This is a genomic window from Deltaproteobacteria bacterium, from assembly GCA_035063765.1.
Classification (GTDB): domain Bacteria; phylum Myxococcota_A; class UBA9160; order UBA9160; family PR03; genus CAADGG01.
Genome location: JAPSFT010000009.1, coordinates 1 through 56,158 on the forward strand (window position 1 = coordinate 1; position 56,158 = coordinate 56,158).

The 56,158-nt window shown below is 75.5% G+C and carries 54 protein-coding genes (1 of these 54 cut by a window edge); 38 read left to right on the forward strand and 16 right to left on the reverse strand.

Annotation, left to right across the window (positions count from 1 at the left end):
• Positions 1 to 304: 304 nt before the first annotated feature.
• The gene (gene ffh, locus OZ948_08640; protein MEB2344794.1) at positions 305 to 1,837 is read right to left on the reverse strand and encodes a signal recognition particle protein; all 1,533 of its coding nucleotides are present in this window, start codon (positions 1,835 to 1,837) and stop codon (positions 305 to 307) included.
• A 239-nt stretch (positions 1,838 to 2,076) separates the two neighbouring features.
• Here ffh and OZ948_08645 point away from each other — a divergent pair, with 239 nt between their 5' ends.
• From OZ948_08645 to OZ948_08675, 7 genes are read left to right on the forward strand one after another with little or no spacing between them, the layout of a single operon-like run.
• On the forward strand, positions 2,077 to 2,292 hold the full coding sequence (locus tag OZ948_08645) for a biotin/lipoyl-binding carrier protein (protein MEB2344795.1): 216 nt from the start codon (positions 2,077 to 2,079) through the stop codon (positions 2,290 to 2,292).
• Between the two features lie 60 nt (positions 2,293 to 2,352).
• On the forward strand, positions 2,353 to 3,228 hold the full coding sequence (locus tag OZ948_08650; protein ID MEB2344796.1) for a GNAT family N-acetyltransferase: 876 nt from the start codon (positions 2,353 to 2,355) through the stop codon (positions 3,226 to 3,228).
• 59 nt (positions 3,229 to 3,287) lie between these two features.
• Complete coding sequence (locus tag OZ948_08655; GenBank protein MEB2344797.1) at positions 3,288 to 4,133, forward strand: SDR family NAD(P)-dependent oxidoreductase; 846 nt, start codon at positions 3,288 to 3,290, stop codon at positions 4,131 to 4,133.
• Positions 4,134 to 4,159: 26 nt separating this feature from the next.
• Positions 4,160 to 6,796, forward strand: coding sequence for a 1-acyl-sn-glycerol-3-phosphate acyltransferase (locus OZ948_08660; protein ID MEB2344798.1), 2,637 nt, complete (start codon positions 4,160 to 4,162; stop codon positions 6,794 to 6,796).
• A 14-nt stretch (positions 6,797 to 6,810) separates the two neighbouring features.
• Complete coding sequence (gene hisI / locus OZ948_08665; GenBank protein MEB2344799.1) at positions 6,811 to 7,218, forward strand: phosphoribosyl-AMP cyclohydrolase; 408 nt, start codon at positions 6,811 to 6,813, stop codon at positions 7,216 to 7,218.
• Positions 7,215 to 8,108 (forward strand): ATP phosphoribosyltransferase, encoded by an 894-nt coding sequence (gene hisG, locus OZ948_08670; GenBank protein ID MEB2344800.1) that lies wholly within the window; start codon positions 7,215 to 7,217, stop codon positions 8,106 to 8,108. The genes hisI and hisG overlap by 4 nt, the downstream gene beginning before the upstream one ends.
• Positions 8,109 to 8,113: 5 nt before the next feature.
• Positions 8,114 to 8,668, forward strand: a complete 555-nt coding sequence (locus tag OZ948_08675) for an NUDIX hydrolase (protein ID MEB2344801.1) — start codon at positions 8,114 to 8,116, stop codon at positions 8,666 to 8,668.
• A 111-nt stretch (positions 8,669 to 8,779) separates the two neighbouring features.
• On the opposite strand, the gene OZ948_08680 is transcribed toward OZ948_08675, so the two are convergent.
• From OZ948_08680 to OZ948_08710, 7 genes are all read right to left on the reverse strand, one after another.
• Positions 8,780 to 9,277, reverse strand: coding sequence for a hypothetical protein (locus OZ948_08680; GenBank protein ID MEB2344802.1), 498 nt, complete (start codon positions 9,275 to 9,277; stop codon positions 8,780 to 8,782).
• A gap of 598 nt (positions 9,278 to 9,875) precedes the next feature.
• A complete protein-coding gene (locus OZ948_08685) occupies positions 9,876 to 10,610 on the reverse strand; it encodes a cytochrome c biogenesis protein (GenBank protein ID MEB2344803.1) in 735 nt (244 codons plus the stop codon).
• Positions 10,611 to 10,635: 25 nt separating this feature from the next.
• Positions 10,636 to 11,301, reverse strand: a complete 666-nt coding sequence (locus OZ948_08690) for a heme exporter protein CcmB (protein MEB2344804.1) — start codon at positions 11,299 to 11,301, stop codon at positions 10,636 to 10,638.
• Positions 11,302 to 11,343: 42 nt separating this feature from the next.
• Positions 11,344 to 12,060 (reverse strand): heme ABC exporter ATP-binding protein CcmA, encoded by a 717-nt coding sequence (gene ccmA, locus OZ948_08695; protein MEB2344805.1) that lies wholly within the window; start codon positions 12,058 to 12,060, stop codon positions 11,344 to 11,346.
• Between the two features lie 17 nt (positions 12,061 to 12,077).
• Entirely contained in the window at positions 12,078 to 14,015 is a 1,938-nt protein-coding gene (locus OZ948_08700; GenBank protein ID MEB2344806.1) for a carboxypeptidase-like regulatory domain-containing protein, read from the reverse strand.
• A complete protein-coding gene (locus OZ948_08705; protein MEB2344807.1) occupies positions 14,012 to 15,982 on the reverse strand; it encodes a heme lyase CcmF/NrfE family subunit in 1,971 nt (656 codons plus the stop codon). The genes OZ948_08700 and OZ948_08705 overlap by 4 nt, the downstream gene beginning before the upstream one ends.
• 3 nt (positions 15,983 to 15,985) lie before the next feature.
• Positions 15,986 to 16,423 carry a cytochrome c maturation protein CcmE gene (locus OZ948_08710; GenBank protein MEB2344808.1) on the reverse strand — a complete coding sequence of 146 codons (438 nt, stop codon included), beginning with the start codon at positions 16,421 to 16,423 and terminating at the stop codon, positions 15,986 to 15,988.
• 130 nt (positions 16,424 to 16,553) lie between these two features.
• Here OZ948_08710 and OZ948_08715 point away from each other — a divergent pair, with 130 nt between their 5' ends.
• Together OZ948_08715 and yihA are read left to right on the forward strand one after the other, a co-directional pair.
• A complete protein-coding gene (locus OZ948_08715; protein MEB2344809.1) occupies positions 16,554 to 17,711 on the forward strand; it encodes an aminotransferase class I/II-fold pyridoxal phosphate-dependent enzyme in 1,158 nt (385 codons plus the stop codon).
• Entirely contained in the window at positions 17,708 to 18,325 is a 618-nt protein-coding gene (yihA, locus tag OZ948_08720; protein MEB2344810.1) for a ribosome biogenesis GTP-binding protein YihA/YsxC, read from the forward strand. The genes OZ948_08715 and yihA overlap by 4 nt, the downstream gene beginning before the upstream one ends.
• Here the strand turns inward: yihA and OZ948_08725 are convergent.
• Genes OZ948_08725 through OZ948_08745 form a run of 5 tightly spaced genes read right to left on the reverse strand, consistent with a single transcriptional unit; the run spans position 18,310 to position 22,519 of the window.
• On the reverse strand, positions 18,310 to 19,140 hold the full coding sequence (locus OZ948_08725) for a hypothetical protein (GenBank protein ID MEB2344811.1): 831 nt from the start codon (positions 19,138 to 19,140) through the stop codon (positions 18,310 to 18,312). The genes yihA and OZ948_08725 overlap by 16 nt on opposite strands.
• Positions 19,137 to 19,904, reverse strand: a complete 768-nt coding sequence (cofE, locus tag OZ948_08730) for a coenzyme F420-0:L-glutamate ligase (GenBank protein MEB2344812.1) — start codon at positions 19,902 to 19,904, stop codon at positions 19,137 to 19,139. The genes OZ948_08725 and cofE overlap by 4 nt, the downstream gene beginning before the upstream one ends.
• On the reverse strand, positions 19,901 to 20,578 hold the full coding sequence (gene cofC, locus OZ948_08735; protein ID MEB2344813.1) for a 2-phospho-L-lactate guanylyltransferase: 678 nt from the start codon (positions 20,576 to 20,578) through the stop codon (positions 19,901 to 19,903). The genes cofE and cofC overlap by 4 nt, the downstream gene beginning before the upstream one ends.
• Positions 20,579 to 20,582: 4 nt before the next feature.
• Positions 20,583 to 21,554 carry a 2-phospho-L-lactate transferase gene (gene cofD / locus OZ948_08740; GenBank protein ID MEB2344814.1) on the reverse strand — a complete coding sequence of 324 codons (972 nt, stop codon included), beginning with the start codon at positions 21,552 to 21,554 and terminating at the stop codon, positions 20,583 to 20,585.
• Complete coding sequence (locus OZ948_08745; GenBank protein ID MEB2344815.1) at positions 21,551 to 22,519, reverse strand: DUF4124 domain-containing protein; 969 nt, start codon at positions 22,517 to 22,519, stop codon at positions 21,551 to 21,553. Before OZ948_08745 ends, cofD begins: the two co-directional genes overlap by 4 nt.
• Before the next feature lie 268 nt (positions 22,520 to 22,787).
• Here OZ948_08745 and OZ948_08750 point away from each other — a divergent pair, with 268 nt between their 5' ends.
• The 24 genes from OZ948_08750 to OZ948_08865 all read left to right on the forward strand — a co-directional run bounded on the left by OZ948_08750 (position 22,788) and on the right by OZ948_08865 (position 48,652).
• Complete coding sequence (locus OZ948_08750) at positions 22,788 to 24,446, forward strand: hypothetical protein (protein MEB2344816.1); 1,659 nt, start codon at positions 22,788 to 22,790, stop codon at positions 24,444 to 24,446.
• A gap of 116 nt (positions 24,447 to 24,562) precedes the next feature.
• Positions 24,563 to 25,234 carry a hypothetical protein gene (locus OZ948_08755; GenBank protein MEB2344817.1) on the forward strand — a complete coding sequence of 224 codons (672 nt, stop codon included), beginning with the start codon at positions 24,563 to 24,565 and terminating at the stop codon, positions 25,232 to 25,234.
• 143 nt (positions 25,235 to 25,377) lie between these two features.
• Positions 25,378 to 25,932: a hypothetical protein gene (locus OZ948_08760; protein MEB2344818.1), complete on the forward strand. Its 555-nt coding sequence runs from the start codon at positions 25,378 to 25,380 to the stop codon at positions 25,930 to 25,932.
• 91 nt (positions 25,933 to 26,023) lie between these two features.
• Entirely contained in the window at positions 26,024 to 26,698 is a 675-nt protein-coding gene (gene ftsE, locus OZ948_08765) for a cell division ATP-binding protein FtsE (protein ID MEB2344819.1), read from the forward strand.
• Positions 26,695 to 27,594 (forward strand): permease-like cell division protein FtsX, encoded by a 900-nt coding sequence (locus OZ948_08770; GenBank protein ID MEB2344820.1) that lies wholly within the window; start codon positions 26,695 to 26,697, stop codon positions 27,592 to 27,594. The genes ftsE and OZ948_08770 overlap by 4 nt, the downstream gene beginning before the upstream one ends.
• Positions 27,591 to 28,847 (forward strand): peptidoglycan DD-metalloendopeptidase family protein, encoded by a 1,257-nt coding sequence (locus OZ948_08775; protein ID MEB2344821.1) that lies wholly within the window; start codon positions 27,591 to 27,593, stop codon positions 28,845 to 28,847. Before OZ948_08770 ends, OZ948_08775 begins: the two co-directional genes overlap by 4 nt.
• Before the next feature lie 84 nt (positions 28,848 to 28,931).
• The gene (locus OZ948_08780) at positions 28,932 to 30,440 is read left to right on the forward strand and encodes a S41 family peptidase (GenBank protein MEB2344822.1); all 1,509 of its coding nucleotides are present in this window, start codon (positions 28,932 to 28,934) and stop codon (positions 30,438 to 30,440) included.
• A 13-nt stretch (positions 30,441 to 30,453) separates the two neighbouring features.
• Positions 30,454 to 31,665 (forward strand): exodeoxyribonuclease VII large subunit, encoded by a 1,212-nt coding sequence (gene xseA / locus OZ948_08785; protein MEB2344823.1) that lies wholly within the window; start codon positions 30,454 to 30,456, stop codon positions 31,663 to 31,665.
• Between the two features lie 91 nt (positions 31,666 to 31,756).
• Positions 31,757 to 32,098: an exodeoxyribonuclease VII small subunit gene (xseB, locus tag OZ948_08790; protein ID MEB2344824.1), complete on the forward strand. Its 342-nt coding sequence runs from the start codon at positions 31,757 to 31,759 to the stop codon at positions 32,096 to 32,098.
• Positions 32,098 to 32,937 (forward strand): polyprenyl synthetase family protein, encoded by an 840-nt coding sequence (locus OZ948_08795; protein MEB2344825.1) that lies wholly within the window; start codon positions 32,098 to 32,100, stop codon positions 32,935 to 32,937. Before xseB ends, OZ948_08795 begins: the two co-directional genes overlap by 1 nt.
• Entirely contained in the window at positions 32,934 to 34,838 is a 1,905-nt protein-coding gene (gene dxs / locus OZ948_08800) for a 1-deoxy-D-xylulose-5-phosphate synthase (GenBank protein MEB2344826.1), read from the forward strand. Before OZ948_08795 ends, dxs begins: the two co-directional genes overlap by 4 nt.
• A gap of 111 nt (positions 34,839 to 34,949) precedes the next feature.
• Positions 34,950 to 35,717, forward strand: coding sequence for a TlyA family RNA methyltransferase (locus tag OZ948_08805; GenBank protein ID MEB2344827.1), 768 nt, complete (start codon positions 34,950 to 34,952; stop codon positions 35,715 to 35,717).
• A gap of 63 nt (positions 35,718 to 35,780) precedes the next feature.
• Positions 35,781 to 36,113, forward strand: a complete 333-nt coding sequence (locus OZ948_08810; protein MEB2344828.1) for an iron-sulfur cluster assembly accessory protein — start codon at positions 35,781 to 35,783, stop codon at positions 36,111 to 36,113.
• A 16-nt stretch (positions 36,114 to 36,129) separates the two neighbouring features.
• The gene (locus tag OZ948_08815) at positions 36,130 to 37,311 is read left to right on the forward strand and encodes an aminotransferase class V-fold PLP-dependent enzyme (GenBank protein MEB2344829.1); all 1,182 of its coding nucleotides are present in this window, start codon (positions 36,130 to 36,132) and stop codon (positions 37,309 to 37,311) included.
• Between the two features lie 65 nt (positions 37,312 to 37,376).
• Positions 37,377 to 37,988: an adenylyl-sulfate kinase gene (gene cysC, locus OZ948_08820; GenBank protein ID MEB2344830.1), complete on the forward strand. Its 612-nt coding sequence runs from the start codon at positions 37,377 to 37,379 to the stop codon at positions 37,986 to 37,988.
• Positions 37,985 to 39,754, forward strand: a complete 1,770-nt coding sequence (locus OZ948_08825; protein MEB2344831.1) for a tetratricopeptide repeat protein — start codon at positions 37,985 to 37,987, stop codon at positions 39,752 to 39,754. Before cysC ends, OZ948_08825 begins: the two co-directional genes overlap by 4 nt.
• The gene (locus tag OZ948_08830) at positions 39,751 to 40,551 is read left to right on the forward strand and encodes a hypothetical protein (protein MEB2344832.1); all 801 of its coding nucleotides are present in this window, start codon (positions 39,751 to 39,753) and stop codon (positions 40,549 to 40,551) included. The genes OZ948_08825 and OZ948_08830 overlap by 4 nt, the downstream gene beginning before the upstream one ends.
• Positions 40,548 to 42,599 carry an ABC transporter substrate-binding protein gene (locus OZ948_08835; protein ID MEB2344833.1) on the forward strand — a complete coding sequence of 684 codons (2,052 nt, stop codon included), beginning with the start codon at positions 40,548 to 40,550 and terminating at the stop codon, positions 42,597 to 42,599. Before OZ948_08830 ends, OZ948_08835 begins: the two co-directional genes overlap by 4 nt.
• A complete protein-coding gene (locus OZ948_08840; GenBank protein MEB2344834.1) occupies positions 42,596 to 43,561 on the forward strand; it encodes an ABC transporter permease in 966 nt (321 codons plus the stop codon). The genes OZ948_08835 and OZ948_08840 overlap by 4 nt, the downstream gene beginning before the upstream one ends.
• Positions 43,562 to 43,587: 26 nt before the next feature.
• Positions 43,588 to 44,604, forward strand: coding sequence for an ABC transporter permease (locus tag OZ948_08845; protein MEB2344835.1), 1,017 nt, complete (start codon positions 43,588 to 43,590; stop codon positions 44,602 to 44,604).
• A gap of 9 nt (positions 44,605 to 44,613) precedes the next feature.
• The gene (locus OZ948_08850) at positions 44,614 to 45,615 is read left to right on the forward strand and encodes an ABC transporter ATP-binding protein (GenBank protein ID MEB2344836.1); all 1,002 of its coding nucleotides are present in this window, start codon (positions 44,614 to 44,616) and stop codon (positions 45,613 to 45,615) included.
• Entirely contained in the window at positions 45,612 to 46,643 is a 1,032-nt protein-coding gene (locus OZ948_08855; GenBank protein MEB2344837.1) for an ABC transporter ATP-binding protein, read from the forward strand. Before OZ948_08850 ends, OZ948_08855 begins: the two co-directional genes overlap by 4 nt.
• A gap of 34 nt (positions 46,644 to 46,677) precedes the next feature.
• A complete protein-coding gene (locus tag OZ948_08860) occupies positions 46,678 to 46,989 on the forward strand; it encodes a hypothetical protein (protein MEB2344838.1) in 312 nt (103 codons plus the stop codon).
• 214 nt (positions 46,990 to 47,203) lie between these two features.
• Positions 47,204 to 48,652: a hypothetical protein gene (locus OZ948_08865; protein MEB2344839.1), complete on the forward strand. Its 1,449-nt coding sequence runs from the start codon at positions 47,204 to 47,206 to the stop codon at positions 48,650 to 48,652.
• Here OZ948_08865 and OZ948_08870 read toward each other — a convergent pair.
• Complete coding sequence (locus tag OZ948_08870; GenBank protein ID MEB2344840.1) at positions 48,613 to 49,731, reverse strand: glycosyltransferase family 4 protein; 1,119 nt, start codon at positions 49,729 to 49,731, stop codon at positions 48,613 to 48,615. The two genes, OZ948_08865 and OZ948_08870, sit on opposite strands and share 40 nt — an antisense overlap.
• Positions 49,732 to 49,743: 12 nt before the next feature.
• Positions 49,744 to 49,968, reverse strand: a complete 225-nt coding sequence (locus OZ948_08875; GenBank protein ID MEB2344841.1) for a hypothetical protein — start codon at positions 49,966 to 49,968, stop codon at positions 49,744 to 49,746.
• 130 nt (positions 49,969 to 50,098) lie between these two features.
• Between OZ948_08875 and OZ948_08880 the strand changes: the two genes are divergently transcribed.
• From OZ948_08880 to OZ948_08900, 5 genes are read left to right on the forward strand one after another with little or no spacing between them, the layout of a single operon-like run.
• Positions 50,099 to 50,791, forward strand: a complete 693-nt coding sequence (locus tag OZ948_08880) for a TetR/AcrR family transcriptional regulator (protein MEB2344842.1) — start codon at positions 50,099 to 50,101, stop codon at positions 50,789 to 50,791.
• Positions 50,788 to 51,555: an ABC transporter ATP-binding protein gene (locus OZ948_08885; GenBank protein ID MEB2344843.1), complete on the forward strand. Its 768-nt coding sequence runs from the start codon at positions 50,788 to 50,790 to the stop codon at positions 51,553 to 51,555. The genes OZ948_08880 and OZ948_08885 overlap by 4 nt, the downstream gene beginning before the upstream one ends.
• Positions 51,552 to 52,352, forward strand: coding sequence for an ABC transporter permease (locus tag OZ948_08890; protein MEB2344844.1), 801 nt, complete (start codon positions 51,552 to 51,554; stop codon positions 52,350 to 52,352). Before OZ948_08885 ends, OZ948_08890 begins: the two co-directional genes overlap by 4 nt.
• Before the next feature lies 1 nt (position 52,353).
• Complete coding sequence (locus tag OZ948_08895; GenBank protein MEB2344845.1) at positions 52,354 to 53,994, forward strand: Gldg family protein; 1,641 nt, start codon at positions 52,354 to 52,356, stop codon at positions 53,992 to 53,994.
• Positions 53,995 to 54,006: 12 nt separating this feature from the next.
• A complete protein-coding gene (locus OZ948_08900; GenBank protein MEB2344846.1) occupies positions 54,007 to 55,563 on the forward strand; it encodes a DUF4340 domain-containing protein in 1,557 nt (518 codons plus the stop codon).
• A gap of 17 nt (positions 55,564 to 55,580) precedes the next feature.
• Here the strand turns inward: OZ948_08900 and OZ948_08905 are convergent, their stop codons facing one another.
• Positions 55,581 to 56,158, reverse strand: partial view of a nitronate monooxygenase gene (locus OZ948_08905; protein ID MEB2344847.1) — the 3' portion only. 394 nt of this gene lie beyond the right edge of the window; 578 of the gene's 972 nt are visible here — the last part of the coding sequence; its start codon lies beyond the right edge, outside the window; its stop codon occupies positions 55,581 to 55,583.

A 56,158-nucleotide genomic window follows, 5' to 3' on the forward strand; every position in this document is an offset into this window, starting at 1 on the left:
CCTCCGCTTCGACTCGGACGCGCGCTTTGTTTGCCGCGGAGGCGCGAGAGGCTGTACCCGCGCGCGCCTTCGAGGCGCTCCGGCGGGCCCTTCCTCCCGCCCGCGAGCGGACGGCCTCGAGGCCGCGTTCCTGGCAGCCCCGTGTGAGGCCGGTCCCCGGTCTCGGGAAGAGCATCCTGATGGACTTCGCTCGCCTGCGGCTCGCTGCGCGCGCTGAGGCCGGTCCCCGGCCTCAGCGGGAGAGCATCCTGATGGACTTCGCTCGCCTGCGGCTCGCTGCGCGCGCTGAGGCCGGTCCCCGGCCTCAGCGCTTGCGGCCCCTCTTGCGGGCCTTGCGGGCGTCCTTGCGCTTCTTCTTGGCGTCCTTGCGGCGGCGCGCCTCGGTGGTCGCGGAGACGGTGCGCGCGCGGCCGGTCGGGCCGCCGAGGCCGGCGAAGAGCGAGGGGTCGACGCCGCCGGCGCCGGCGCCCGCGAGCCGGCCGAGGCCGGGGATCCGCGAGAGCAGGCCGCCGGCGCCGCCGCCGCCGATCATCGCCATCATCTCGCGCATCTGGGAGAAGCGCTTCACGAGGTCGCTCACCTCGCTCTGCTGGCGGCCACTGCCGCGGGCGATGCGCGAGGCGCGGCTGCGGTCGATCAGCTCGGGCCGGCTGCGCTCGGCCGGCGTCATCGAGTGGATCATCGCCTGCACCTTGCCGAGCTCGCCCTCGTCGACGTGCTCGGCGAGCTTCCCGAAGCCCGGCATCTTCGCCATCACGTCGCGCAGCGGACCCATGCGCTGGACGATCCGGAGCTGCTGGAGCAGGTCGTCCATCCCGAAGCGGCCCCGGAGGATCCGCTCGGCGTCCTCCTCGGCCTGCTCGGCCTCCTGCTCGTCGACGACCGCGTCGAAGTCCTCGACGAGGCCCACGATGTCGCCCATGCCGAGGATGCGCGAGGCGAGCCCCTCGGGCCGGAAGGTCTCGATCCGGTCGAGCGACTCGCCGGTGCCCAGGAACTTGATCGGGACACCCGTCACGGCCTTGACCGCGAGGGCCGCGCCGCCGCGTGCGTCGCCGTCGAGCTTGGTCAGGATCAGGCCGTCGAGCGCGATGCGCTCCGAGAAGGCCTTGGCGACGTTCACCGCGTCGCGCCCCATCAGCGCGTCGCAGACCAGCAGCGAGTTGGCGGGCGCCACCCGGCCGCGCACCTCCGCGAGCTCCTGCATCAGCTCCTCGTCGACCGCGAGCCGGCCGGCGGTGTCGTAGACGAGGGCGTCGAAGCCCTGCCGCTTCGCGCGCTCGGCGGCGGCGGCGCAGATCTCGGGCGGGTGCTCGCCGGCGCCGCCCACGTGCACGGGCACCTCGATGCGCTCGCCGAGCTGCTGGAGCTGGAGCACGGCGGCGGGGCGCTGCACGTCGGCTGCCACCAGCAGCACCTTGCGCCCCTGGCGCTGGAGGTGACGCGCGAGCTTGGCGGCGACGGTCGTCTTGCCGACGCCCTGGAGCCCGAAGAGCATCACCGAGGTGACGCCACGCGGGTCGCGCGCGAGCCGGGTGTCGACCGGGCCCATCAGCCCGATCAGCTCCTGCTGGCAGATCGCGACGAAGTGCTGGCCCGGACTCGTGCGCAGGAGCCGCCCGCTCTTGTCCCGGACCCGGGTGCGCACCTTCTCGCCGAGCGCGCGCTCCTTCACGCGCGCCAGGAAGTCCTTCACCACCGCGAAGTCGACGTCGGCTTCGAGCAGCGAGCTGCGGACCTCGCGCAGCGCCTCGTCGACGTTCTCGCCGGAGAGCTCCCGCACGCCCTGGAGGCGCTCGCGGGCGGCGGTGAAGCCGCGGGTCAGGGTCTCGAGCATCGCGCGCCTCCGGGCCGGACGGGAGAGCCGGGCAGCATAACGGACCCCGGAAGGGCGTTGCCGTCGCGCCGGCCGCCGTGCTAGAGCCCGGCCTGCTCGACCTCGCCCGCCTGCGGCTCGCTACGCGCTCCGCGCCCGGAGGACCGGGCGCTCCGCTCGCCCGACGCCGGCGGCGAGGGCGCGGGCGCTCCCTACGCGGACCATGGGCGCCAGCGCCGAGCCACCGGAGAGGAAGAGGCATGCCGACGCGGGTCGAGGCGCAGATCACCGGGAACGTGTGGAAGATCGAGAAGGCGGTCGGCGACGCGGTCGAGGAGGGCGAGACGCTGATCATCCTCGAGTCGATGAAGATGGAGATCCCGGTGGAGGCGCCCTGCGCCGGCACCCTCGCCGAGATCCGCGTGGCCGAGGGCGAGAGCGTCGAGGAGGGGGCGGTCCTCGCCGTGATCACCTGACCCGGCGAGCCCGGCGTGCCTCTCGATCGGCGCCGTGCCCGCTTGATCTACACTGGCCCGGTGGCCACTGCATCCAAGCCGAGCGCCCGCGCGGGGGGCGGGCCCGAGGTCCGGGCGCTGCGCGCCCGAGAGCGCGAGCAGGCGCTCGCGCACCTGCGGCCGCAGGCGCGTGACGATCTCTTCCTCATGGACCTCGTGCGCCAGGTGGGCGCCCCCGCGCACGGCGACGTCGAGGCCGAGGTGCTGGGCGCCTGGCGGGGCGATGTGCTGGTCGGGCTCGCCTCGCTACGCCCCACGATCGCTCTCGAGGCCGGTCTCGACGGGGACGCCTCGCGGGCCTTGCTGCGCGCGCTCGGAGCGCTCTCGGCGGGGCTCGTGCGCGCCCCGGCGCCGCTCGTGGCCCGCCTGTGGGACGAGCTCGCGCGGCGGGGCCGGCGCGCGCTCGTGGACCGGCTCGAGGCGTCGCTGGTGCTCGGAGCGACGGAGGCGCGGCTGCCCGACCCGCCCGCGGGCGTGCGCGTGCGTCCGGCCGGCCCCGCCGACCTCGATCCGCTCGTCGAGGCCGCGCGCGCGAGCCTGCGCGAGGAGCGCCGGCCCGACCCCTTTCTCGGCGATCCGCGGGGGTTCCGGCGCTGGGTGGCGTCGCGCCTCGGCCGCGCGCTGCTCGCGGAGCGCGCGGAGCGGGTGCTCTGGGTGGGCTACGCCGACGTGCGGCTCGCCGAGGGCTGGCTGCTGCAGGGGGTCTACACGTGGCCCGAGGCGCGGCGCCAGGGGCTCGCCGCCGCCGGCGTCGGGGCCCTGTGCCGGCAGGCCTTCGCGGCCGGCGCCGCGCACGTCCAGCTCTCGGTCGTCGAGGGCAACCGGCCCGCGCTCGCGCTCTACGAGCGGCTCGGCTTCCGTCCCCACGCGACGCTGCGCACGCTGCTCTTCGCCTGAACGGGTCCCGCGCGGGGGAACGCTTCGCTAGAGTGCCCCTCCCTGCGAGGAGGTGCACCATGGGTCTGCTCGACGGCAAGGTGGCGATCGTGACGGGTGCGGGCGGCGGCATCGGGCGCGAGCACGCGCTCGCCCTCGCGGCGGCCGGCGCAGCGGTCGTGGTGAACGACCTCGGCGGCGCGCGCGACGGCTCCGGTACCGGCCACTCGATGGCCGACGGCGTGGTCGACGAGATCCGCAAGGCCGGCGGCACGGCCGTCGCGAGCTACGACAACGTTGCAACGGTGGCGGGCGGGCAGGCGATCCTGCAGGGCGCCCTCGACGCCTTCCACCAGGTCGACGTGCTCGTCAACAACGCCGGCATCCTGCGCGACAAGACGCTCGCGAAGATGGAGGAGGCCGAGTGGGACGCGGTGATCGCCGTCCATCTCAAGGGCGCCTACTGCGTGACCCGACCCGTCTTCAACCACATGCGCGACGCCGGGCGCGGCGGATCGATCATCAACACCTCCTCGACCTCCGGCCTCGAGGGCAACTTCGGGCAGACCAACTACGGCGCCGCCAAGGCCGGCATCGCGGGCTTCACGCGCTGCCTGGCGATCGAGGGGCACAAGTACGGCGTGCGCGTGAACGCGATCGCGCCGGTGGCGCTCACGCGCATGACCGAGGACCTGCCGCTCGCGCAGAACGCGGCCTTCAAGGACCGCATGTCGCCCCAACAGATCGCACCGCTGATCGTCTACCTCGCCAGCGACCTCGCCAAGGAGGTGAGCAAGAAGATCTTCTTCGTCGGCGGCGGGCAGATCTCGGAGATGCGGATGGTGCGCACGCAGGGCGCGACGAAGGCGGAGGGCCTCTGGTCGCCGGAGGAGATCGCCGGGAGGATCGGCGAGATCCTCGCCTAGCTCCCCGCGCTGCTATCATGCGCCCCATGTCCGAGGGGGCCGATCTCCGCGAGCTCCACGATCCGGGCGGCGACCGGCGGCAGCCGGCCGATCCGGGCTTCGACGCGGGCGCGGATCCGTTGTCGGCGATGGCGCCGCGCTTCAACCTGTTCTTCCGCTGGTTCGCGCGCCGCTTCTTCCTCGGCATCACCCTCGACGACGCCACGGTCGCGCGCCTGCGCGCGCTCGAGAGCGCCGGCACGGTGCTCTACGTGATGCGCTACGCGAGCCGGCTCGACTACTTCCTCTTCAACGCGCTCTTCCTGCGCCACGGGCTGCGGCTCTCCTCGTTCGCGAACGGGATCCACTTCGACTACTACCGGCCGCTCTGGCAGTCCCTGCGCGCGCGGCTTCGCGCCTGGCGGGGCCGGCGTACGGCCACCGGCCCGCGCGAGCGCGTCCACCGCCTGGTGACGGCGGGCTCGTCGCTCTTCGTGTTCCTGCGCACCGAGCGGCTCGGCTCGCGGCTGCTCGGGCGGCGCGCCGTCGCGGCCGCGGCGCAGGCCGACCTCGACCTGCTCGCCGAGAGCGTCGACGCCGTCTGGGAGGCCGGCCCGCCGGTTGCCATCGTTCCGATCGCGCTGTTCTGGCGCAAGGGGCCGCGCAGCGAGCGGCGCTTCCTGAACCTCGCCTACGGTGCCCCGACCCGGCCGAGCGACGTCGCGAAGGTGGCGTCGTTCCTGGTCAACTACCACAACCTCGCCGTCAAGGTCGGCGACCCGATCGACCTGAGCGGCTTCGTGCGCGAGCGCCGCAGCGAGGGCCCCGAGGCCGTTGCCCGCAAGGTGCGCCGGTCGATCCTCGGGTTCCTGTGGCGCGAGGAGAAGGTGGTCGAGGGCCCCACGCTGCCGCCGCGCCACAAGCTGCAGGAGGCCGTGCTGGCGGAGCCCCAGGTGCGCGAGGCGATCGCCGCCCGCGGCGCCGAGCCGGGGCGCAGCGTCGAGCAGGCGCGCATGGACGCGGAGAAGTGCTTCCACGAGATCGCGGCGCACATGAACTCGACCTTCCTGGCCGTGGTGAACGCGATCGTGACGGTGCTGTTCCGCAGGCTCTTCGTCTCGATCGAGACGAGCGGCCTCGAGAAGGTGGCGGAGTACGCCAAGCGCCATCCGATCGTGCTGGTCCCGAGCCACCGCTCCTACTTCGACTTCCTCCTGCTCTCGTGGCTGTTCTACGCCAACCACCTGGTGCCGCCGCACATCGCGGCGCGCGAGAACATGGGCTTCGGCCCCTTCGGCTTCGTGTTCCGTCGCGTGGGCGCCTTCTTCATGCGCCGCAGCTTCGACGACCCGCTCTACAAGGCGGTGTTCCGCTCCTACGTGATCTGGCTGGTCAAGGAGGGCTTCACCCAGGAGTTCTTCATCGAGGGCGCCCGCTCGCGTACCGGCCGCACGATGGCGCCCAAGCTCGGCGTGCTGTCGTGGGACGTCGAGGGCTTCCTGGCCTCGGGGCGCCGCGACCTCTTCTTCGTGCCCATCTCGATCACCTACGAGCGCCTGCTCGAGGAGGGCGCGATGGTGTCGGAGCTGGAGGGGGCGAGAAAGCAGGACGAGAGCATGCTCGGGCTCGTGCGCGCGCGGAAGGTGCTGCGCCGGCGCTGGGGGAGCGCCCACCTCTCGTTCGGCGAGCCGATCTCGCTGGCCGAGTCGATCGGTGCCGACCGGGCGCGCTTCGCCGCCGAGGCCGATCCCGCCGCCGCCGCCGACAAGCGGCAGTTCATCGTCGAGCTCGGCAACCGCATCGTCGAGCGCATCAACGCTGCCACCGTGGCCAACGCCACCGCCGTGGCGGGCGCTGCCTTCCTGGGCGAGAGCCGGCGCGGCCTGCGCCGCCACGAGCTGGTGGCGCGCATGCAGGAGATCGTCGACCTGCTGCGCCTCCAGGACGCGCGCATCACGCCGGCGCTGGCGCGCGACCTCGGCGACTTCGACGACGCGATCGCGTTCCTGCTGCGCAGTGACCTCGTGCAGTCGCAGCCCGACCCGCGCGGCGAGATCCTCTTCTACGAGGAGCGGGCGCGGCGCGCGCTCGACCTCTACCGCAACTGCATCCTGCACTTCCTGGCCGCGCCGAGCTTCCTGGCCCGCCGCGCGCTGGCCGGCGGCAGCGTCGCGGAGCTGCGCGAGGACCTGCGCTTCTGGCTCGACCTGTTCCACCAGGAGCTCTTCACCCAGCGCGGCCTCGTGCTGGCAGCCCATGCCGAGGCCTTTCTCGACTACTTCGAGCGGCTCGGCGCGATCGAGCGCCACGAGGGTTCCGTGCGCGCCACCGAGAAGGGTCGGCCCTACCTGCGGCGCCTGGCCATGCAGACGCGCGGCCTGCTCGAGGCGTATGCCGCGGCCTTCGACTCGGCGCTCGCCGACCCCCAGCTCGGCACCAGCCGGCAGGTCGCGCGGCGCGCCGGCGAGGCCTTCGCGCGCAGCGAGCTCCTGGGCGAGGTGGCGGGCCGCGAGGCCGCCAACCCCGCCACCTTCAGCGCGGCCTACGACGCGCTCGCCCGGCGCGGGATCCTCGAGAAGGTGCGCGCCGAAGGGGCACGCGAGGCGCTCTACGCGCGCGGGCCGCGCTTCGAGGAGCTCGCCGGGCTCGCCGAACGTCTGGCGGGGGCCCTGCGCGCCGGGTAGGTTCCCGGGCCGCCATGCCCGCGGACACCCCGCCCGCCGACGCGCTCGTCGCTGCTCTCGACTTCTCGAAGGGCAACGGCCTCGTCGTCGCGATCGCGCAGGACGCGAAGAGCGGCGAGATCCTGATGGTCGCCCACATGAACGAGCAGTCGCTGCGGGAGACGCTCGCGCGCGGCGAGGTCGTCTACTGGAGCCGCAGCCGGGGCCTCTGGCACAAGGGCGAGCAGAGCGGGAACGTGCAGCGGCTCGCCAGCGTGCGCGTCGACTGCGACGGCGACGCCGTGCTCCTGGAGGTCGAACAGGTGGGCCGCGCCGCCTGCCACACCGGCCAGCGAAGCTGCTTCTTCCGCCGCTGGGACGGCGCGCGCTGGGTGGAGGAGGGCGAGCAGGTCTTCGACCCCGCCGAGGTCTACGGGCGGTGAGCGCGGGAAAGCCCGCCAAGCGCGTCCTGCGCCTCGGGGTGCCGAAGGGCAGCCTCCAGGACACCACGGTGAAGCTCTTTGCGCACGCCGGCTACCGGATCGGCATCTCCTCGCGCTCCTACTACCCGACGATCGACGACCCCGAGCTCGAGTGCATCCTGATTCGCGCCCAGGAGATGGCCCGCTACGTCGAGCAGGGTGTCATGGACGCCGGCATCACGGGGCTCGACTGGGTGCTCGAGAACAAGGCCAAGGTGAAGGAGCTGGCGGACCTCCGGGCGCCGTGGCCCAACTACCGTCCGGTGCGCTGGGTGCTCGCCGTGAAGGAGGACTCGCGGACGAAGGGCGTCCGGGACCTCGAGGGCAAGCGCATCGCGACCGAGGCGGTGGGGCTCACCAAGGGCTACCTGCGGAAGCACGGGGTCTCGGCCGAGGTCGAGTTCTCGTGGGGCGCCACCGAGGTGAAGCCGCCCGTGCTGGCCGACGCGATCGTCGACGTCTCCGAGACCGGCTCGAGCCTGCGCGCCAACGACCTGCGCGTCGTCGACGTGGTGCTCGAGAGCACGCCGCGCTTCATCGCACACCCGGCGGCCGTGCTCGACCCGTGGAAGCGCGACAAGATGGAGCGCATGCTGCTCCTGCTGCGCGGCGCGATCGCGGCGATCGACCGCGTGGGCCTCATGATGAACGTGCCGCGCAGCCACCTGGCCAAGGTCCTGGAACAGCTCCCCGCGCTCGCCACGCCGACGATCTCGACGCTCGCCGACGAGCGTTGGGTCGCGCTCAACACGGTGATCGAGGAGCGCCTGGTGCGCGAGCTGCTGCCGAAGCTCAAGGAGAGCGGCGCCTCGGGCATCGTCGAGTACCCGCTCTCGAAGATCGTCGACTAGGCGCGATGGCGGGGCGCCTGCGTGCGCTCGCCGGCGCGCTGCCCGCCTGGGCGCAGGTGGGCTGGGAGGCGCTGGCGCCGCGCGCGGCCGGCGGCGCGGGGCGGCCGCGCATCGTGCAGGCGGTGGTGCGGGGGCCGGACGGGCTCCTGCTCTGCGAGCGCCGGGAGCTGCGCGGCTGGGAGCTGCCGGGCGGCGCCTGCCTCGACGGCGAGAGCGACGAGGACGCGCTGCGCCGCGAGCTGCGCGAAGAGACCGGGCTCGAGGTCGTGATCGAGCGCCACGTCGGGGACTACCGGCGCACCGGCTTCCGCGCCCACACCGCGTGCGTCTTCGCGTGCCGCGCCACGGGCGGCCTCCTGCGCCCGTGCCGCGAGATGCCGCGCGCCGAGTGGTTCGCCCCGGGCGCGCTCCCCGAAGGCATCTTCCCATGGTTCCGCGGTCCGCTCGAGGACGCGCTCCGCGAGCTCGCGGAGCCCGTCGAACGCCACGAGCACCAGGGGCTCGCGGCGATCCTGGCCGGCATGCGGATCGACCTCGCCGCCCGCCGCGGCGGGCGCTGACGCGCAGGACGGTCCCCGAAACCGCAACGGGCCCGGTCTCGCGACCGGGCCCGTCGGAAGGCGGCTCGAAGCTGGAATCGGGAATCGAGGCGCCGGGAAATCGTCTTGCCGCTAGCGGCGGCCCTCGCGCAACCCGCTGGCCTCCCACTCCTTGCTGAGCTGGCCGAGCTTGCGCTGGAACTCCTCGAAGGGCTCGTCGAAGGAGAGGATGATCTCGGTGGTGCGCGGGATCTCGTCGCCGTTGAGCAGCCCCCGGTAGCGGTTCAGGTTGGCGAGGATCGCCTCGGCGACCTTGAGCGCGCGCTTCTCGGTCTTGATCAGCGGGCTCTGCAGCGTGTAGACGTTGTTGCGGCCCCAGAGGCTCTCGTCGCGCACGATCCCGATCTCGCGGTAGACGCCATTGATCGGGTCGTAGTTGTACTCGACGCGGACCTCCTTGAAGACGTCCGAGTTGCCGGTGTAGAACCCGCGCTCCTTCTCGACCTTGCCGAGCTGCCGGCAGCGCGGGCAGTAGAAGGTGTCGCCGTGGTTCAGGAGGAAGACGCCCTTGGCGTAGTCCTCGCAGTCCGTGTTCTCGCAGTAGCCGACGCCGCGCTTCATGCTGGCCATCCCTGGTGTCGTCCTCGGATCGCCGCCCCTGCTCCGGCGGGGGGCCGGCCGGCGGGTTTCAGTGTTGGCGTTCCGGCCGCCCGCTCCACGGCGGGACGACCCTTCGACCTAGCAGCCCACGTGCCAAGCCCTCGCGCGCGAGCCATTGCCGATCCGGCGTGCGCGGATCGAAGCGACGTTGCACGGCCCCTGCCGGCACGCGAAGGCCTGCCCGCCGAACCCGTCGTGTGCGGAAGTGGGAAGCACGCCGGCCGCGATCGCGTGCGGCGCGCAAGTTGCTTCACAGCCGGGGAGGGGGGCCAAGCAGGTCCTCGAATCCGTGGATCGTGAAAGCCAGCTCTCGGAGGGCACGTCGGGGAGTCACGGAACGGAATCGCCGGCGAGACAGCGTTCGCCGTGGCTTGGGAGCTGCCCGTTTGTACCGGCCAGAGCCGCGAAAGTCAACCGGAATTTCGCGCTCGGAGGCGGTCCCGATGCACGTCGGCGGACCCTGGGCGCCGTGCCCCGGCCGCGAGCTCCCGGCCCAGCCGCCGGCGCTCCCGGACGAGGTGGCCGAGGTACAGCAGGACCACCGCGAACGAGAGCCCGTAGGCCGCGATCACGTAGCCCACCGGCCCTCCTCGTCGGCACCCCGACGGGCCTCGGCCTGCTCGGCGAGCCGCGCCCGGAGGCCCTCGACCTCGACGCGCCGCACGAGCAGGTGGGCGAAGGCGGCCAGGGTGGTCAGCACCCCGAGCAGGAAGGGCAGGCCCATGCCGGCGCCGAGGCTGTCCCCGGCCAGGTTGTCGGGATGCATGGCGCGGCCACCCGACAGCTCGATCGCGAAGTAGTTGAGCGGGATCACGGCGAGCCCGGCGATCCCGTAGACGGCGGCGAAGCGTGCCGCCCGCTCGCTGCCCTCGGTGAAGCTGCGCAGGAGCAGGTAGGCCAGGTAGGCGAACCAGAGCAGCAGCGTGATCGTGAGCCGCAGGTCCCAGGACCACCAGCGCCCCCAGGTGCCGCGCGCCCAGATCGGGCCGGTCAGGATCATCAGCGTGCAGAACAGGACGCCGACCGCCGCCGCCGAGCGGGCCAGCCGGTCCCAGGCGTCGTCGCCCCGCCACAGGAAGAGCGCGCCGCCGACCGCGGTCAGCGCGAAGCCGAGGTAGGCCGCGAAGGCAAGCGGGGGGTGCAGGTAGAGGATCTTCTGGATGACGCCCTGCACGGCATCCTCGGGGGCGCGCACGACGGTCGCCATCCAGAGCGCGGCGAGGCCCGCCAGGAGCCAGGCCGTCGGCGCCCGCAGGCGCGCGGCGATCCGGTCCACGGCCGGGTCCGGCGTCCGGGCAGCCATGGCTCCGCCTCCTGGAATCGCGGGGTCACTCGTCGAGCACGTACTCGAAGCCCAGGAACGAGACGATCCCGAACACGCCGTCCGTGACCACCAGGAGCTGGACGGCGCGCCAACGTAGCGTCCCCGTCTCGAGGAGGCCCGCCGTCGCGTCGACCGCGCCGAGCAGCACCGGCACGAGCAGCGGCAGCAGGAGCAGCGGCAGCATGACCTCGCGATAGCGGGTCCGCACGGCGATCGCGCCGAAGAGCGTGCCGACGGCGCACAGCCCGATCGAGCCGAGCGCCACGACCGCGGCGAGCCGGCCGGCGATCGCGCCGAGGTCGACGCCGAAGGCCAGCGCGAAGACCACCGCGGTGGCGGCCTGGACGGCGCCCAGGATCACCAGGTTCGCGGCCGCCTTGCCGAGGAAGACGAAGCCGCGGTCGGCCGGCGCGAGCGCGAGGCCCGCGAGCGCGTCGTTCTCGAGCTCGAGGGCGAAGGCGCGGTCGAGGCCGAGCAGCGCGGCGAAGACGTAGGCGACCCAGAGCAGCCCGGGCGCGAGCCGGCGCGCCTCTGCGGCGTCGCGCGCGGGCAGCGCGAAGTGCAGCACGAGCACGACCAGGAACGCGAACACCGCCATCGCCACCACGCGGTCGCGGCTGCGCCACTCGGTGACGAGGTCCTTCCAGAGGATCGCGAGCACGACGCTCATGCGCGAGGATCCCGAGCGCTCACGCGAGAACATCGAGGGGCGTCAAGCCGCCGGGCCCGCCGCGCGCCAGGCGGCCTCCAGCGCCGCGGCGGAGGGCGGGGCGCCCGCGGAATCGAAGGCCACTCGCCCGCGCACCAGCAGCAGCGCGCGGTCGCCGAGCGCCGCGGCCTGGGCAAGGTCGTGGGTCACGAGCACGACCGCGCGGCCGGCGGCGGCGAGCGCGCGCACGCGCGCGGCGAGGCGATCGGCCGAGGTCGGGTCGAGGCCCGTGAAGGGCTCGTCGAGCAGCACCACGGGCGGATCGTGCACGAGCCCGCGGGCGATCGCGAGGCGCTGGGCCTGGCCGCGCGAGAGCGATCCGGCCGGCCGCGCGGCGAGCCCGTCGAGCCCCTGCTCGGCGAGCAGGATGTCGGCACGCCGCCCGGGGTCCGCGACCCCGTAGAGCCGCCCGGCGAAGGCCAGGTTCTCGCGCGCGCTCAGGTTCGGGTAGAGCAAGGTCGCGTGGCCGACGTAGCCGACCCGGCCGCGCACGCGGCGCCGGTCGCCACCGGCGGCCGGGCCGATCCGCACGCACCCGGCGCTCGGGCGCGCGAGCCCGGCCAGCAGGCGCAGGAGCGTGCTCTTGCCGGCGCCGTTCGGGCCGAGCACGGCGAGCACGCTGCCCGCCGGGACCGCGAAGTCGAGCCCGGCCAGCGCCACCACCGGGCCGAAGCGCTTCCCGAGGCCTTCGGCGGCGACCGCGACGGCCCTCGGGGCCATCGGGCCGGCCGCCTCGCTCAAGCAGACACCTCGCGCGCGGGATCCGCTGCGAGGGCGGCGCCGCAGCGCGAGCAGAAGCGATCCCCGGCCCGCGTCCCGGCGCCGCAGGCGCCGCAGGCGGGGGCTTGCGCGGCGGGCGGAACGACCGCGACGGGGCCGGCCGGGGCCGCCGCCCCGCGCGCCCCCCCCGCGCGACCGTCGTCCTCGGCGCGCAGCAGCGCCGCAGCCCGGGCGCGCAGCTCCTGGCGCATCGCCGCGTAGTCGGCATCCGAGACCTTCGCGGTCTCGTGATCGTGCTCGAGATCGCGGAGCGCCGCGTAGACGGACTCGCGCTCGTGGCGCGCGGGGTCCTCGGCGGGCTCGCCCGGGCGCCCGGGGCCGGCTCCGGCCCGCCCCGCCGCCTCGCCGCTGCGCCGGATCGGTCCGCCCAGGAAGGCGACCGCGGCGGCGGCGGCCAGCGCCACCAGCCCGTAGCGCAGCGCGCGCGGCAGCCCGGCCGGTGCGCCGAGCTGCACGAGCGCCAGCGACACCGTCTCGTCGGGCTCCACCTGGAAGGCCTCGAGGTGCAGGTAGCTGCGGTCGGGCGTCGCCACCGGGCGCCGGCGGTGCAGGCGCTCGGATCCGAAACGCAATCCGGTGTCAGCGACGAAGATCGAGAGCAGGGGCAGCGGCCGGTCGAAGCGGCGCGCGAAGACGGCGCCCGCCGCCGGGTCCGTCACGGGCAGGTGGTAGGCGATCTCGATCGAGCTCTCGCCGGGCGGCAGCGGGCCGTCGAGGACCGCCTCGCCTTCGTCGCTGGCGCGCAGGCCGCGCTCGAAGAGCGCCCGGTCGAAGCGCAGGTCGGCGGCGCCCGGCGGCACGTGGAGCGCGAGCAGCGGCTCGCCCGGGCGTCCCGCCACCGGCGCGTCGCCGGCGACCGTGAGCTTCAGCTCCTCGCGTACCAGGAGCGCGGCGTCGTCGAGCTCGAGGAAGATGCGCGACTCCTCGAGATGCACGGCGCCGGGATCGACGCGCACGGGCGGCACCGTGAAGCCGGCCGCCAGCTCGCGTCCGGGCGCCAGGCGCTCGTGGACGAAGCGGCGCCAGCGCCGGCCGTCGATCTCGACCTCGCCCTCGTCGCGCGCGCCGGGCAGGGCCGGCGCCGGCGCATCGGCCGGGACCAGGACGACCAGGCGGCCCGCCCCGGCCGGCAGCCGCTTGCGCAGCGCCACGGCGCCCGCGGCGTCGGCCGGCACCCGGTACTCGAACGAGAGCCCCTGGTCCTGCGCCGCAGGGCCGTCCCAGGCGGAGGGATACACGGGCCCGTAGAAGCGAACGTGCCCGTCCTCCTGGACGAGGCCCTCGGGCGCGAGGCCGAGCGGGACGTGGAACGCGCTCGCGCCGGCAGGCAGCTCGGCCCGGTAGACCGGCTGGGCGGAGCCGCGCTGCTCCGCGGGTACGTAGGCCGTGCGCGGGCCCGCGTTCGCGAGCCGGACCCGCTCGAGCACCGCGAGCTGCCCGCCGCGCGGCGTCACCCGCAGCTCCAGCTCACCCACCGACACCGCGGAGGGATCGGGGGTCGTCTCCCCGATCCGGATCTCGACCCCGGCCTGCTCGGTCTGTCCGGCCGCGAAGGTGATGCGGGCGCCGGGATAGGCCACGCCCGCGTGGCGCGCGCCGACCAGGTAGGCCGTCTCGGGATCGTTCGAGATGCCCTCGAAGGCGAAGGCGCCGTCCGCACCGCTCGTCGCGCGCCGCACGCCCGGCGCGCTGCCGGCGGGCAGCGCGTAGAGCATCACCTCGACTCCGGCCGCGCGGCCGGGGTCCTCGGCGTGGACGACGCGCCCGCGGATCGCTGCGGGCCCCGGCGGTACGTCGGCGACCCCGGTGGGCCGGTCGTCGTGCTGGGCCGCTGCGGGCGCCGCCGCCAGCACCGCGAGCCCCAGCGCGAGGAGCGCCGCCCGGCCCGGCCTCATTCGCCGCGCGTCGCGCGCCGCTCGGGGTGCGGCCACAGGACCAGCAGCGCCCCGAGCAGGAAGGTCCAGCCGCCGATCCAGATGAAGTTCACGAGCGGGTTGCGGTGGATCTTGAGGGTCGCGGACCCGTCGGGCTCGAGCGCGGTCAGGATCACGTACAGGTCCTCGCGCAGGGTGGAGCGGATCGAGGGGATCGAGGCCGGCTGCTGCTCGAGCCAGTACATGCGCCGCTGGGGCGCGAGCACCGCCAGCGGCTCGTCGCCGTGATAGAGCGCGAGCCGCGCGACGGCGCCGCCGTAGTGCTGCTTCGGCAGCGGCTTCGCGGTCAGGTACTCGAGCCGGTAGCCGTTCATCGCGATCGTGCCGCCCGGCTGCACGTTCTCGAGCCGCTCCTCGTCGAAGGCGGCGCCCGAGATCCCGATCAGGATGAAGACCACCCCCAGGTGGACGACGTAGCCGCCGTAGCGGCGCTGGTTGCGGCGCAGCAGCGTGGCGAGCGCGCGCGGCGCGGACTCGCCGCCGCGCATGCGGACCGCGATCGCCTGCGCGTACTCCTGGGTGATCGTCGCGATCACGAAGGCGCCGAGCGACCACAACACGAGGGGGTAGACGCCCGCTTCGCGGCCGAAGACCGCCAGGGTCGCCACGAAGGCCGCGAGCCCCACGAGCACCGGCTTCAGGAACTGCCGGCGCAGGCTCTCGAGCGATGCGCGCCGCCAGGCGATCAGCGGGCCCACCCCGGTCAGCAGCAGCAGCAGCGCCGCGAAGGGCCCCGTGAGCTTGTTGAAGAAGCTCGGGCCCACGGAGATCTTGGTGCCGCGCACGGCCTCGGAGAGGACCGGGAACATCGTGCCCCACAGCACGATCACCAGGATCACCATGAACACCCAGTTGTTGATCACGAAGCTCGCCTCGCGCGACACCAGCGACTCGAGGCGGTTCCCGGTGCGGAGGGACCCGCGCCGCCACAGCACGAGCCCGAGGAAGGCGGCGCTGATCACGGCCACGTAGGCGAGGAAGACGTATCCGAACCAGCCCGCCGCGGTGAACGAGTGCACGGACGAGATCACCCCGCTGCGGGTCAGGAAGGTCCCGAACAGGCACAGCGCGTAGGTGATCCCGATCAGGACCAGGTTCCAGGTCTTCAGCATGTTGCGCTTTTCCTGGATCATGACCGAGTGCAGGAAGGCGGTGGCCGGCAGCCAGGGCATGAACGAGGCGTTCTCGACCGGGTCCCAGGCCCAGTAGCCGCCCCAGCCGAGCACCTCGTAGGCCCAGCGCCCGCCGACCAGGATGCCCGCCGACAGGAAGAACCACGGCACCAGCGTCCAGCGCCGCGTCGCCCGCAGCCAGCCGTCGCCGAGCCGTCCGGTGATCAGGGCCGCGGCGCCGAAGGCGAAGGGCACCGAGAAGCCCGTGTAGCCGGAGTAGAGCAGCACCGGGTGGATCATCATCAGCGGGTGCTGGAGCAGCGGGTTCAGGCCCTGGCCGTCGGAGAGCACCTGTCCCGGGGGCAGCTTCTGGAAGGGGTTGACGTCGGGGATCCAGTTGACGAGCCCGAGGAAGAAGAGCGCGTTCAGGAGCAGGATCGCGTTCACCCAGGGCAGCAGCGAGCGCTGGCTGTCGCGATGGATCCAGGTCGCCGCGCTCGCGTAGACGAGCGAGATCAGGACCCACAGCAGCAGCGATCCGCCCTGGCCGCCCCACAGCGCCGCGATCCGGTAGGGCAGGGCCATGCTCTGGGCGCTGTGGCGCGCCACGTAGGCGAGCGTGTAGTCGCCCGTGACGAGGCACCAGACGAGCCCGAAGGCGGCGGCCGCCGTGAAGAAGAAGGTCAGGAGCACCGCGCGCTGGGCGACGCGCGCGAGGTCGGCGCGCGCCCGGGAGCCGGCGAGCACGCCCGCGAGCACGCCGGCGAGCGCGGAGAAGAAGGCGAGCCGCAACGCGTAGAGGCCGAGCTCCGCCACCGCTCAGTAGCTCGCCTGCTGCGCTTGCTTCGCCTCGAACTTCGAGGGGCACTTGGCCATCACGTTGTCGGCCACGAACACGGCATCGCTGCCCATCCGGCCCTCGACCACCACCTCGGCCCCGTCCTTGAACATGTCGGGCGCCGTGAGCGTGCCGTAGACGACCCGCAGGGAGTCCGGGGCGGACGCGCCCGGGGCCGCGTGCGGGGGGTCCTGCACGACCGCGAAGCGGATCGAGCGCGCGCCCATGTCGCGCTCGATCGAGCCGGGCGCGACGTAGCCGTGGACGCGCGCCGCCCGGCCGGTGTCGGCGGCGCGGAACTCCGCGAGCGTCTGGAAGTACTGGAAGGTCCCGATCTCCTCGAGGTTGGTGGCGGCGTACCAGCCGAGGAGCACGGCGACCACGACGCCGCCGAGCGCGATCTGCAGACCCTTGGACATGGCGAGGGGATTTCCCGGCTCGAGAGAGTGGGTCCAAGCTAGCACCCGGCCGAGGTGTTTCCAGCGCGGCGGAGCCCTCCGGTGAGCGCCGGTTGGCGTTCCCCCCCGGCAGCGGCTATTCGCGGGCCCCATGTCCGCCCGCCGCGCAGCGCGCGCCGCCGCCCTCTCGCCGTTCCTTGCCATGGAGGTGCTCGAACGGGCGCAGGCCCTCGAGCGCGCCGGTGCGCGCGTGATCCATCTCGAGATCGGCGAGCCCGACGCGCCGCCGCCGCCGGCTGCCGTGGCCGCCTGCGCCCGCGCGCTGGCCGCCGGCGAGACCCGCTACACCGACAGCCGCGGCCTGCCCGAGCTGCGCGCGGCGATTGCCGCCTACGAGTCGGCGCGCAGCGGCGCCCCCGTCGATCCCCGACACGTGCTGGTGACGAGCGGCACGTCGCCGGCCATGCTGCTGGTGTTCGGGCTGCTGGTCGAGGCCGGCGGCGAGGTGCTGATCCCGACCCCCCACTATCCCTGCTACCCGAACTTCGTGCGCTTCTGCGGCGGCACGCCGGTCTTCGTGCCGACGAGCGCGGCCGACGGCTGGCGGGTGGACCCCGACGCCGTGCGCCGGGCGCTCTCGCCGCGCACCCGCGCGATCGTGGTGGGCTCGCCGGCGAACCCGACGGGCGCGGTGCAGGACGAGGCCACCCTGCGCGCGCTCGGCGCGCTCGGCGTCCCGCTCGTGGCCGACGAGCTCTACGACGGGCTCGTCTTCGACGGGGCCCGCGCGCCCTCGGCGCTGGCCTGCTGCGAGGGCGCCTTCGTCCTCGACGGCTTCTCGAAGCGCTACGCCATGACCGGCTTCCGGCTCGGTCACGTGATCGCACCCGACGACGACGCGCTGCGCGCGCTCCAGGTCATGCAGCAGAACCTCTTCATCTCGGCGAGCGAGTTCGCCCAGCGTGCGGGGATCGCGGCGCTCGCCGCGGGCGAGCCGACCCGCCAGGCGATGCTGGCCGCCTACCAGCGCCGGCGCGGCCTCCTGGTCGAGGGCCTGCGCGCGCTCGGCTTCGGCGTGCCGGCCCCGCCGCGCGGCGCCTTCTACGTGTTCGCGGACGCGCGCGCCTTCGGCGCCGACTCGCGCCGGCTCGCCTTCGACCTGCTCGAGCGGGCCCACGTGGCCGTGACCCCGGGGATCGACTTCGGGGCCGCCGGCGAGGGCTGGCTGCGCTTCACGCTCTCGGCGCCCGACGCGGCCATCGAGGAGGCGCTCGCGCGGATCGCGGGCGTGCTCCCGGCGCCGCGGTGAGGATCCGCGACGCGCGCATCGTCGCGAGCGCGGCCGGCGCCGAGGGCTTCCCGCGCGAGGGGCTTGCCGAGGTGGCCTTCCTCGGCCGTTCGAACGCGGGCAAGTCGAGCCTGCTGAACGCGCTCGCCGGGCGCCGCGAGCTGGCGCGCGTGTCGGCGACGCCGGGCAAGACGCGCCTGCTCCACTTCTTCCGGATCGAGCGCCTCGACGAGGGCGACCACGCCCACGCGCTGCTCTTCGTGGACCTGCCGGGCTACGGCTTCGCGCGCGTCGCGAAGTCCGAACGCCGGGCCTGGCAGGCACTCGTCGAGGGCTACCTCGAGCGGCGCGCGCCGCTGCGGGCGGCGGTCCTGATCCAGGACCTGCGCCGCGACGCCGGCGACGACGAGCTCGCGCTGGTGGACTGGCTCGCCCTGCGCGGCGTCCCGGTCGTGATCGCCGCCACCAAGGCCGACAAGCTCGGCCACGGCGCCCGTGCGGAGCGCCTGCGCGCGCTCGCGGCCGCCTACGGGAGCCGCGCCCGGCTCGTCGCGACCTCGGCACGCACGCGCCTCGGGGTCGCCGAGCTGTGGGCGGTGCTGGCGGAGCTCACCAGCGATCAGAAGATCCCGTAGCGCGCCGCCACCACCGCGAGGGCGGCGCCGAGCGCCCAGAGCCCGAGCAGCGCGCCGCCCAGCAGGCCCGGGCGGCGCCCGCGCCAGTCGCCGCGGACCTGGATGGCGCTGGTCCCGGCGAGCAGGGTGACGCCGAGCAGCAGCAGCGGGTGGCGCGTCCGGAACGCGGTGGCGAGGAGCCAGGCGAGGAGGCTCGCGAGCCCGCCCGCGGCCGCGGCGAGCACCGGCCACAGGGCGGGCTCCTCGAAGAACACGCGAAGGTGTCGATCGCCGGCGCTGCGCGCGGGCTCGCCGGCGCGCTGCACGAGCTCGCGGACCAGCGCGACGAGCCGGCCGCTCGCCACCGTCGCGGACAGGCGATGGTCGTCGTGCACCTCGAGCAGGCGGACCCGCTCGGGCGTCCCCGTGCGCGCGAGCGTCAGGCTTGCCGCGATCGGGACCACGTCGTCGCGGGTGCCGTGCACGATCCAGACCCAGGCGTCCTCGGGAAGCCGCAGCTCGAGGCCGAGCTCGGCGCCGGCCGGGGCGAGGAGCAGGGTCGGGCCGCGCCAGAGCCCGCGCTGGAGGAGGGCGAGCGCCACCGCGCCGCCAAAGGACGAGCCCACCACGAGGTCGGGCTGGAACGCCGCGGCGGCCCGGCCGATCTGGCCCACGCAGCCCTCGAAGTCGCGCGTGTCCATCGCGGGCGTGAGCGCGTCGAAGTGCGCGGCGAGCAGGCGCGCCTTGGTGCCCTGGGGCCCGCTCTCCTGGCCGTGCACGAAGAGCACGCGCAGCCGCCCCGCGCCGGTCTGCACGCCGGCGCCGCCGCGGCTCACCGGAACAGATCCGCCTGCGGGTCGCGCAGCAGCTCGCGCACCGTGCCGTCGCCCGAGGGGATGGCGCCGGCGATCCAGACCGCCGGCACGCCGGCGTCCTTGCCCATCAGCAGGCCGGCGGCGGCGGCGAGCTGGTCGACCTGCGCCATCGCCGTCACCTCGAGCGGGCGGCCGGCCAGGTCGCGGCGCCCGCGCCAGTCCGCGATCGGGGCGAGGCCCGCGCTGCCGAGCGCCACGTCGACGAGCCCTTCGCGCCAGGGGCGCCCGAAGGTGTCGGAGACCACCACCCCGAGCGGGCCGTGGCCGGCGGCGAGCAGCGCCTCGCGCAGCCGGCGCGCCGAGGCGTCGGGATCCTCGGGCAGCAGGACGGCTTGGTCGGCGCCGGGCGCGTTGGAGAGATCGACGCCGGCGTTCGCGCACACGAACCCGTGTCGGGTCTCCGCGATCCAGACGCCGCGCGCGTGGCGCACGACGCGCGCCGTCTCGCGCAGCACCACCTCGACGTGGCGCGGGTCCTTGCCGTCGGCGGCGGCGATGCGCCGCGCCTCGGGCGAGGGCTCGACCGTGGCCAGCCGCACGACGCGCCCCTCGGCCTTCGAGACGACCTTCTGGGCCACCACGAGCACGCCGCCCGCGAGGCGCAGGCCCTGCGCGGCGGCGGCCGACGCGAGGAGCCCGGCGAGGTCGTCGCCGGCGCGGACGGCGGGGATCCCGCGCAGCGCGAGGAGGCGCAGATCCCCGGGCGGGGCCGGCGGCGCGCTCACGGGGTGCGCGCCCCGGCGCGCGGCGCCGTGCCGGGCGCGAGACCGAACGAGGTGAGGAGCGCGCGCGTGCGCGGCCCGTCGCCGGGGCCGGCCAGGAACGCGCGCAGGTCCGCCTCGTCGTCGAGGTCGAGCGCGAGCGAGGGGAGCGCGAGCTCGACGAGCGGGACGCCCGCCCGGGCGGCCGCCTCGCGGTGGCGCCGGGCGCTGTCGGGCCCGAAGCAGGAGGGGAAGGCGTCCGGGGGGCGGCGGGCGAGCGCGGCGGTGCCGCCGTCGAGCGAGGCCGCGAGCGCCGCACGCGGCGCCGGGCCGGCGGCGAGCGCTTCGAGCAGCCGCGCGAGCTCGCCGGGGCGCGCGCCGGCGACGTCGCCGAGCACCACCAGCAGGCCGTCGGCGCAGACGGGGCCGAGCTCGCGCGCGGCGCGGGCGATCGCGGCGTCGAGGCCCGGGTCGTCGCCGCGGAGGGCGCGGGCACCCGCCCGCTCGGCCGCCTCGGCGACGCCCGCGTCCGGCGTCACCACCGCGATCGCGTCGAGCCCGGGCACGCGCGCCAGCGCCGCCAGCAGGTCCTCGAGCATGGCGAGCGCCAGCGCCCCGGCGCGCGCGCGGCCGAGCGCGGCGGCCAGCCGCGACTTGCCCGCCGCGAGCGACTTGACCGGCACGACGGCGGCGGGCATCGCGCTAGGACGCGTCGCCGGCGATCTCGTCGGCGAGCGCGAGCGCCACGCCCGCGAGTCGCGCGGCGGCCCCGGCGTCCCGCATGATCGTGTCGACCGCGCGCGCGCGCAGGCCGAGCGCGGCGATGTCGGGTGCCTGCGCCGCGTCGCGCGCGTCGAGCACGAAGCCCTGCACCCACTCCCGGTAGAGCGCCGCCACCCCGCGCGCCGACACCTCCGCCCCGATCCCGCGCAGGAGCCGGTCCGCGGGCCCCTTGACCGGCGCGCCGCCGACGATCGGCGAGACCGCCACCACCGGGGCGCCCGAGGCCGCGATCGCCTCGCGCACGCCCGGCACCGCCACGATCGGCCCGATCGACACCACGGGGTTGCTGGGACACACCAGGATGCACCGCGCACCGCGCAGCGCCTCGACGACGCCGGGCGCCGGGCGAGCGGCGCGGGCCGCAGCGAGGTCCACGAGCTCCACCTCGTCGGGCGCGCCGTCGCGCGCCAGGTACTCCTCGAAGTGCACGCGGCGGCCCCCGCGCAGCCCGACGAAGGTGGGGCAGGGGTCCTCCGACATGGGCAGGATCCGCACCGCCACCCGGTAGGCGCGCCGCACCTCGTCGGCCACGGCCGCGAGGCCGGCGCCCTCGCGCAGCCGCCCGGTGCGGTGCAGGGCCGTGGCGAGGTCGCGGTCACCGAGCCGGAACCAGGTCGGGTGCCCGAGCGCGCCGAGCGCCTCGATCACCGAGAAGGTGTCGCCGGCGAGCCCGTAGCCCTTGTCCGGGTCGACCCGACCCGCGAGCGTGTAGGTGACGATGTCGAGGTCGGGGGAGACGTGGACGCCGTAGAAGGCGCGGTCGTCCCCGGTGTTGACGACGGCGGTGACGGACGCGGGCGGCACCACGCGCACGAGCCCCGCCAGGAAGCGCGCGGCGCCGACCCCGCCCGCCAGGACGGCGATCGGGCGCGCCGGCTCGGCCGCGCTCACGGACGCGAGACGGCGGGCTGGATCTGCGCGCGGCGCTCGCGCAGCCGCTCGAGGTCGGCCTGCAGCTGGGGCAGGCGCTGGGCGATGTCGCGGAACTTCGGGTCGTCGACCAGGGCGTCGTGGCGGGTGGCCTCGTCGGAGCTGATCAGGCCCATCAGCGCCTCCTCGTCGCGGGCGATCTCCGCCTCCACCTCGGAGATCTGCGCGTCGAGCTTCGCGAGCTCCTCCGCCTCGTCGGGCGCGAGATCGCGCGGGGCGGGCGCGGCGACGGCGGCGGGCGCGCTCGGCTCGGGGGCCCGCCCCACGGCCACCGCGGCTTCGGGGGCCGGTAGCCCGGGCGCGCTCTCCGCGACCGGGGCCTCTCGATCGACCGGGGCCTCGCGCCCGGCCGGGGCCGATCGGGCGGGCGCCGGATCCGGCTCCGGTGCGGGCGGCACGACGGCCACCGGAGCACCGTCGGCCTCGAGCGGCGGCGGGGGCGGCGGCGGCGGGGCCAGCGCTGCGTCGTCGATCGCGGGCTCGGGCGCGGGCGCGGCCCTGCCAGCCGTCGCCGTCGCAGCGACGGGTGGCGCCTCGACCGGCGCCTGCGCCGGCGTCGCCTTCTCGTCTCCGAGGTCGCCCGGCGCCCAGGCCGCCTCGCCGCCCGGCGCCTCGGACCAGTCGGGCCGGGCCTCGACCGCGTGGACGCCGTCGCTCTCCTCCGGCAGCTCGACGCCCTCGGCCTCGCGCTCGCGCGGCGTCGCAGCGGCCGGCACGCCCGGAAGCGGCGCGGCGGGGCTCAGGCCCGGCGGGCCGGCATCGCTCTCCAGCCAGTCGGCACCGCGCTTGGCGCCGCCGGCCTGGGTCACGCGATCGCGGATCGAGGCGGGGATCCGCTCGCGATCGGTCGTGTAGTGGGCGACGCCGTTCTCGTCGACCCACTTGTAGATGACGGGCGTCTCGGCGCGTGCGGTGGGGGCGGGCACGAGCGGCGCTCCGAGGGCAGCGAGGACTCCGACCGTGGCGATCAGGCTTGCCGTCGGGAGCGAGAGCCGCGCGCACCGCATAGGCCGGCGATTCTTCTGGAGGGGCCGATTCCCGTCAAGAAGGCGGGCCCGGTCCGCCGGAGCCGGCCGCCGGACCCGGGGCGGCTCCGTGTTCACGGACCCGGGGTGAACGTCCGGTTGCCGACCCTCGCCCGCGCTGCGGTCGCGGCACGGGGCACGGCACACGCCTTGCTCCGGCGCCCGCTCCGTGACGCATCCCACCCGACGCCGGCTCCGCCCCGTCCTCCTGGCTCTCGCGTGCGCCGGGCTCTCGCTCGCGGGCCTGGCGCTGCCGGCGAGCGCGGCCGGGCCGCCTCCCGTCGCCGCGGGGCCCGCCGCGGGCGCCCGCCGCTGGTCGCTCGCGGCGGAGCCGGTCGCGGCCGAGGGAGGCCTCCTCGCGCTCGCCACCGCACCCGGCGGCGCGCTCGCGGCCGGCGACGCGCGCGGCCTGCTGCTGCCCGCAGCGCCCGGCCCCGGGTCGGGCTGGGTTCGCATCCCCCTGCGCGGCGCGGTGCACGACCTCGCCTTTGCCGCCGATGGTGCGCTCTGGGTCGCGAGCGAGGAGGGCCTGTTCCGCTTCGCCGGCGAGCGCCTCGCCGCGCGCCCGCCGGCGCCGGGCGAGGCGGCGCGCGCCGTCCTGCGCGTGGCCTCGCGCGGAAGGCTCCTCGCCGTCGCCACCCGGGACGGCGTCCACTGGAGCCGCGACGGGCAGCGCTTCGCGCGGGTCGAGGGCAGCTTCGGGGAGGCCGAGCCGCCGCGCCCCGACGAGGCGGAGGCCGGCGAGGCGCCGCCGTCCGTCCATGGCATCGCGCTGGCGCCGCCCGAGGCGCCGGGTGACGCCGCCCTCCTGTGGATCGCCGCCGAACGCGGCGTGTTCCGGGCGCGCCTTGCGGGCCGCGACGGCGCCGCGCGCGTGCTCGCCACCTCCGTCGCGACGCCGGTCCTGCTGCGCCCGGCGCTCGACGTGAGCGCCGCGGCTGACGGCGTCCTCGTGCTCGGCCGCGACGCGCTCCTCGCCGGCGACGCGGCCGGGCGACGCTGGAGCGTGTATCGCCCCGAGCTCCCGCCGGGTGCCCTGCCCGTGCGCCTGCTCGCTGCGCCGGGCGGGCTCTGGATCGCCACCGGCCGCGGCGTCGTCGAGGCGGAGCGCCCGGACGGGCCCTGGCGCCGGGCGGGCGAGCCCGCCGGCAGCAAGCCCGCCTTCGCGCTCGCCGTCCGGGAGGGCGAGCTCCTCGTCGCGAGCGCCGTCGGGCTGCTGGTCGGGGGAGCGCCCGGGGTCGGGGGCACTGCGGCCTCCGCTCCCGCGGCCGCGCCGCGCACCGGGAGCGCCTGCGATCCGCCGATCGCCGCCGTGCAGCGCGCCGCGCTGGCCCATCTCGACCTCACGGGCGCGCGCACCGCCCGCATGTGGCGCGGCGTCCGCCGCCGGGGCGCGCTGCCGGCGGTCAGCCTCGACGGTGCGCTCGTCGACGACAGCCGCCACTACCGGACCTGGGACGAGTCCTTCACGTCCGGGCAGATGCACCGCCTCTTCGACCGGGACCGCGACCGCGAGAAGGAGCGGGCGCTCGCGCTGCGCCTCACCTGGGAGCTCGGGGACCTGCTCTACCACCCGGAGGAGATCGACGTCTCGACCGAGATGCGCCGCACGATCGAGCTGCGCGACGACGTGCTCGACGAGCTGAACCAGCTCTACTTCGACCGCCGCCGCGCCCGCGACGCCGCGGCGGCGGCCGGTGCCGGCACGCCCGAGGCCGCGCGCGAGGCGCTGCGCGCCGAGGAGCTGGCCGCCGGCATCGACGCCTGGACGGGCGGCTGGTTCGGACCGCGCGCGGGGGCGAGCGTGTGCCCGCCGGGCGACCGGTGAGGGGTGCACGCGGGGCCACGCGCAGGTCCCAGGCGCGCGCTGCGGCTGCGACCCACGGCATGCGCCTTGCTCCTCGCCCCGCCGCACCCCGTCCCCACGACCGGACCGGAGGCACGATGACCCGACCCACGATCCCCGCCCGCATCCTGCCGCGCGCGGCGGCGCTCGGCGCGGCGCTGCTCGCGGCGCAGCCCGCCACGGCCTTTCCGCTGATCTCGGAGGTGTTCTACGACGCCGTCGGCTCCGACGACGGCCAGTCCTTCGTCGAGCTCCACGGCACACCCGGCACCGTGCTCGACGGCTGGACCGTCGAGATCGTGAACGGGGCCGACGGGGAGGTGGCGACCACCCTCGCGCTGCTCGGCGTGATCGGGCCCGGCGGCCTCTACGTCGTCGCCGATCGCCTCGCGGACGGCACGACCGCGGTGGCCGGCGCCGACCTGCTCCTGAACTTCGACTTCCAGAACGGTCCGGACTCGCTCGTCCTGCGCGGCCCGGCCGGCGTCGCCGACGCCGTCGGCTTCGGCGTGTTCGAAGCCGGGATGGTCTTCGCCGGCGAGGGCACGCCCGCTCCCGACGTGCCGGCCGGCTCGAGCCTCGCGCGCCACTTCGCGGACCTCGACACGGACGACAACGCGCTCGACTTCGGCGAGCTCCCGGTGCCGACTCCCGGAAGCGCCCGGCTCGTCCCCGAGCCGGGCGCAGGCGCGCTCGCAATGGTCGGCGCCTTCGGCCTCGTGCTCCTCGGCCGCGGGCGCGTCCGCTGCTCCCTTCCACCGCTCCGGTGACGGCGACCGGCCCCCCACGAGCCGACGCCGGACCCCCGGCGGCCGGGTGGCCGCCGGGGGTGAGAGCCGGCGTAAGGCTCGCTCGCCCGGCTGCCGATGACCCGCGCGGGACCTGCGTGTGAGCCGACGGCCCGAGGGCGCACGTGCTCCGCGCGCTGGGCTCGTTGCACGGGCTCCGGCCCTCGCGCAAACTCGCAGCCCAAGCGGTCGTCCTGGCAGGGGAACGGATGCTCTCGGGGTTCAACACCAACGTCCGCCATCGCGGCGTCCTGTTCCACGTCCAGACCGAGGACAGCGGGCGGAACCACCCGCACGTGATCACCCACCTCTATCACGGGGGGACGATCCTGGCCTCGGAGAAGAGCAGCTACCAGCAGCTCCTCGAAGGGGGCGACCTCCCGGCCCGGGTGCGAAGCCTGATGGAGGGCCAGCACGCGGCGATGCTCGCGCGGCTGCGGGCCGGCGAGCTCGACGAGATCCTGGCCGAGCGGCTCGGGCCCGAGATCTTCGCGGCCACCAAGGCCGCCGGTGCCTCCGGCCACACCCAGCGCACCGGGGAATCGCCGCCGGCGCCGCCTCCGCCGGCCGCGGCGCTCCCCCCGAGCTCCGCGGACCGGCCGCTCGACGAGCTGATCCTCGACTACCTCGTCGACAACACGCGGCGCGTGCGCCGCCAGCGCTCCGCCAAGCTCGAGTGAGCGGCGCGTGACCGGGCGCGCTCCCGTCGCCCCCCCGCCGCCGCGCAGCCAGGCCCGTCCGCCCCCCGTGCGCCGGCCGGGCGGCGAGCCGCTGATCCGGCTGTTCCACGTCTCGAAGACCTACGCGACCGGAAGCTTCGCCTTGCGCGACCTGTCCGTGGAGATCCGCAAGGGCGAGCTGGTGTTCCTGACCGGCCCGAGCGGCGCGGGCAAGACCACGCTGATGAAGCTCCTGTTCGCCGCCGAGCGCCCGAGCGAGGGCCAGATCCTGGTGCTCGGCCGCAACGTCGCGCGGCTCGGCGAGCGGCGCATCCCGGCGCTGCGCCGGCGCATCGGGGTCGTGTTCCAGGACTTCAAGCTGATCCCGACCCGCTCGATCGAGGACAACGTGGCGCTCGCCCTCGAGGTGCTCGGGCGCCCGCCGCGCGAGGTACGCTCGAAGGTGTTCGCGATGCTGCGCCGGGTCGGCCTCCAGCACCGGCGCCACGAGCTGCCGCCGGCGCTCTCGGGCGGCGAGCAGCAGCGGGTCGCGCTCGCGCGCGCGCTCGTGAACGAGCCGGCGATCCTGCTCGCCGACGAGCCCACCGGCAACCTCGACGCCGAGCTCACGGTCGAGATCATGGACCTCGTCGCGGCGGCCGCGGCGCGTGGCACCACGGTGCTGGTGGCGACCCACGACCTGGCGCTGATCCGGCGCTACGCGCGGCGCACCCTGCGCCTCGAGGCGGGCCGCCTCGTCGAGGACGCGGCCGGCGGCGGCCGGTGAGCGCCCTCCACCAGCTCTTCACCTTCGTGCGCGCCGCCCTGCGCGGCCTGGCCGGGAGCCCCCTGCCGAGCGTGGTCTCGATCGCGACGATCGCCGTCGCGGTGATCCCGCTCGGCGGGCTCATGATCATCACCGGCAACATGCGCGCGCTGCTCGACCGCCAGGGCGACGCGCGCCAGGTGACGGCCTTCCTCGACCTCGACCTGGACGGCGCCGGGGAGAGCGCGCTCGCGCGGCGCGTGGCGGGGCTCGGCGGCGTGGCGCGCGTCGAGCTCGTCACGCGCGAGGCCGCGCTCGAGCGCTTCCGCGAGCGGCTCGGGGGCGGCGCCCTGCTCGAGGCGCTCGAGGAGAACCCGCTGCCCGCGTCGATCGAGGTGACCCTCGCGCCCGGCGCCGACCGCGCCGAGGAGGCCGGCGCGCTGGCCGCCGCGCTGCGGGCGCTGCCCGGGGTCGAGGAGGTGGCGGGCGGGGAGGCCTGGGTCGAGGGCTACGCGCGGGCGTTGTCGCTGGTCCGCAGCGCGGGTCTCGCGCTCGGGGCCATCCTCGCGCTCGCGACCCTGCTGATCGTCGCCAACACGATCCGCCTCGCCGTCTACGCGCGCCGCGACGAGCTCGACATCCTGGCCCTGGTCGGCGCGAGCCGGACCTTCCTGCGCGTGCCCTACCTGCTCGAGGGCGTGATCCAGGGGACGCTCGGGGGCCTGCTCGGGGTCGGGCTCCTCTACGGCCTCTACCGGATCGCGGTCCCCCAGCTCGGTGACGCGCTCGAGCTCTTCCTCGGCTGGTCCGAGCCGGGCTTCCTGTCGCCCGGGAGCATCGCCGCTCTCGTGGCCGGCGGAGCTGCCTTCGGCCTGGTGGGCGCCGCGGTGGCGGTCGCCCGGACGCGGGTCTCGTGACCCGCCGGGCGCCGCCTGCGCCCGGGGCGCGCGGCGCGCGCCGCAGGCGAGCGAAGATCACCACGACGCTCCCGCTCTGGGCGCTGACCACCTTGCTGGCCCTCTCCGCCCACGCCGTCGAGGACCGCGCGGCACGGCTCGAGCGGCTCGAGAAGGCGATCGAGGAGCGGCGCGCGCGGGTCGCGGCCTTCGAGACCGAGCAGCGGGGCCTGCTCGACGCGCTCGAGGCCGCGGACCGGGCGATCGCGGCCGCCGCGGACGAGACCGCGCACAACGAGCGCGAGGTCGCCGCCGCCGGGGACGCCGAGCGCACCGCCGCCGCGCGCCTGCCCGCCCTCGAGGAGACCCTCGCGCGCACGCGCGCCGCGATGGCCGGGCGCGTGGTGGCGCTCTACAAGACGGGCGAGCTCGGGCCGGCGCAGCTCCTCTTCGCCGCGCAGTCGCTGCGCGAGCTGCTCGAGCGCGTGCGCGCGCTCTCGCTCCTTCTCGAGCACGACCGCCTGCTCGTGAGCCGCGCCCGCACCGAGCAGGCCGACCTCGACGCCGCCCGCCGCGAGGCCGTCGCCACCGGCGAGCGCGCCCGCCGCGCCCTCGCCGAGCTCGGCGCGCGCCGGAGCGAGCTCGCCACCGAGCGCGCCGAGAAGCAGCGCCTGCTGGCCCGCGTGCGCGGCGACCGCGCGCGCGAGAGCGCGGCGCTCGGCGAGCTCGAGGAGGCGGCGCGCGCGCTCGAGGAGGCGCTCGCCGAGCTCGGCGAGGCGCCCGCGCCGCTGCCGGATCTGCCCGCAGGCCCCTCCTTCGCCTCGCTCCGGGGCCGCCTGCCCGCCCCCGTGGACGCGCCCATCGTGCGCGGCTTCGGGCGCCAGGTGGACGAGCAGTTCCTGACCGAGGTCTTCCACAAGGGCGTCGACTTCGGCGCCACGCGGGGCAGCGAGGTGCGGGCGGTCGCCGCGGGGATCGTGCGCTTCGCCGGCTGGTTCCGCGGCTACGGCCGGATGGTGATCCTCGACCACGGCGAGCGCTTCTTCACGGTCCACGGCCACCTCGACGAGCTGCGCGTCGAGGTGGGCGACGTCGTCGAGGCGGGCCGCGTGCTCGGCACGGTCGGCGACACGGGCTCGCTGACGGGCCCGCGCCTCTACTTCGAGGTGCGCGAAGGCGGCCAGGCGGTGGACCCGCGGCGCTGGCTGCGCGCCGCCCCGGGCCCGCGCGCGGAGCTCGGGGCGGCGGCCCGGCGCGCCGCCGCGGCCTGCTAAGATCCGTCGCTTCCGCAAGGCGGCCGCGAGGCTCCGGCCGGCGCCGCCGAATCGCCCGGCCGTCCCAGGAGTCCACGGATCCCGATGCGACCCACCACCTTCCGCTCCGTCCTCCTCTTCGCGGCCGGCGCCGCGGCCGCCACGGTCTTCCTCGGGCCCGGGCCGTCCGGCTCGGTGGCTGCCGCCCGCTACGAGGACCTGAGCCTGTTCACCTCGGTGATGCACCTGGTGCGGCGCAACTACGTCGAGGAGGTGGACGAGACCGAGCTGATCCGCGGCGCCGTGCGCGGGATGCTCGCCGAGCTCGACCCGCACTCGGCCTACATGGACCCCGACGCGCACAAGGAGATGCAGATCGACACCCGCGGCGAGTTCAACGGCCTCGGGATCGAGATCAGCAAGCGGCGCGACGGCTACATCGAGGTGGTCTCGCCGATCGAGGGCACGCCGGCCTGGCGGGCGGGCATCGAGCCGAAGGACCAGATCACCGCGATCTGCCCGACCGAGAAGCCCGAGGGCTGGGCCGAGGACTGCAAGAACACCAAGAGCATGACGCTCTTCGACGCGGTCAAGCTGATGCGCGGCAAACGCGGCAGCGCGATCACGATCCGCATCTTCCGGGAGGGCTTCGAGCGGCCGCGCCCCTTCACGATCACGCGTGACGTGGTGAAGGTGGCGTCGGTCGAGGGGCGGGCGCTCGAGCCGGGCTACGGCTACCTGCGCCTGCGCTCGTTCCAGGAGCGCACCGCGAGCGAGCTCGAGAAGGAGCTCGCCCAGGTGGTGAAGGAGTCGGGCGGCCAGCTCCAGGGCCTCGTGCTCGACCTGCGCGACAACCCGGGCGGGCTGCTCGACCAGGCGGTGCAGGTCGCCGACCTGTGGCTCTCCGACGGCCTGATCGTCTACACGAAGGGGCGCGTCGAGAACCAGCAGCAGGAGTTCGCGGCGCACGCCGACGGGAGCGAGCAGGCGTACCCGATCGTGGTGCTCGTGAACGCCGGCAGCGCCAGCGCCTCGGAGATCGTGGCCGGCGCGCTCCAGGACCAGGGACGCGCGCTGGTGCTCGGCGAGCACACCTTCGGCAAGGGCTCCGTGCAGACCGTCTACCCGCTCGAGGACGGCTCCGGGCTGCGCCTCACGACCGCGCTCTACTACACGCCTGCCGGACGCTCGATCCAGGAGGTCGGGATCACGCCCGACATCACGGTCGCGGCGAAGGAGGCCGCGAAGGCCGCGGGCGAGGGCGTGGACCCGAGCGCCGTCGACGAGGACTCCGACGAGCCGCTGCGCGAGAAGGACCTCGAGCGCCACTTCCAGCACCCGCCCGACGCGAACGACGCGGAGGAGCCTCGGGCCGAGCGGCCCCACCTCGAGCTGCCCGGCGGCCCCGGGACGATCGCCGCGCCGGCCGGGGAGGGCGCCGGGCCCGAGGCGGCCGGCAAGGAGGGTGACGTGCAGCTCGCCCGCGGCCTCGAGGTGCTGAAGAGCTGGAGCTACTTCGAGAAGCTGCGCGGCGGCGCCACGACCGCGGCCGGCCGGGAGGGTGCGCCGTCGATGGCGAGCGCGCCCGACGCGGCCGGCGCCGGATCGCACTGAGCCCGTCCCCGGCATGGCATCGCCGGCCCCGCAGGTGCTCCGGGTGGCGGAGCTGGTGGGCGCGCTGCGGGCGCTCGTCGAGGACGTGGTGGGCCGCGTGTGGGTGGTGGGCGAGGTGTCGAACCTGCGCCGCGCCGCCTCCGGGCACCTCTACTTCACGCTGAAGGACGACAGTGCGCAGCTTCGCGCCGTGCTGTTCCGCGCCGAGGCGGCGCGGCTGCCCTTCGAGCCCGCCGACGGCCTCGAGGTGCTGGCCTTCGCCGAGGCCACCGTCTACGGCGCGCGCGGCGAGCTCCAGCTCGTCGTGCGCCAGCTCGAGCCGCGCGGGCAGGGCGCGCTGCGGCTCGCCTTCGAGCAGCTGCGCGCGCGGCTCGCGGCCGAGGGCCTCTTCGAGGAGGGCCGCAAGCGCGCGCTCCCGGCGCTCCCGCGCCGGATCGGCATCGTGACCTCGCTGCACGGGGCCGCGGTGCGCGACGTGATCGAGGTGACCGGCCTGCGCTGGCCGTCCTGCCCGCTGCTGGTGGCCGACGCGCGCGTCCAGGGGCCCGGCGCGGAGTCCGAGATCGTCGAGGCGCTCCAGCTCCTCGCGAGCCGCCCCGAGGTGGACGTGATCCTGCTCGTGCGCGGCGGCGGCTCGCTCGAGGACCTGTGGCCCTTCAACAGCGAGACGGTGGCGCGGGCCCTGGCGCGCTGCCCCGTGCCGGTGGTCTCGGGCGTGGGGCACGAGACCGACCTCACGATCGCCGACCTGGTGGCCGACGCGCGGGCGCCGACCCCGTCCGCGGCCGCGGCCCTGGTCCTGCCCGACCGCCGGGCGTTCACCGAGCGGCTCGCGCGCGACCGCCGGCGGCTGCGCGGCGCGATCGAGGCGCGCCTCGCGCGCGCACGGGCGCGCCTCGAGGCGCGGGCCGGCGCGCTGCACCGCGTCTCGCCGGTGGCGCAGCTCGCGGCCCGGCGCGGGCGGCTCGCGGGCGACGTCGCGCGCCTCGACGCGGCGCTGCGCCGGCACGTCGCCCGCGCGAGCGCGCAGCTCTCGCTCGCGGCGGCGCGCCTCGATTCGCTGTCGCCGCTCGCCGTGCTCGGCCGGGGCTACGCGATCGCGCGTCGGGCCGACGACGGCCGGATCGTGCGCGCGCCGGGCGACGTCGCGCCGGGCGACGAGCTCGCCGTGCGCGTCGCCGGCGGGCGGATCGACGCCCGCGTGACCCGCACCCGCGAGGAGTGACAGCGGCCGCGCGACGCGCTCGGGAGGGGCCCGAAGGGTCGGCCCGCGGTTTGACACCCCGGCGCGCCCGCGGCTAGCCTGCCTCGCTGCCATGGCGGACCGCGCTCTCCCGCCCTCCGATCCCCGCGGCACGCTCCCCGGCGAGCATCGACCGGAACCCGGCGAGCCCACCTTCGAGGTGGCGCTCGGGCGGCTCGAGGCGATCGTCGGCCGGCTCGAGGAGGGAGACATGGCGCTCGAGGACGCGCTCGCCGGCTTCGAGGAAGGGGTCCGGCTCTCGCGCCGGCTGGCGGAGCGGCTCGGGGACGCGGAGCGGCGGATCGAGCGGCTCGTGCGAGAGGGCGGCGGGCTCGCGGTCCGCCCGCTGGAGGCGCCGCCCGGCGACCCGGACCAGGCTCCGCCGCCGGGCGGGCCCGAGGACCCGGAGGCGTAGTGGACGTACAGGCCTACCTCGCCGAGAGCGCGCAGCGCGTGGACGCGGCGCTCGAGCGCCTGCTCCCGCCCGCCGGCGCGCCCCCGCGCGGCCTGCACGCCGCCATGCGCCATCTCGTCTTCCCGGGCGGCAAGCGCCTGCGCCCGGCGCTGGCCTTCGCGGCCGCCGAGGCGGTCGGCGGGCAGCCCGAGCACGCGCTGCCGCTGGCGGCCGCCGTCGAGCTCGTCCACACCTACTCGCTCGTCCACGACGACCTGCCCTGCATGGACGACGACGACGAGCGGCGCGGCCGCCCGACCGTCCACGTGGCCTACGGCGAGGCGACGGCGGTGCTGGCCGGCGACGCGCTGCTCGCAGCGGCCTTCGAGACGCTCGCGCAGGCGCCGGGCGACGCCGCCCGCACGGTCGCTGCCCTGCGCGAGCTCGCCCACGCCGCGGGCGCGGCGCAGCTCGTCGGCGGCCAGGCCGACGATCTCGACTTCGACCCCGCGCGCGTCGACGAGGCGTGGGTGGACTCGGTGCACCGGCGCAAGACCGCCGCGCTCTTCGCGGCGGCCGTGGGCGGCGGCGCGCGCCTGGCGGGCGCGGGCGAGCCGGAGCTCGAGCGCCTGCGCCGCTTCGCGCTGGCGACGGGCGTGGCCTTCCAGATCGCCGACGACGTCCTCGACGACGAGCCCGGCGCCGGCGAGTGCTCGCTCGTCGCGCTGATCGGCCAGGACGCCGCCCGCGCCCGCGCCGAGGCGCTGCTCCAGGACGCGCTCACCGCCCTCGACCCCTTCGGCACGCGCGCCGATGCGCTGCGCCTGCTCGCCCGCTTCGCGGTCGGGAGGACCCGATGAGCGGTGGAGGCCTGCCGGCGGGCGAGTCCCTGCTGCCCCGCATCGCGGATCCCGCGGACCTGCGCGCGCTCCCGCGCGAGGAGGTGGCGCGGGTGTGCGCGGAGCTGCGCCAGGAGATCGTCGAGCGGGTCTCGCAGACCGGCGGTCACCTGGCCTCGAGCCTGGGCGCGGTCGAGCTGATCACCGCGCTCCACTACGTCTTCGACACGCCGACGGACCGGCTGGTCTTCGACGTCGGCCACCAGGCCTACGCGCACAAGATGCTGACCGGGCGCCGCGCGGCCTTCGACCGGATCGGCCAGGCCGGCGGGATCGGCAAGTTCCTGCGCCGCGCGGAGTCGCCCTACGACCACTTCGGGGCCGGCCACGCGGGCACCTCGATCTCGGCCGCGCTCGGCATCGCGCGGGCGCTCCAGCACCGCGGGGCGCCGGGCCGGGCGATCGCCTTCATCGGCGACGGCGGGATGACCGCCGGCATGGCCTTCGAGGCGCTCAACCACGCCGGCGAGCTGGGCCAGAAGAACCTGCTCGTCGTCCTCAACGACAACGAGATGTCGATCGCGCCGAACGTCGGAGCGCTCTCGTCCTTCCTCTCGCGCAAGCTGTCGGCGCCGCTGGTGCGCCGGCTCAAGACGGTCGCCAAGGACGTGCTCGCGACGCTGCCGGGCGACCTCGTGCACTGGGCGCACAAGGCCGAGGAGTCGTTCAAGGCCTTCATCTCGCCGAGCCTGCTCTTCGAGGCGCTCGGCTTCCGCTACCTGGGCCCGATCCCGGGCAACTCGATCGACCCGGTGCTCGAGACGGTCACGAACGCGCGCCGGATGCTCGAGGGCGGCGAGGGCCCGATCCTGATCCACGCGATCACCGCCAAGGGCTACGGCTACCCGCCGGCCGAGGCGGACCCCTTCAAGTACCACGGCGTGACCCCCTTCGAGATCACCTCGGGCGAGATGCGCAAGAGCAGCGGCGGGCCGCCCTCCTACACGCGGGTGTTCTCGGACGCGCTCGTCGAGCTCGCCGGCGAGGACCCGCGCATCGTCGCGATCACCGCCGCCATGCCCGACGGCACCGGCCTCGACCGCTTCCGGGCCGCCCACCCGGAGCGCTGCTACGACGTCGGCATCGCCGAGCAGCACGCGGTGACCTTCGCGGCGGGCCTGGCGGTCGAGGGCATGAAGCCGGTGGCGGCGATCTACTCGACCTTCCTCCAGCGCGCCTTCGACCAGGTCGTGCACGACGTGTGCATCCAGAACCTCGACGTGACCTTCGCGCTCGACCGCGCCGGCCTGGTCGGCGCCGACGGGGCCACCCACCAGGGCTTCTACGACCTGGCCTTCCTGCGCGCGCTCCCGAACATGGTCGTGATGGCGCCCAAGGACGAGAACGAGCTGCGCCACATGCTGAAGACGGCGATCGAGCACCCCGGTCCGGCGGCGGTGCGCTATCCGCGCGGGAACGGCTTCGGCGTGCCGCTCGACCCGGACCTGAAGACCGTGCCGATCGGCGAGGCCGAGCTGCTGCGCGACGGCGACGACGTGCTGGTGGCCGCAATCGGCACGCTGGCGCACGCAGCGCTCGAGGCGGCCAACGAGCTGCACGCGGCCGGGATCTCGGCGGCGGTCGTGAACGCGCGCTTCGTGAAGCCCCTCGACGCGCGGCGCCTGGCCGAGCTGGCCGCGCGCTGCCGCGCCGTCGTGACGATCGAGGAGGCCTGCGGCCCGGGCGGCTTCGGCGCGGCGGTGCTGGAGGCGCTGGCCGCGGCCGGCGTCGCCGTGCCCGTGCGCTGCCTGGCGCTCCCGGACCGGATCGTCGAGCACGGCGACCCCGACGCGATCCGCGCCGACCACGGCCTCGACGCCCCCGGCATCGCCCGCGCCGCGCGCGAGCTGCTCGGGCGCTGACGCACCCGGGTCGGGGCGCGGGTGGTCGAGCCGCCCCGCGCGGGGTCGCCGGGACGGAGCGGCCGGCGCCGGTCGCGCGCGGGGCCCCGGGGTTTGGTACGCAGGGCGGCGATGGCGCCCCAGCACCCGCGGCTCGACGAGCGTCTCGTGCTCGACGGCCTCGCCGAGAGCCGCGCGAAGGCGCAGGCCCTGGTCATGGCCGGCCGGGTCCGGGTGGACGGGGTGGTCGCCGACAAGCCGGGGACCCGCGTGAAGCCCGGCGCCGCGGTGTCGCTGCAGGGGCCCGCGTCGCGCTTCGTCTCGCGCGGGGGCGACAAGCTCGCCGGGGCGCTCGACGAGCTCGGGATCGACCCGGCCGGGCTCGGCTGTCTCGACGTCGGCGCCTCCACGGGCGGCTTCACGGACTGCCTGCTCCAGCGCGGGGCCCGGCGCGTCGTCGCGGTCGACGTCGGGCACGGCCAGCTCCACGAGAAGCTGCGCGCGGACCCGCGCGTCGTGGTGGTGGAGCGTGCCAACGCCCGACACCTCGAGGCGTCGGCACTCGCCGGCGAGCAGCCGGAGCTGGTCGTCGTGGACGTCTCCTTCATCTCGCTGCGGCTCGTGCTGCCGCGCCTCGCCGCGCTCGCGCCCGAGGCCGACTGGCTGCTCCTCGTGAAGCCGCAGTTCGAGGTCGGGCGCGAGCAGGTGGGGGCGGGCGGGGTGGTGCGCGACGACGCGCTCCGGCGGGCCGCCGCGGGCGCGGTGCGGGCGGCGGCCGAGGCGCTCGGCTGGCGCTGGCGCGGCGAGGTCGAGAGCCGGGTCGCGGGCCCCAAGGGGAACCGCGAGATCTTCCTGTGGCTGCGTGCGCCTGCTCCGGGCGGCGCTCGCACTTCGAGTTGACGCCCGGGGGGTCGGGCTTATCCTCCCGCAGTCGCTTCGCTTTTCGCCCGAGGAGAACGGACCATGGCGCTCGTCGAGCTGACCCCCGCCGCCCAGGATCGCGTGAAGGCGCTCCTCGACCGCGACGGCAGGCTCGAGACGCACGGCCTGCGCCTCAAGGTCGTGGGTGGCGGCTGCTCGGGCCTCCAGTACGAGCTCGGCTTCGACGACCGCGTGACCGACGACGACAACGCCTTCCAGGCGGGCCCGGTCCGGATCGTCGTCGACGACAAGAGCGCCGTGTACCTGGCCGGGACCGTGCTCGACTACGTCGACACGCTCCAGGAGTCGGGCTTCAAGATCCAGAACCCGAACGCCAAGAGCTCCTGCGGCTGCGGCCAGTCCTTCGGCGCCTGAGCTCCGGAGGCGCAGAGTGCCTGCGCCGCCCATCTACCTCGACCACCAGTCCACCACGCCCGTCGATCCGCGCGTCGTCGAGGCGATGGCGCCCTGGTGGACGCGCGACTTCGGCAACGCCGCGAGCCGCACCCACGTCTTCGGCTGGCGCGCCGAGGCGGCCGTCGAGGCGGCGCGCGCGACGCTGGCGCGCGCCGTCGGCGCCGCCGATCCGCAGGAGATCGTGTTCACGAGCGGCGCCACCGAGAGCGACAACCTGGCGCTCGCCGGTTTGGCCCGCGCGCAGCGCGGGCGGGGCGGCCACCTCGTGACGGTGGCCAGCGAGCACCCCGCGGTCCTCGACACCGCGCGGGCGCTGGCGGCCGAGGGCTTCACGCTGACCGAGCTGCCGGTGGACGGCGCCGGCTTCGTCGATCCCGACGACGTCGGGCGGGCCCTCACGGACGACACGGTCCTGGTCTCGGTCATGTGGGCGAACAACGAGATCGGCGTGCTCCAGCCGATCGAGGCCATCGCCGAGCGCTGCCGCGCGCGCGGGGTGGCGTTCCACAGCGACGCCGCGCAGGCCGTCGGCAAGGTGCCGGTCGACGCGGCGGCGGCCGGCGTGGACCTGCTCTCCTTCACCGCCCACAAGCTCTATGGCCCGAAGGGCATCGGCGCGCTGCGCGTGCGGCGGGGCCGGCCGCGGCTGCGGCTCGCGCCGCTCCTGCACGGCGGCGGGCACGAGGGCGGCCTGCGCTCGGGCACGCTGCCGGTGCCCCTGATCGTCGGCTTCGCGCGGGCGGTGGAGCTGGCGCTCGCCGAGCGCGAGGCCGAGGCGGCCCGCCTCGCGGCGCTGCGCGCGCGGCTCCTCGATCGGCTGCGCGCGGAGCTCGACGGGGTGTTCGTGAACGGCGACCTCGGGCGGCGCCTGCCGGGCAACCTGAACGTGGGGTTCGAGGGTGTGGATGCCGACGGGCTGCTGGCGGCGCTCCCCGAGCTCGCGATCTCGACCGGCTCCGCCTGCGCCTCGGCACGCGCCGAGCGCAGCCACGTCCTGCGTGCCCTCGGCCGGTCGGATGCGGAGCTGCGGGCCTCGGTGCGGATCGGGCTCGGCCGGGGCACGGGCGAGGCCGAGATCGACGCCGCGGCCGATCGGCTCGTCGCGGAGGTCCGCGCACAGCGCGCGCGCCGCACACCGGCTGCGCGCCCCGCGTAGCTCCGTTTCCACCCCGCCGCTACCCTGGGCCGTCCCGTTCCCCCGAGGACCCCTACGGAAGGCACATGGCCGAGCAGAAGGCGACGAACATCACCTGGCACCAGCAGACGGTGGCGCGCGCGGACCGCGAGAGGCTGCTCGGGCAGAAGGGGGTGACGATCTGGCTGACCGGCCTCTCGGGCTCGGGCAAGAGCACCATCGCCGTCGCGGCCGAGGAGGCCCTGCTCCGCCGCGGCCGGCTCGCCTACGTGCTCGACGGCGACAACATCCGCCACGGCCTGAACAAGAACCTCGGCTTCTCGCCCGCCGACCGCACCGAGAACATCCGGCGGATCGGCGAGGTGGCCCGCCTCTTCACCGACGCCGGCGTGCTCGTCTTCACCTCGTTCATCTCGCCCTACCGCGCGGACCGCGACCTGGTGCGCGGCCTCCACGACCCGGGCCGCTTCGTCGAGGCCTACGTCGCCGCGAGCGTCGCGACCTGCGAGTCGCGCGACGTGAAGGGGCTCTACAAGAAGGCGAGGGCGGGCGAGATCCCGGAGTTCACCGGCATCTCGGCGCCCTACGAGGCGCCGGAGCGCCCGGAGCTGGTGCTCGACACCAATCGCCAGACCGTCGAGGAGAGCGTGGGCCAGCTCGTCTCGTTCCTGGAAGAGAAGGGCTACCTCTCGTCGTGACGAGCCGGCTCCGCAGGCCGCTGCCCGTGCTCGCTGCGCTCGCGACGCTCGCGACCCTGGGCCTCGCGGGCTGCTCCACGCTGCTCGCTCCGGTCCGCTCCCAGCCCGACGTGGTGGAGCGCCCCGGTGCGCCGGCCGAGTACGACTATCTGGTCGGCCGCGAGCTCGAGCTCGACGGGGATCTCGAGGGGGCGCTGGCCGCCTACCAGCGGGCGCTGGCCAAGGATCCCGCGTCCGCGCTCCTCGATCGCAAGGTGGCGGAGATGCTGGCCCGGGCCGGACGCCCGGACGAAGCGGTGGCCTACGCGCAGCGCGCCCTCGAGCTCGACCCGGACGACGCCGACCTGCGCGTCTTCCTGGGCACCCTCCACCGCCTGCGCCGCGACGTCGGGGCCGCCGAGGCGGTGCTGCTCGAGCCCGACGGGACACCGCTCGACGCCGATTCGGCGCTGCTCCTCTACGGCCTCTACGCCGACGCCAATCGCAACGAGGACGCGCTGCGCACGGCGCGCTGGATGGTGCGCGCCGATCCGACCAGCCTGCGCTCGTACTTCGCGCTCGCGCGGGCCTACGAGAAGATGGACCGCCACGCCGAGGCCGAGCGGACCCTGCGCCAGGCGCTGAAGCAGCATCCGGACAGCCTGGCCGTCTACTCGGCGCTGGCGCGGGGTCGCCGCCAGCGCGGTGACCGCGACGGCGAGATCGCGATCTACCGCGAGGTGCTGCGCGTCCAGCCCCACCACCACCCGACGCTGGTGGCCCTGGCCGACGCCTACCTCGGGCTCGAGCGCTGGGACGACGCGCGCCGCACGCTCGAGGAGATCGAGCGGCGCCATCCCGAGGACCTGCGCTCGATCGTCCGGCTCGGCTACCTCGACCTCGAGCAGAAGGACTACCAGGCCGCGGCGGCGCGCTTCGAGAAGGCGCTCGCGGACAACCCCGAGCAGTACGAGGTGTACTACCTGCTCGGGCTGGTCCAGCGGCGCGCGGATCGGCTCGCCGAGGCGCAGGCCAGCTTCGAGCGCGTGCCGCCCGAGCACGAGCGCTGGTCCGACGCGCGGCTCCAGATCGCCTCGATGAAGGAGCGGGAGGACGATTTCGCGGGTGCGCTCGCCGAGGCGGAGGCGGTGCGCGCGCGCGCGCCCTCGCGCCAGCTCGACCTCTACGTCGCGAGCCTGCGCTCGAAGGCGGGCGACTTCGAGGGGGCGGTGGACTTCCTGGAGGACCTGCTCGAGCGGACGCCGGGCGACGAGGACCTGCTCTACAACCTCGGGGTCGTGTACGGCGAGGCGGGCCGCAGCGAGGAGTCGCTGGCCTACATGCGCCAGGTACTCGCCGTGAGCCCCGATCATCCGGGCGCCCTCAACTACGTGGGCTACACGATGGCGGAGCAGGGCCGGGACCTCGACGAGGCCGAGCGCATGGTGGTGCGCGCGAGCGAGCAGAGGCCCGACGACGGCTACATCACCGACAGCCTGGGCTGGATCTACTACACGCGCGCGAAGCAGATGCTCGATGCCGGGCGCGTCGAGGAGGGCCGCGCGATGCTCGAGCGGGCGGTCCGCGAGCTCGAGCGCGCGGCGCAGCTCACCGGCGGCGACCCGGTGATCTCCGAGCACCTGGGCGACGCCTACCTGCTGCTCGAGGACCGCGCCCGCGCGCTGCGCTTCTACGAGGAGGCCGTCCACCTCGAGCCGCGCGAGGCCGAGCAGCCGAAGCTGCGCGAGAAGCTCGAGCGCCTGCGCCGGGAGCTCGCGCCCCGGTGAGGGCGCGGCGCCCGGCTCGCACGCGCGCCTTCGCCGCTCCCGCCCTCGCCCTGCTGCTCGCGTTCGCGTTCGCGTGCGCCGGCGCGCGCGCGCCGCGCGCGACGCCGCTCGCGCCCGCCGACACCCGCCCCGGTGCGCTGCTCGACGCGCTCGCGCAGACCGGCGCGGCGCGCCGCTCGCTGCGGGGCGTCGCGCGGCTCGCGGTCGAGGGGCCGGCCGGCGGCGGCCGCGCCCGGCAGATCCTGCTCCTCGAGCGCCCGGCGCGCCTGCGGGTCGAGATCCTGGGCCTGCTCGACCAGCGCGTCGCCGTGCTCACGACCGACGGCGTCCACTACCGGCTCTACCGCGCCGAGGACGGCTCGCTCACGGGCGGCCCCGTCCACGACGCGCTCCTGTGGGAGGTCGCGGGCCTCGCGGTGACGCCCGAGCAGGCGGTGCAGATCCTGCTCGGGGCGCCCGAGCCGCCCCCGGGCGCACGGCTCGCGGGCGGCGCCGAGCTCGCCGACGGCCGGGTGCGCCTCGACCTGCGCGTGCCCGACCGGCCCGGGACGACCCGGCTCGAGTTCGACCCGGCCGGCCGCCTGATCGGCTGGGCCCGGCTCGGCGCGGGCGGCGAGGCGCTCCAGGAGGCTCGCTTCGGGGACTACCGGGCGCTCGGCGGCGACGCGTTCCCCTTCGCGATCGAGCTCGCCGACCACACCACCGGCGCCGAGGCGCGGGTGCACTTCGCCTCGGTCGAGCTGGACCCGGTGCTCGCGCCGGAGCTCTTCGAGCTGCGCGTCGGGAGCGGAGGGTGAGGGCGCGGCCCGTGGCCGGGGCGCTGGCTGCGCGCCTCCCGGCGGTCGCGCTCGCGGCGCTCGCCCCGATCGCCGTGCTCGCGTGCGGCAACAACCCCTATCCCGGCGGCGACGACGCGCTGCGCGTCCTCTACACGCCCTACAGCGCGCCGCCCAAGACCCTCGATCCGCAGGTGGCCTACGCGACCGTGGATCACGACGTGCTCTCGAACGTCTACGAGACGCTGCTCGAGTACCACTACCTGCGCCGGCCCTACGAGCTGATCCCCGCGCTCGCGACCGCGGTGCCCGAGCCGCGCCGGCTCCCGGACGGCGGTGTCGCCTACGCCTTTACGCTGCGGCCCGGGATCGCCTACGGCACGGACCCCTGCTTCGCGCTCGGGACGCCGGGGGCGACGAGCCGGGAGCTGGTGGCCTCGGACCTCGCGTTCGGGCTCCAGCGCATCGCGGATCCCGCCGTGGGCAGCCCGGTGCTCGTCACCTTCGCGAAGATCCGGGGCCTCGCGGCCTTCGGCGAGCGGCTCGCCGCGCGGCGCGCCGGGGAGCCCGGCTTCGCGGCGCTGCGCATCGACGAGCAGTACCGCCGTGCCGGCCCGGTCGAGGGCCTGCGCGTCACCGGTCCGTACCGCTTCGAGGTCGTGCTCGACGCGCCCTACCCGCAGATCCTCTACTGGTTCGCGATGCCCTTCACCTCACCGGTGCCGTGGGAGGCCGTGGCCTGGTACGACGGCGAGGACGGCCGCCCCCCCTTCGCCGAGGTGGCGGTCGGCACGGGCCCCTTCCGGCTCGCGCGCTACGACAAGCGCAGCCGCATCGTGCTCGACCGCAACCCCGACTGGTGGGGCGCCCGCCATCCCGAGTGGCGCGCGCCCTCGGCGCTCTACCCGGCCGACGGCGAGCCCGGGGACGCGGCCCGCGGCGCGCTCGACCCGCGGCTCGCCGGGCGCCCGCTGCCCTTCCTCGATCGCGTCGAGATGCGGCTCGAGAAGGAGTCGATCCCCGCCTTCGCGAAGTTCGTGCAGGGCTACTACGACCGCTCCGCGATCCCGAAGGAGAGCTTCGACCGGACCGTGAGCGAGGGCCGGCTCGGCCCCGAGATGGAGGCGCGCGGCATGCGCCTCGAGCGCGCGGTGCGGCCGGGCGTCTACTACCTGGGCTTCAACATGGACGATCCCGTGGTCGGCGCGCCGGCCGGCGCGCGCGCGCGCAAGCTGCGCCAGGCGATGAGCCTCGCGGTCGACGTGCCGGAGTTCCTGCGCGTGTTCCTGAACCGGCGCGGGATCCCCGCCCAGTCGCCGATCCCGCCCGGGATCTTCGGCTACGACCCGGCCTACCGGAACCCGTACCGGACCCTCGACCTCGAGCGGGCCCGCGCGCTGCTCGCGGACGCCGGCTACCCGGGCGGCGTCGACCCGGCGAGCGGGCGCGCGCTGCGCATCACCTTCGACACGCCCGACACCACCGTGCAGTCGCGCCTGCGCTTCCAGTTCCTGATCGACGGCTGGAAGCAGCTCGGCCTCGACGTCGAGCTGGCGGCGACCAGCTACAACCAGTTCCGTGACAAGGTGCGCAACGGCGCCTACCAGCTCTTCTTCTGGGGCTGGGTCGCCGACTACCCGGACCCCGAGAACTTCCTGTTCCTGCTCTGGAGCGAGATGGCCGAGGCGAAGAGCGGAGGCCCCAATACCGCCAACTTCGCGGACCCGCGCTTCGACGCCCTCTTCGACGAGCTCAAGGACCTCGAGAACGGGCCGCGCCGCGCGGCGCGGATCCGCGCGGCGCTGGCGCGGCTCGAGACCGAGCGGCCCTGGATCGAGCTCTTCCATCCCGAGGACTACGCGCTCGTGCACGGCTGGCTCGACGGCGTGAAGCCGATGGGGCTCCCGGTGCCGGTCTGGAAGTACTACGCGGTGACGCCCGACGCGCGGGCCGTGGCGCGCCGCGCATGGAACCAGCCGGTGCGCTGGCCGGCCTGGGCGCTCGGCGGGCTCGCCCTCGCGGGCCTCGGTCCGGCCGTCGCCACCTGGCGGCGGGAGCGGCGCGCGTGAGCGCCTGGCTGGTGCGCCGGCTCCTGTGGGGCGCCGCCACCGTCTTCGGTGTGCTCGGCTTCCTGTTCCTGCTCTTCTTCGCGACCGCCGAGCCCGAGGACATCGCCCGGCGCGCGCTCGGCGAGAAGGCGCCGCCCGAGGCGGTGGCGCAGTGGATCACGAGCCACGGCTACGACCGGCCCCGGGTCTGGAACCCCGCCGCTCCCACCGACACCATGCTCTTCGAGCACTTCCGGCGCATGCTCGCCTTCGACTTCGGGCGCAGCGACGCCGACGACGTGCCGATCGCACAGCGCCTGCGCGAGGGCGTGGGCGCGAGCCTCTCGCTCACCGTACCGCTCTTCCTGCTCGGGATCCCGCTCGCCCTCGGCGCGTCGCTCTTCGTGGCCTTCTTCCGCGAGACCTACATCGACCGCGCCGGGGTGGTGCTCGCGGTGGTGGTGATGAGCGTGTCGATCCTGATCTACATCCTGGCCGGCCAGTACCTGATCGGCGTGCTGCTGCGCTGGTTCCCGATCTCGGGCTTCGACGCCGACCCGGCCGTCCTCGCGCGCTTCCTGGCGCTGCCGGTCGGAGTGGGCCTCCTGCACGGGCTCGGCAGCGACCTGCGCTTCTACCGCACCGTCTTCGTCGAGGAGACCTCGCGCGACTACGTGCGCACCGCCTTCGCGAAGGGGGCCGGCGAGGGCCGGGTGATGGCCCGCCACGTGCTGCCGAACGCGATGCTCCCGATCCTCACCCACGAGGTGGTGCGGATTCCGGGTCTCTTCACCGGCGCGCTCCTGCTCGAGTCCTTCTTCGGCATCCCCGGGCTCGGCTCGATGACCGTCGACGCGATCGACGCCAACGACTTCGCGACCCTGCGCGTGATGGTGTACGTGGGAGCCCTGCTCTTCATCGCCGCGCAGATCGTCACCGACGTGGCCTACACCGTGGTCGACCCGCGCGTGCGGCTCACGTGAGCTCGCGGGAAGAAGGGTCCTAGCGCGTGGAAGCGCACGTCGCGGCCAACCTCGGACTGGTGGGGCTCGGCGCCGTGGTCGCGCTGGCGGCCTGGCGCGGGCGGCGCAGCCCGTTCTGGCGTGCGCGGCTGGCCGCGATCGCCCGGCGCCGGCCGCTCGCGCTCGCCGTGATCGCGGGCTTCGCGGCGGTGGCGCTCCTCGACACCGTGTCGTGGCGAGACGCGCAGGAGCAGGCCGGCGGGATCGGCGAGCCGCGCAGTGCGCTCGTGCGGCTCTTCCCGGCCGACTTCCGGGAAGCCAGCTACTCGGCGCCCTTCGCCGCCGTCGAGTTCTACGGCGGCGCGCCGCTCGCCCACCCGGGCCGCCACCTGCTCGGCACCGACATCCTGGGCCGCGACGTGCTCCTGCTGACGCTCCAGGGCGCGAAGGTGGCGCTGCTGGTCGGGGGGCTCACCTGCGCGATCGCGATCCCGCTGGCGCTCTTCCTGGGCGTGCCCGCCGGCTGGTTCGGCGGGCGCATCGACGACCTGGTGTTCTTCCTGGTCTCGACGCTCGCCTCGATGCCCTCGATCCTGCTCCTGATCGCGCTGGTCACCGCGATCGGGCGCGGGCCGCTCCAGGTGTGCTTCGCGCTGGCGGTGACCGGCTGGGTCGGCTTCTGCCGGCTCGCGCGCGCGGAGACGCTCAAGATCCGCGAGCTCGACTACGTGCAGGCGGCACGCGCCCTCGGCGTGCCCACCCGGCGCATCCTGTGGCGTCACGTGCTCCCGAACCTGACGCACCTGATCGTGATCACCTTCGTGCTCACCTTCTCGAGCCTGGTGCTCTCGGAGGCGGTGCTCTCCTGGCTGGGCCTCGGCCTCGAGGGGAGCTGGGGGCAGATGATCGACCAGGCGCGCGACGAGCTCTCGCGCGCCCCGGTGATCTGGTGGAACCTCGGCGCCGCCTCGCTGGCCCTCTTCACGCTGATCCTGGCCGTGAACCGCGTCGGTGACGCCGTCCGCGACGTGCTCGACCCGCGCACCGCGCGCGAGCAGGAGTGAGCGGAGATCGTGGCGGCCCTCGCGCAGCCGGATGCCGGAGCCCTGCTCAGCGTCGCGGGCCTCGTCACGAGCTTCCCCGCCGCCGGCGGCCGCCGCGTCGCGGTGGTGGACGGCGTGGACCTCGCGATCGCGCGCGGCGAGGTGCTGGCTCTCGTCGGGGAGTCGGGCTGCGGCAAGTCGCTGACCGCGCTCTCGATCGTGCGCCTCGTGCCGAGGCCGGGGCGGGTCGAGGCGGGGCGCGTGTGGCTCGCGGGCCGCGCGCTCGAGGGCCTCGGCCCGGGCGGCTGGCGGCGCGTCCGCGGGGGCGAGATCGGGATGATCTTCCAGGAGCCGATGACGAGCCTGAACCCGGTCCAGACGGTCGGCGCGCAGGTGGCCGAGGCCGTGCGGCTCCACGGCGGGGGCTCGCGGGCGGCGGCGCGCGGGCGGGCGCGCGAGCTCTTCGAGCAGGTCGGGATCCCCGACCCCGGGGCGCGCCTCGACGCCTTTCCGCACCAGCTCTCGGGCGGGCTCAAGCAGCGCGCGATGATCGCGATCGCGCTGGCCGCCCGGCCGCGGCTGCTGATCGCCGACGAGCCGACCACCGCGCTCGACGTCACGGTCCAGGCCCAGATCCTCGACCTGCTGCGCGTGCTCGGCCGCGAGCTCGGGATGGCGGTCCTGCTGATCACCCACGATCTCGGCGTGGTGAACGAGCTGGCCGACCGGGTGGCGGTGATGTACGCGGGGCGCGTCGTGGAGCAGGGCACGCGCGCCGAGGTGCTGGCGGCACCCCGCCACCCCTACACCGAAGGGCTCCTGCGCTCGCTGCCCGCGCGCGCCCCGCGCGGCGCCCGCCTCGCCGAGATCCCGGGCGCGGTGCCGCCGCCCGAGGCGTGGCCGCCCGGCTGCCGCTTCGCGGAGCGCTGCCCGCACGCCTTCGCCGCCTGCGCCGCGGCGCCCGGCTGGACCCGGCTCTCGCCGACCCATGCCGTCCGGTGTCACGTGGTCGCCCGGGAGAGCGGTGTATGAGCTCGCGGAGTCCCGGGGACCGGCCCCCCGCGCTGCTCGAGGTGCGCGGGCTCCAGACCTGGTTCCCGATCCGCGCCGGCGTGCTGCAGCGTCCGGTCGCCTGGGTGCGCGCGGTGGACGGCGTCGACCTCGACGTGCCGGCTGGCCGCACGCTGGCGCTGGTCGGCGAGTCGGGCTGCGGCAAGACGACCGTCGGCCGCTCGATCCTGCGGCTCGTCGAGCCACGCGCCGGCCGCGTGCGCTTCGCCGGCCGGGACCTGCTCACGCTCGCGCCGGGTCCCCTGCGCGCGCTACGCCGCGAGCTCCAGATCGTGTTCCAGGATCCGATGGCGGCCCTCGATCCGCGCTTCCGCGTCGGCGAGGCGGTCGCCGAGGGGATGGAGGCGCACGGGATCGGCGCGGGCGACGCCGAGCGGCGCGAGCGCGCCGCGGCGCTGCTGCGGCGCGTGGGCCTCGACCCCTCGCTCCTCGACCGCTACCCGCACGAGCTCTCGGGCGGCCAGCGCCAGCGCGTGTGCATCGCCCGCGCGCTCGCGCCGGGGCCGCGGCTGCTCGTCTGCGACGAGTCGGTCTCGGCGCTCGACGTCTCGATCCAGGCCCAGATCCTGAACCTGCTGCGCGACCTCCAGGACGAGCTCGGCCTCGCCTATCTCTTCATCAGCCACGATCTCGGGGTCGTGCGCCATCTCGCCGACCGGGTGGCCGTGATGTACCTGGGGCGCATCGTCGAGGAGGGCCCGGCCGAGCCGCTCTTCGCCGAGCCGCTGCACCCCTACACGCGCGCCCTGCTCGACGCCGTGCCCTCGCTCGATCCCGCCGCGCGGCGCGCGCAGCCGTCGGGCTCGGCGAGCCGCGCGGCGCTGGCCGGGGACGTGCCCTCGCCGGCGCACCCGCCGGCCGGCTGCCGCTTCCACACGCGCTGCCCGCTCGTCTTCGCGCGTTGCCGGGAGGAGGAGCCCGCGTTCGTCCCGGCCGGCGACCGTGGCGCGCGCTGCTTCCTCGTCGAACGACGGGCGCCGCCGGCTTGACACCCCAGACCCCCCGGGCGACCCTGCGCGTCACATGCGCCTCGAGTACACCTTCGACATCTCCGACGTGCCGGTCCCGCGCTTCTCGATCGAGGCCGTCGAGGGGATCGGCAAGCTGTTCACGCTCGCGACGCTGGTGATGAACGTGCTGGCGGTGCGGCCGCGGGTGGAGATCGTCTTCCACGGCCTGAACCCCGAGGACCCGACCCGCAAGATCGACGCCTTCCGCGAGATCCTGGCGAGCTGCGAGGCGGGTGCGAAGGTGCGCTTCCAGGCCGGACAGGGCGGCCGGGTGCCCGGCTCCTCGAGCTCCTTCCAGTGGCTCTCGGTGGAGGCCGGCGCGTAGCCGATCCCGCTCCGGCCCCCGCTGGCGGGCGGGCGCCGGTCCCGGGGTCTTCGCGGGGCGGGCCGCAGCCGGACCAGCGATGGCGGCGGGCGAGGCTCGCGCGCACGACGCGGGCGAGCGCAGGACCGGCGCCGCCCGGGAAGGGGAGGGCGCGCGCGTAGCGGCGCCAGGCGCGCAGCCGCGCGTCGTTCGGGAACGCGTCGGGCAGCGAGGCGTGCAGCTCGGCGAGCGCCTGGATCCGGCGCTCGTCGGGCAGCGGGCGGCGGAAGCGCACGGCCTCGAGGTCGATGAGGCGCGCTTCGAGGCCGCGCGCGCCGCTGCGCAGGTAGACGTGCGTGCCCTGGAGATCGCCGTGGTCGACACCACGGCGGTGCAGGGCGACGAGCAGGGCCGCGAGCGCGTCGAGCACCGCGGCTGCTTCGAGCCCTTGCGCGAGCGCGAAGGCGGACGGGACGCCGGGGCGCACGTCCTCGAGCACCACCCAGGAGCGGACCGGCACGCCTGCGCGGCGGCGCTCGAGCCACGCCTCGGGCCGCGCGACACCGATCCGGCGCAGGGCGATCCCGTGCCCGGCGCGCCAGGCGCGCCGGGCGGCCGAGCCGCGCAGCACGTCGGCGAGCGCGCGGCCGAGCCCGCGCCACGGCGCCTCCTTCACGACGAGGGCGCGGCCGCCGAGCACGTGGCCCGTGACGCGCGCACGGTGATCGTCCTTCAGCACGCGCGTGTCCGCGGCCGCGAGCGCCTCGGCGTGCGCGGCGAGCAGGCCCCGGAGCGCCCCGTCCTCGAGCGTGCGCAGGCGCAGCCCGCGCAGCCCCTCGCCACGCACGCGGGCCACGGCGCGCCCCGGCCGCAGCAGGCGCCGGGTGCGCCCGCGCGCGAACTGCTCCGCGCGCCGGTCGGCGGCGGCGCCCGCCGCCCGCAGCGCCGCGCGCGCCGGCGCGTCGAAGGGCCGCGCGAGCCCGAGCGCGGCCGCGCGCAGGCGCACGCGCTCCGCCAGCGGGACGAGCGGCCCGAGCCCGTGCTCGAGGCGCGCGAGGTCGCGCGCGCGGGCGGCGGCGCTGCGGGTGCGGCGCGCGTGCTGCCAGTCGAGCACGATCGGGGCGCCGGCGCGGACCAGGAGGTTCCCGGGGTGGAGGTCGGCGTGGACCCAGCCGGCCGCGTGGAGCCGCGCCACCAGCGCGCCGAGCGCGCCGAGCAGCGCACGGCGCGCGCGCGGCGCAGCCGCCAGCAGGGCGGTCTCGAAGGACACGCCCTCGATCCAGGCCATCGCGAGCAGGCGGTCGCCGCCGGGGAGGGTGCCGAGCGCGAGCGGCTCCGGCACCGGCAGGCCCGCTGCGTGCAGAGTGGCGAGCGCGCGCCACTCGCGCGCGGCCGGCGCGCGGCCGATCCGCGCCTTCACGGCTTCGCGCCCGGGATGCCGCCCGGATCCGACGCGGAACTGTTTCAGCAGGACCGGGCGCCCACCGGCCACGACGCGCAGCGCGCGGCGCCGCGCGTTGTCCGTGATCGCGGTGACGGCGCCGGCGGCGAGGGCGCCCTCGAGCACACGGTGGAGGTCCGGAGCGCCGTGGCTCCACCGCACGCGAGCGAGGCCCGCTTCCGCCCGGGACCCGAGCGGGGCGGTCACGACGCGGGCCGGCGCGCGCCGGCGAGCCGCTGGTAGAGGGCGCGGACCGCCGCGATCCGCACCGGGACCGAGTGGGCATGGGCCGCCTGGCGTGCCGCCGCGCCGCGGGCACGCCGGACGGCCGGGTCGCCGAGCGCGTCGAGGGCCGCGGCGAAGCCCGCGGCGTCCTCCGCGTCCGGCACCACCAGGCCCCCCTCGCCGAGCGCCTCGGCCGCCCCCGCCGCTGCGCTCGTGACGACCGGGATGCCGCTCGCGGCGGCCTCCAGGCAGACGGCGCCGAAGGCGTCGTAACGGGTCGGCAGGAGCAGCGCGTCGGCCGCCGCGTAGAGGCGCTCGACGTCGCCGCGGCGGCCGAGGAAGCGCACGCGCCCACCGACCCCGTACGAGGTCGCAAGCGCCTGCCAGGGCGCCACGGCGTCGGCGCCGGCGACCCAGAGCGAGGCCTCGCGGCGGCGCGCACGGGCCAGCGCGGCGAGCGCCACGTCGAGCCCCTTGCGGCGCCAGCCGGAGCCGACCAGCAGCCACACGGGCCCGGCGCCGGCGCCCAGCTCGGCCCGCAGGGCCGCGGCTGCGCCGGGCTCGCCCGGGTGGAAGCGCTCGAGGTCGACACCGTAAGGGATCACCACGAGCCGCTCGCGGGCGACGCCGTGCCGGCGCGCGATCCCCTCCGCCACGAAGCGCGACGGGCACAGGATCGTCTGGCTCGGATCCGCGAAGATGCGCCGCTCGATCCCGAGCAGTACGGCATGGCGTGGCGAGAGCCGCCGGAACCCGCGCCGCCAGCCCGGGTACTGGCGCGCCATGTACTCGGCGTGGCTGCCGCCGTCAGCCGAGTACACGTCCTGATGTCGGGTGCGGGAGAAGGAGTGCACGACGTCGAAGCCGCCGCGGGGCGCCGCGCGGGCCGCCGCGCGCGAGAAGGCGAGGACGCGCGCCGGTTGCCAGGTACGCGGGACGCGCACCGGGGCGAGCGAGACCGCGGGCGCCGCGGCGGCGCTCCGCGCCACCACCTGCACGCGGTCGCCGGCCGCCGCGAGGCCGTGGGCGAGCTGCCAGGCCGCCCCCTCGACGCCGCCCTGCGGCTCGAAGCGCTCGATCACGAGGGCGATCCGCACCCGGGACGGAGGTCAGTCGGAGCGGCGGCGCGCGAGCGCGAGCGCGCCGAGCGTGGCCACGGCGAATCCGAACGGGCTCGCGAGGCCGCTCGGCGCCGGCGGGCAGAAGCGCCCCTCCCACGCGCGCGCGCGGGCAATCGCGGCCTCCTCGGCGCCCTGCGCGGCCCCGGCCGGCGCCGGACCGGCCAGGGCCAGGATCGCGAGCGCGGTGAGGAGGGTGGGGCGCAGGCTCGACACGGGGCCGCAGGGTATCCGAGTCCCTTCCGGCTGCCCAGGAGACGAGCGCGCCGAATCGGGTTGACGGCTCGGGACGCGCTCGTACAATGCCGCGACCTCGCCTGCCGGTTTCCGATGGGAGCACGCAGAGTTGTCGGCATCGAGAGCCCCTCTTCCGCGCGCGCCCGGCACGGCCCCGGCGCCCCCCGACACGGCGCCCGCCGCGAATCCGCGCGGCGCGAAGCGCGAGCACATCCTCGAGGCGGCGATCCGGGTCTTCGCGCGGCGCGGCTACCACGGCGCCCGCGTCTCCGACATCGCCGCCGAGGCGGACATCGCCTACGGCCTCGTCTACCACTACTTCAAGAACAAGGAGGAGATCCTCCGCACCATCTTCGAGGAGCGCTGGAATGCGTTCCTCCGGGTCGTGGACCAGATCGCGGACGGGCCGGGCCCGGCCGGCGACAAGCTCCACGCGGTGGCGGGGCTGATCCTCTACGCCTACCGGCGTCGGCCGGACTGGGTGAAGGTCCTGGTCTTCGAGATCCAGCGCTCGTCGCGCTTCTCGGAGCCCGAACAAATCCGGGCCGTCGGGCGTCTGTTCGGGTCCGTCGCGCGGATGGTACGTGCCGGCCAGGAGACGGGGGAGCTGCGTGGGGACATCGACGCACAGCTCGCCTGCCTCGCCTTCATCGGAGCCTTGGAGACCATGATCACGAGCCAGGTGCTGGGGCACACGCGCCTTCCCGAGGGCCCCGAGGCCTCGGACGACCGCAGCGTCACCGCGGTGGTGGAGCTCTTCCTCGGCGGGCTGCGCGCCGGGCGCGGAGCGCCGGACCGATGATCGAGGCCCACGGCCTCTCGAAGCGCTACGGGGATCTGCTCGCAGTGGACCGGGTGAGCTTCTCGGTACAGCCCGGCGAGGTGGTGGGCTTCCTGGGCCCGAACGGGGCCGGCAAGACCACCACGATGCGCATGCTGACCGGCTTCGTGCCGCCGACCGACGGCAGCGCCACGATCGCCGGGCACGACATCTTCGAGGACCCGCTCGCCGCGCGCCGCGCCGTCGGCTACCTGCCCGAGACCCCACCGCTCTATCCCGAGATGAGCGTCGAGGACTTCGTCGCCTACGTGGCGCGTCTCAAGGACGTGCCGCGCGCCGGGCGCCGCGCCGCGGTGGACCGCGCGCTCGCGCGCTGCGGCCTCGCCGACGTGCGCCGGCGCGTGATCGGCGCGCTCTCGAAGGGCTATCGCCAGCGCGTCGGCCTCGCCCAGGCGATCGTGCACGATCCGGCCGTGCTGATCCTCGACGAGCCCACGGTCGGGCTCGACCCGATCCAGATCCGCGAGATCCGGGCGCTCATCGCCGAGCTCGCGGCGGAGAAGCAGGGCGAGCGCGCGCGCACGGTGATCCTGTCCACCCACATCCTCCCCGAGGTCGAGGCGATCTGCCGGCGCGTGCTCGTGATCAGCCGGGGCCGCAAGGTGGTGGACCAGCCGCTCGCGGAGCTCACGCGCGGCGGCGCGAGCCTCGAGGAGATCTTCGCGCGCGCCACCGCCCGCGAGCCGGACGCGGGCGAGGCGCCTGCCGGGGAGGCGCACCCGTGAGGCACGTCGGCGCGATCGCCGGCCGCGAGCTCAAGTCGCTCTTCGCGTCGCCCGTGGCCTACGCCGTGCTGGTGCTCTTCGCGGTGCTGGCCGGCTTCTTCTTCCTCACGGGCGTGCTCCAGTTCCAGGACTACGTGGCACGCCTCCAGGCCTTCCAGGCCGGGGAACAGCTCACCGAGCTCAACGTCAACGACCACGTGATCGCGCCCTTCATCCACGTGATGGGGGTCGTGCTGCTGTTCCTGGTGCCCGGCATCACGATGGGCCTGTTCGCCTCCGAGAAGACCAACGGCACCCAGGAGCTCCTGCTCACCAGTCCGATCACGATCTGGGAGCTGGTGGCCGGCAAGTTCCTGGCGGCCGCGGCGTTCGTGACGCTGCTGGTGGCGCTGCTCGGGATCTATCCGGCCATCCTGTTCGCCTACGGCGACCCCGAGCTCGAGAAGACCCTGGCCGGGATGGGCGGCCTGTGGCTGCTCGGCCTGGCCTACGCGGCGGTGGGTGCCTTCGCCTCCTCGGTCACGCGCAACCAGCTGGTCGCCTTCTTCCTCGCCTTCGTGATCCTGCTGGTCCTGTGGATGATCGGCTTCGTCGCCGACCTCGGCGCGGCCAGCGGCATGGGCGGCGGGCTCGGGGAATGGGTGAGCGGCGCGATGCGCTGGCTCTCCACGGCGGAGCACTTCGAATCGATGCTGATGGGCCTCATCGACACCAAGCACGTCGCCTACTTCGCGGCCCTGGTCGCGGGGTTCCTGATCGTGACCAAGGCGGCCGTCGAATCGGTCCGGTGGCGCTGAGATGACGGGACTCCCCGCGCTGCTCGGCGGCCTCGGCCTGGTCTTCTTCGTGTTCGGGCTGCTCTCGGTGTTCCTCTTCGTGCTGGGCCTGCTCTCGAACCTGGCCTGGATGATCGGGAACTTCGCGATCGGGCTGGGCCTGCTGGCCGCGGCCGGGGTCATGAGCCTCGACACGCTGCGCGAGCGGCTGTCGTCCGGCGAAGGCCGGCGCATCGGCCGCTACGGCACGAGCGCGGTGGCACAGACCCTCGTGCTGCTCTTCATCGTGGGCGCGCTGGCCTTCTTCGCCAACCGCTACGACAAGCGCTTCGACGTCTCGGAGGCGGGCGTGCACTCGCTCTCCGACCAGACCACGAAGGTGCTCGCCGGCCTCGAGCAGGACGTCGAGGTGGTGGCCTTCTACCCGAAGGTCGAACAGCCGGCGATCCGGGAGCTGCTCGAGAAATACAGCTACGTGAGCCCGCGCTTCCAGGTGACCTACGCCGACCCGAACCAGCGCCCGGATCTGGTCGAGAAGTACGGCATCGCACCGGAGCGGCTGGGCGAGGGCCTGCTGCGCGTGGCGATCGGGGGCGAGTCGGTGGAGATCGACCAGCCCGACGAGTCGAAGCTCACCAACGCGCTGGTCAAGCTCACGCGGCAGGGCCAGAAGAAGGTGTACTTCGTCACCGGCCACAACGAGCGGCCGACCGAGGGCAAGGACGCCGAGGGCAAGGAGGGCTTCGCGCGCGCCGCCGAGGCCCTGCGCAACGAGAACTACGAGGTCGCGACGATCAACCTGGAGACCCGGGCCGAGGTGCCCGAGGACGCCGACGTGGTGATCCTGGCCGGACCCACGCGCCCGCTGCGCCCCGGCGACGCCGACAAGCTCGACCGCTACCTGGCGCGCGGCGGGGCCGTGCTCGCGATGGTCGACCCGCGCGCGCAGACGGACCTCGTCGACGTGCTCGGCGGCTGGGGCGTCGAGGTGGGGCAGGACGCGATCGTGGACCGGCTCCAGAGCCTCTTCGGCCAGGCCATGTCGCCGATGGCGGGCCAGTACGCGGACCACGACATCACCCGCGAGATGCGCGAGGTCACGCTCTTCCCGATGGCGCGCAGCGTGCGCCCGCGCGAGCCGGCGCCTGCCGACCCGGCCCATCCCGAGGCGGCGAGCAACCGCTCCTTCGTCGAGCTCGTGCTCACCAGCGAGAACGCCTGGGCCGAGCGCGATCTCGACCAGCTCTTCGCGAGCGGCAGCGCCGAGCTCGGCGCCGACGACCTGCCGGGTCCCGTGTCGCTGGCGGTGGCGGGCCGGCCGCACACCGCGAGCGCACCGCCGCCGGCCACGACGGCCGAGGGCACCGAGCCGCAGGCGCCGCCCGAGCCGCGCCTCGTGGTGTTCGGCGACAGCGACTTCGCGTCGAACCAGGCGATCGGGGCCTACCGCAACCGCGACCTGTTCGTGAACTCGGTGAACTGGCTGCTCGGCGACGTCGAGGCGATCGCGGTGCGGCCCAACCAGTCGCGCGCGTCGCGGCTCATGCTGTCGAACGAGCAGCTCTCGACGATCCGCTACGTGGCGCTCTTCGTGCTGCCGCAGGCGATCGCGATCTTCGGCGTGCTGGCCTGGTGGAGCCGGCGCCGCGCCCCCGGGCGCTAGGGGCTCCGCGCGGTGTCCTGGCGCAATACACTGGTGCTGCTCGCGGTCGCGGTGCTGCTCGGCGCCGGGATCTGGCTCTCGAACCGCCGGGAGAGCGAGCAGCAGGAGGCCGAGGAGCAGGCCAAGCGCCTGTTCGGCGCGCTCGAGGCCGGCCAGGTCGAGTGGGTGGCGCTGACCACCAGCGACGGGCGCGAGGCGCGCCTCGCCCGCCAGGAGGGCGCCTGGCGCATGACCGGGCCGGTCGACTTCCCGGCCGACCCGACGGCCGCCGACGCGATCGCCGGCGCGCTCGCCAGGCTCACCAGCGAGGCGGTGATCGAGGATCCCGAGCCCCCCGCGGTCTACGGCCTCGGCGAGGGCGTGCGGATCGTGCGCTTCGCGGCGAAGGGGCAGGAGCACGAGCTGCGCCTCGGCAAGAAGACGCCCGTCGGGTCCAGCCACTACGCCGCCACCGGCGCGGGCGAGGGCGCCCCCGTCTACACCGTCGCCGCCTTCGCGACCACGGCCTTCGACAAGGCGCTCGACGACCTGCGCGAGCGGCGCCCGTTGCGCTTCGAGCGCGAGGCCGTGACCCGCATCGAGGCGGACTGGACCGGCGGGCGCGCCGTGGTCGAGAAGCAGGACGGGCGCTGGAAGCTCGTCGAGCCCTTCGCCGGCGAGGCCGACGAGGACACCATCGAGACCCTGCTCTCGGACCTCGCCTTCCTGCGCGCCGCGGGCTTCGTCGACGAGCCGCCGCCGCCCGCCGAGGTGGGGCTCGATGCGCCGGAGTACCGCGTCGTGCTGATCGGGACCGCGGCCGAGGGCAAGCCGGCTCCGCGCTGGGAGCTCGCGATCGGCAGCGTGATCGAGCCGAACGCGCGGGCCGGCAAGGCCGCCGAGCCCGCGCTCTACAAGATCCCCGTGGACCGCTTCGAGAAGCTCCCGAAGAAGGTCGAGGCGTTCCGCTTCAAGCAGCTCTCGCAGTTCGTCGCGAGCGACGCCGAGCGCTTCGAGCTGATCTTCCCCGATCTCGCCGCCGCCCGGCAGGGCGCGAGCGAGGTGGTGACGATCACCGGCACCCGCACCGACGAGGGCTGGGAGACGACGCCCGAGCCGATGGCCGCGGGCCTCGCCGCGCGCATGGTGGCCGAGCTCTCGCGCCTCGACGCCGCCGGCATCGCGGCCGACGAGGTCGGCCCGCAGGAGCTCGCGGGGCTCGGCCTCTCGCCGCCGCACGCGACGATCCGCGTCTACGGCAAGCCCGAGGTCCCGGAGGGCACGGCGGGGGCGGACGAAGGCGCGGCGGCGCTGCTCGCCGACCTCCAGCTCGGCGTCCAGGACGGCGACCGCATCATCGCCCGCCGCGCCGACCGCCCGACGATCTTCCGCCTCGACGCCGCGAAGGCCGAGGACGTCCCGGTGAGCCTCGAGGCCTTCCGAAACCGCTTCGTGTCGAAGGAGGCGCCGGCCGAGGAGACGGAGTCACTGCCCGGCGTGCCGGCGGCCGACGCGCCGGCGGCCGGAGCGGCGCCGCCGGCCGAGGCGCCGGCGCCGGCGGAGGGCGCGGCGCCGCCCGGCGGACCCTGAACGGCTCGACCCGCGTCTCAGCGGACCCGGGCAGCGCCGGCCGCCAGGTGTCCGCAGGCGTCTTCGACGATCGACCGGAGGAGCGTCCCGGCCGGCGGCACGCTCCCGATGAAGCTCGCCGCCTCGCCGACGAAGACCCCGGTCCCCTCGGCGTCTCCCTGGTTCCACGCCCGGGTGTAGCCCGGCAGCTCCTCGTGGGCCTTCGCGCGCAGCTCCTCCTCCTGCCCGTGCCAGCGGGCCACGAAGCGGTTGCGGAGCACGCGCGCGGTGAAGGGGGCCGGCCAGGCCTTCGCGCGGACGATGTCGACGACCCGGGTTCGCAGGGTGTCGTCGGCGCTGGCGGCGATCGCCGCCGCGTGGAACCCGGTGGGCACGGACGCCTCGCGGGTGGCCCAGAACCGCGAGCCCATGAGCACGCCGTCGGCGCCGAGCATCAACGCGGCGGCGAGGCCGCGTCCGTCGGCGATCCCGCCGGCCGCGACGACGAGGGTGTCGGGGTGCTCCTTCGCGCAGAGATCGACGATCTCCGGCACGAGGGTGATGGTGCTCCGGGTGGCACCGTGCCCGCCCGCCGCCGTCCCCTGCGCCACCAGGA

What these genes read in the sequence shown, in the direction of transcription:
- OZ948_08655 (MEB2344797.1), top strand. Translation starts at nt 3,288, where the DNA reads ATGGGTCTGCTCGACGGCAAGGTGGCGATCGTGACGGGTGCGGGCGGC.
- OZ948_08685 (MEB2344803.1), bottom strand. Translation starts at nt 10,610, where the DNA reads ATGGCTGCCCGGACGCCGGACCCGGCCGTGGACCGGATCGCCGCGCGC.
- OZ948_08715 (MEB2344809.1), top strand. Translation starts at nt 16,554, where the DNA reads ATGTCCGCCCGCCGCGCAGCGCGCGCCGCCGCCCTCTCGCCGTTCCTT.
- OZ948_08700 (MEB2344806.1), bottom strand. Translation starts at nt 14,015, where the DNA reads ATGAGGCCGGGCCGGGCGGCGCTCCTCGCGCTGGGGCTCGCGGTGCTG.
- OZ948_08780 (MEB2344822.1), top strand. Translation starts at nt 28,932, where the DNA reads ATGCGACCCACCACCTTCCGCTCCGTCCTCCTCTTCGCGGCCGGCGCC.
- xseB (MEB2344824.1), top strand. Translation starts at nt 31,757, where the DNA reads ATGGCGGACCGCGCTCTCCCGCCCTCCGATCCCCGCGGCACGCTCCCC.
- xseA (MEB2344823.1), top strand. Translation starts at nt 30,454, where the DNA reads ATGGCATCGCCGGCCCCGCAGGTGCTCCGGGTGGCGGAGCTGGTGGGC.
- OZ948_08855 (MEB2344837.1), top strand. Translation starts at nt 45,612, where the DNA reads ATGAGCTCGCGGAGTCCCGGGGACCGGCCCCCCGCGCTGCTCGAGGTG.
- cysC (MEB2344830.1), top strand. Translation starts at nt 37,377, where the DNA reads ATGGCCGAGCAGAAGGCGACGAACATCACCTGGCACCAGCAGACGGTG.
- OZ948_08810 (MEB2344828.1), top strand. Translation starts at nt 35,781, where the DNA reads ATGGCGCTCGTCGAGCTGACCCCCGCCGCCCAGGATCGCGTGAAGGCG.
- OZ948_08805 (MEB2344827.1), top strand. Translation starts at nt 34,950, where the DNA reads ATGGCGCCCCAGCACCCGCGGCTCGACGAGCGTCTCGTGCTCGACGGC.
- cofC (MEB2344813.1), bottom strand. Translation starts at nt 20,578, where the DNA reads ATGCCCGCCGCCGTCGTGCCGGTCAAGTCGCTCGCGGCGGGCAAGTCG.
- OZ948_08660 (MEB2344798.1), top strand. Translation starts at nt 4,160, where the DNA reads ATGTCCGAGGGGGCCGATCTCCGCGAGCTCCACGATCCGGGCGGCGAC.
- OZ948_08885 (MEB2344843.1), top strand. Translation starts at nt 50,788, where the DNA reads ATGATCGAGGCCCACGGCCTCTCGAAGCGCTACGGGGATCTGCTCGCA.
- ffh (MEB2344794.1), bottom strand. Translation starts at nt 1,837, where the DNA reads ATGCTCGAGACCCTGACCCGCGGCTTCACCGCCGCCCGCGAGCGCCTC.
- OZ948_08675 (MEB2344801.1), top strand. Translation starts at nt 8,114, where the DNA reads ATGGCGGGGCGCCTGCGTGCGCTCGCCGGCGCGCTGCCCGCCTGGGCG.
- OZ948_08755 (MEB2344817.1), top strand. Translation starts at nt 24,563, where the DNA reads ATGACCCGACCCACGATCCCCGCCCGCATCCTGCCGCGCGCGGCGGCG.
- ccmA (MEB2344805.1), bottom strand. Translation starts at nt 12,060, where the DNA reads ATGGCCCCGAGGGCCGTCGCGGTCGCCGCCGAAGGCCTCGGGAAGCGC.
- hisI (MEB2344799.1), top strand. Translation starts at nt 6,811, where the DNA reads ATGCCCGCGGACACCCCGCCCGCCGACGCGCTCGTCGCTGCTCTCGAC.
- OZ948_08680 (MEB2344802.1), bottom strand. Translation starts at nt 9,277, where the DNA reads ATGGCCAGCATGAAGCGCGGCGTCGGCTACTGCGAGAACACGGACTGC.
- OZ948_08860 (MEB2344838.1), top strand. Translation starts at nt 46,678, where the DNA reads ATGCGCCTCGAGTACACCTTCGACATCTCCGACGTGCCGGTCCCGCGC.
- OZ948_08710 (MEB2344808.1), bottom strand. Translation starts at nt 16,423, where the DNA reads ATGTCCAAGGGTCTGCAGATCGCGCTCGGCGGCGTCGTGGTCGCCGTG.
- dxs (MEB2344826.1), top strand. Translation starts at nt 32,934, where the DNA reads ATGAGCGGTGGAGGCCTGCCGGCGGGCGAGTCCCTGCTGCCCCGCATC.
- OZ948_08645 (MEB2344795.1), top strand. Translation starts at nt 2,077, where the DNA reads ATGCCGACGCGGGTCGAGGCGCAGATCACCGGGAACGTGTGGAAGATC.
- OZ948_08895 (MEB2344845.1), top strand. Translation starts at nt 52,354, where the DNA reads ATGACGGGACTCCCCGCGCTGCTCGGCGGCCTCGGCCTGGTCTTCTTC.
- OZ948_08690 (MEB2344804.1), bottom strand. Translation starts at nt 11,301, where the DNA reads ATGAGCGTCGTGCTCGCGATCCTCTGGAAGGACCTCGTCACCGAGTGG.